The 54146-nt window shown below is 37.2% G+C and carries 49 protein-coding genes and 1 pseudogene; 31 read left to right on the top strand and 19 right to left on the bottom strand.

Annotated elements, in window-relative coordinates; genetic code table 11:
* A partial coding sequence (locus RM529_RS04100) for an aldo/keto reductase (RefSeq protein ID WP_311483475.1) occupies positions 1 to 882 on the top strand: 882 nt, incomplete at its 5' end.
* Positions 883 to 1192: 310 nt separating this feature from the next.
* On the opposite strand, the gene RM529_RS04105 is transcribed toward RM529_RS04100, so the two are convergent.
* On the bottom strand, positions 1193 to 3187 hold the full coding sequence (locus RM529_RS04105) for an alpha/beta hydrolase (RefSeq protein WP_311483476.1): 1995 nt from the start codon (positions 3185 to 3187) through the stop codon (positions 1193 to 1195).
* A gap of 411 nt (positions 3188 to 3598) precedes the next feature.
* Here RM529_RS04105 and RM529_RS04110 point away from each other — a divergent pair, with 411 nt between their 5' ends.
* From RM529_RS04110 to RM529_RS04150, 9 genes are all read left to right on the top strand, one after another.
* Positions 3599 to 7195 carry a PAS domain-containing hybrid sensor histidine kinase/response regulator gene (locus RM529_RS04110; protein ID WP_311483477.1) on the top strand — a complete coding sequence of 1199 codons (3597 nt, stop codon included), beginning with the start codon at positions 3599 to 3601 and terminating at the stop codon, positions 7193 to 7195.
* 161 nt (positions 7196 to 7356) lie between these two features.
* Positions 7357 to 8070 (top strand): Hpt domain-containing protein, encoded by a 714-nt coding sequence (locus tag RM529_RS04115; protein ID WP_311483478.1) that lies wholly within the window; start codon positions 7357 to 7359, stop codon positions 8068 to 8070.
* Positions 8071 to 8073: 3 nt separating this feature from the next.
* Positions 8074 to 8451: a response regulator transcription factor gene (locus RM529_RS04120; RefSeq protein ID WP_311483479.1), complete on the top strand. Its 378-nt coding sequence runs from the start codon at positions 8074 to 8076 to the stop codon at positions 8449 to 8451.
* Between the two features lie 16 nt (positions 8452 to 8467).
* Positions 8468 to 9493, top strand: coding sequence for a hypothetical protein (locus tag RM529_RS04125; RefSeq protein ID WP_311483480.1), 1026 nt, complete (start codon positions 8468 to 8470; stop codon positions 9491 to 9493).
* 45 nt (positions 9494 to 9538) lie between these two features.
* Positions 9539 to 10963, top strand: a complete 1425-nt coding sequence (locus RM529_RS04130; RefSeq protein ID WP_311483481.1) for a glycosyltransferase family 2 protein — start codon at positions 9539 to 9541, stop codon at positions 10961 to 10963.
* A 134-nt stretch (positions 10964 to 11097) separates the two neighbouring features.
* Positions 11098 to 11817, top strand: a complete 720-nt coding sequence (locus tag RM529_RS04135; RefSeq protein ID WP_311483482.1) for a LytR/AlgR family response regulator transcription factor — start codon at positions 11098 to 11100, stop codon at positions 11815 to 11817.
* 199 nt (positions 11818 to 12016) lie between these two features.
* Entirely contained in the window at positions 12017 to 12343 is a 327-nt protein-coding gene (locus RM529_RS04140) for a YegP family protein (RefSeq protein ID WP_311483483.1), read from the top strand.
* Between the two features lie 141 nt (positions 12344 to 12484).
* Positions 12485 to 15172 (top strand): PAS domain-containing protein, encoded by a 2688-nt coding sequence (locus RM529_RS04145; RefSeq protein ID WP_311483484.1) that lies wholly within the window; start codon positions 12485 to 12487, stop codon positions 15170 to 15172.
* A gap of 38 nt (positions 15173 to 15210) precedes the next feature.
* Positions 15211 to 15585, top strand: coding sequence for a response regulator (locus tag RM529_RS04150; protein ID WP_311483485.1), 375 nt, complete (start codon positions 15211 to 15213; stop codon positions 15583 to 15585).
* Between the two features lie 16 nt (positions 15586 to 15601).
* On the opposite strand, the gene RM529_RS04155 is transcribed toward RM529_RS04150, so the two are convergent.
* Both RM529_RS04155 and RM529_RS04160 read right to left on the bottom strand, forming a co-directional pair.
* On the bottom strand, positions 15602 to 16351 hold the full coding sequence (locus RM529_RS04155) for a C40 family peptidase (protein WP_311483486.1): 750 nt from the start codon (positions 16349 to 16351) through the stop codon (positions 15602 to 15604).
* Positions 16352 to 16371: 20 nt separating this feature from the next.
* Positions 16372 to 17553 (bottom strand): acetyl-CoA C-acyltransferase, encoded by a 1182-nt coding sequence (locus tag RM529_RS04160; protein WP_311483487.1) that lies wholly within the window; start codon positions 17551 to 17553, stop codon positions 16372 to 16374.
* Between the two features lie 113 nt (positions 17554 to 17666).
* On the opposite strand from RM529_RS04160, the gene RM529_RS04165 reads away from it, so the two are divergent.
* Entirely contained in the window at positions 17667 to 19715 is a 2049-nt protein-coding gene (locus RM529_RS04165) for an HD family phosphohydrolase (RefSeq protein ID WP_311483488.1), read from the top strand.
* On the opposite strand, the gene RM529_RS04170 is transcribed toward RM529_RS04165, so the two are convergent.
* Positions 19716 to 20159: a transcription elongation factor gene (locus tag RM529_RS04170; protein WP_311483489.1), complete on the bottom strand. Its 444-nt coding sequence runs from the start codon at positions 20157 to 20159 to the stop codon at positions 19716 to 19718.
* A 184-nt stretch (positions 20160 to 20343) separates the two neighbouring features.
* Here RM529_RS04170 and RM529_RS04175 point away from each other — a divergent pair, with 184 nt between their 5' ends.
* Both RM529_RS04175 and RM529_RS04180 read left to right on the top strand, forming a co-directional pair.
* Positions 20344 to 21003, top strand: coding sequence for a SatD family protein (locus RM529_RS04175; RefSeq protein WP_311483490.1), 660 nt, complete (start codon positions 20344 to 20346; stop codon positions 21001 to 21003).
* 6 nt (positions 21004 to 21009) lie between these two features.
* Complete coding sequence (locus tag RM529_RS04180) at positions 21010 to 21738, top strand: DUF3307 domain-containing protein (protein ID WP_311483491.1); 729 nt, start codon at positions 21010 to 21012, stop codon at positions 21736 to 21738.
* On the opposite strand, the gene RM529_RS04185 is transcribed toward RM529_RS04180, so the two are convergent.
* Positions 21715 to 22122 (bottom strand): glyoxalase, encoded by a 408-nt coding sequence (locus RM529_RS04185; protein ID WP_311483492.1) that lies wholly within the window; start codon positions 22120 to 22122, stop codon positions 21715 to 21717. The two genes, RM529_RS04180 and RM529_RS04185, sit on opposite strands and share 24 nt — an antisense overlap.
* 169 nt (positions 22123 to 22291) lie before the next feature.
* On the opposite strand from RM529_RS04185, the gene RM529_RS04190 reads away from it, so the two are divergent.
* The 4 genes from RM529_RS04190 (at position 22292) to RM529_RS04205 (ending at position 25469) form a co-directional block, all read left to right on the top strand.
* Positions 22292 to 23650, top strand: a complete 1359-nt coding sequence (locus tag RM529_RS04190) for an NAD-dependent succinate-semialdehyde dehydrogenase (RefSeq protein ID WP_311483493.1) — start codon at positions 22292 to 22294, stop codon at positions 23648 to 23650.
* A gap of 12 nt (positions 23651 to 23662) precedes the next feature.
* Positions 23663 to 24535 (top strand): DUF72 domain-containing protein, encoded by an 873-nt coding sequence (locus RM529_RS04195; protein WP_311483494.1) that lies wholly within the window; start codon positions 23663 to 23665, stop codon positions 24533 to 24535.
* 1 nt (position 24536) lies between these two features.
* Positions 24537 to 24950, top strand: coding sequence for an NUDIX domain-containing protein (locus tag RM529_RS04200; RefSeq protein WP_311483495.1), 414 nt, complete (start codon positions 24537 to 24539; stop codon positions 24948 to 24950).
* Positions 24951 to 25079: 129 nt separating this feature from the next.
* Positions 25080 to 25469 (top strand): acyl-CoA thioesterase, encoded by a 390-nt coding sequence (locus RM529_RS04205; protein WP_311483496.1) that lies wholly within the window; start codon positions 25080 to 25082, stop codon positions 25467 to 25469.
* A gap of 1 nt (position 25470) precedes the next feature.
* On the opposite strand, the gene RM529_RS04210 is transcribed toward RM529_RS04205, so the two are convergent.
* The 4 genes from RM529_RS04210 to RM529_RS04225 all read right to left on the bottom strand — a co-directional run bounded on the left by RM529_RS04210 (position 25471) and on the right by RM529_RS04225 (position 29181).
* The gene (locus tag RM529_RS04210) at positions 25471 to 26397 is read right to left on the bottom strand and encodes a mechanosensitive ion channel family protein (RefSeq protein ID WP_311483497.1); all 927 of its coding nucleotides are present in this window, start codon (positions 26395 to 26397) and stop codon (positions 25471 to 25473) included.
* A gap of 76 nt (positions 26398 to 26473) precedes the next feature.
* The gene (locus RM529_RS04215) at positions 26474 to 27565 is read right to left on the bottom strand and encodes an endonuclease/exonuclease/phosphatase family protein (protein WP_311483498.1); all 1092 of its coding nucleotides are present in this window, start codon (positions 27563 to 27565) and stop codon (positions 26474 to 26476) included.
* Positions 27566 to 27594: 29 nt separating this feature from the next.
* The gene (locus tag RM529_RS04220) at positions 27595 to 28893 is read right to left on the bottom strand and encodes a mechanosensitive ion channel family protein (protein WP_311483499.1); all 1299 of its coding nucleotides are present in this window, start codon (positions 28891 to 28893) and stop codon (positions 27595 to 27597) included.
* 3 nt (positions 28894 to 28896) lie between these two features.
* Complete coding sequence (locus tag RM529_RS04225; protein WP_311483500.1) at positions 28897 to 29181, bottom strand: DUF3817 domain-containing protein; 285 nt, start codon at positions 29179 to 29181, stop codon at positions 28897 to 28899.
* 160 nt (positions 29182 to 29341) lie between these two features.
* Between RM529_RS04225 and galE the strand changes: the two genes are divergently transcribed.
* The gene (galE, locus tag RM529_RS04230) at positions 29342 to 30373 is read left to right on the top strand and encodes a UDP-glucose 4-epimerase GalE (protein WP_311483501.1); all 1032 of its coding nucleotides are present in this window, start codon (positions 29342 to 29344) and stop codon (positions 30371 to 30373) included.
* Positions 30374 to 30484: 111 nt separating this feature from the next.
* On the opposite strand, the gene RM529_RS04235 is transcribed toward galE, so the two are convergent.
* From RM529_RS04235 to RM529_RS04250, 4 genes are all read right to left on the bottom strand, one after another.
* Positions 30485 to 30637: a YqaE/Pmp3 family membrane protein gene (locus tag RM529_RS04235; protein WP_311483502.1), complete on the bottom strand. Its 153-nt coding sequence runs from the start codon at positions 30635 to 30637 to the stop codon at positions 30485 to 30487.
* A 32-nt stretch (positions 30638 to 30669) separates the two neighbouring features.
* Positions 30670 to 31449: a DUF1206 domain-containing protein gene (locus tag RM529_RS04240; RefSeq protein WP_311483503.1), complete on the bottom strand. Its 780-nt coding sequence runs from the start codon at positions 31447 to 31449 to the stop codon at positions 30670 to 30672.
* A gap of 137 nt (positions 31450 to 31586) precedes the next feature.
* A complete protein-coding gene (locus RM529_RS04245; RefSeq protein WP_311483504.1) occupies positions 31587 to 32204 on the bottom strand; it encodes a YqaA family protein in 618 nt (205 codons plus the stop codon).
* 98 nt (positions 32205 to 32302) lie between these two features.
* Positions 32303 to 32677 (bottom strand): hypothetical protein, encoded by a 375-nt coding sequence (locus RM529_RS04250; RefSeq protein ID WP_311483505.1) that lies wholly within the window; start codon positions 32675 to 32677, stop codon positions 32303 to 32305.
* Between the two features lie 225 nt (positions 32678 to 32902).
* Here RM529_RS04250 and RM529_RS04255 point away from each other — a divergent pair, with 225 nt between their 5' ends.
* Both RM529_RS04255 and RM529_RS04260 read left to right on the top strand, forming a co-directional pair.
* Complete coding sequence (locus tag RM529_RS04255) at positions 32903 to 33616, top strand: SDR family oxidoreductase (RefSeq protein ID WP_311483506.1); 714 nt, start codon at positions 32903 to 32905, stop codon at positions 33614 to 33616.
* Positions 33617 to 34093: 477 nt separating this feature from the next.
* Positions 34094 to 34840, top strand: a complete 747-nt coding sequence (locus RM529_RS04260) for an SDR family oxidoreductase (RefSeq protein ID WP_311483507.1) — start codon at positions 34094 to 34096, stop codon at positions 34838 to 34840.
* A gap of 90 nt (positions 34841 to 34930) precedes the next feature.
* Here the strand turns inward: RM529_RS04260 and RM529_RS04265 are convergent, their stop codons facing one another.
* Positions 34931 to 35926: an NADP-dependent oxidoreductase gene (locus RM529_RS04265; RefSeq protein ID WP_311483508.1), complete on the bottom strand. Its 996-nt coding sequence runs from the start codon at positions 35924 to 35926 to the stop codon at positions 34931 to 34933.
* 202 nt (positions 35927 to 36128) lie between these two features.
* On the opposite strand from RM529_RS04265, the gene RM529_RS04270 reads away from it, so the two are divergent.
* The 3 genes from RM529_RS04270 to RM529_RS04280 are packed head-to-tail and all read left to right on the top strand — an operon-like array spanning position 36129 to position 40828.
* On the top strand, positions 36129 to 38396 hold the full coding sequence (locus RM529_RS04270) for an FUSC family protein (RefSeq protein ID WP_311483509.1): 2268 nt from the start codon (positions 36129 to 36131) through the stop codon (positions 38394 to 38396).
* Entirely contained in the window at positions 38397 to 38906 is a 510-nt protein-coding gene (locus RM529_RS04275) for a DUF6155 family protein (protein WP_311483510.1), read from the top strand.
* A 44-nt stretch (positions 38907 to 38950) separates the two neighbouring features.
* Complete coding sequence (locus RM529_RS04280) at positions 38951 to 40828, top strand: T9SS type B sorting domain-containing protein (RefSeq protein WP_311483511.1); 1878 nt, start codon at positions 38951 to 38953, stop codon at positions 40826 to 40828.
* Positions 40829 to 40831: 3 nt separating this feature from the next.
* Here the strand turns inward: RM529_RS04280 and RM529_RS04285 are convergent, their stop codons facing one another.
* A complete protein-coding gene (locus RM529_RS04285; protein WP_311483512.1) occupies positions 40832 to 42052 on the bottom strand; it encodes an MFS transporter in 1221 nt (406 codons plus the stop codon).
* 505 nt (positions 42053 to 42557) lie between these two features.
* Here RM529_RS04285 and RM529_RS04290 point away from each other — a divergent pair.
* Positions 42558 to 43349 carry a serine O-acetyltransferase gene (locus tag RM529_RS04290; RefSeq protein ID WP_311483523.1) on the top strand — a complete coding sequence of 264 codons (792 nt, stop codon included), beginning with the start codon at positions 42558 to 42560 and terminating at the stop codon, positions 43347 to 43349.
* On the top strand, positions 43346 to 44230 hold the full coding sequence (gene cysM, locus RM529_RS04295) for a cysteine synthase CysM (protein WP_311483513.1): 885 nt from the start codon (positions 43346 to 43348) through the stop codon (positions 44228 to 44230). Before RM529_RS04290 ends, cysM begins: the two co-directional genes overlap by 4 nt.
* 62 nt (positions 44231 to 44292) lie before the next feature.
* Here cysM and RM529_RS04300 read toward each other — a convergent pair whose 3' ends face one another.
* Both RM529_RS04300 and RM529_RS04305 read right to left on the bottom strand, forming a co-directional pair.
* Entirely contained in the window at positions 44293 to 44853 is a 561-nt protein-coding gene (locus RM529_RS04300) for a hypothetical protein (protein WP_311483514.1), read from the bottom strand.
* 88 nt (positions 44854 to 44941) lie between these two features.
* Complete coding sequence (locus RM529_RS04305; RefSeq protein ID WP_311483515.1) at positions 44942 to 45655, bottom strand: Crp/Fnr family transcriptional regulator; 714 nt, start codon at positions 45653 to 45655, stop codon at positions 44942 to 44944.
* Between the two features lie 233 nt (positions 45656 to 45888).
* Here RM529_RS04305 and RM529_RS04310 point away from each other — a divergent pair, with 233 nt between their 5' ends.
* A complete protein-coding gene (locus RM529_RS04310; protein WP_311483516.1) occupies positions 45889 to 47403 on the top strand; it encodes a DEAD/DEAH box helicase in 1515 nt (504 codons plus the stop codon).
* A 134-nt stretch (positions 47404 to 47537) separates the two neighbouring features.
* Here the strand turns inward: RM529_RS04310 and RM529_RS04315 are convergent, their stop codons facing one another.
* The gene (locus RM529_RS04315; protein WP_311483517.1) at positions 47538 to 49823 is read right to left on the bottom strand and encodes a transglycosylase domain-containing protein; all 2286 of its coding nucleotides are present in this window, start codon (positions 49821 to 49823) and stop codon (positions 47538 to 47540) included.
* A 335-nt stretch (positions 49824 to 50158) separates the two neighbouring features.
* Positions 50159 to 50281: a hypothetical protein gene (locus tag RM529_RS04320; protein ID WP_311483518.1), complete on the bottom strand. Its 123-nt coding sequence runs from the start codon at positions 50279 to 50281 to the stop codon at positions 50159 to 50161.
* 220 nt (positions 50282 to 50501) lie between these two features.
* On the opposite strand from RM529_RS04320, the gene RM529_RS04325 reads away from it, so the two are divergent.
* The 5 genes and pseudogenes from RM529_RS04325 to RM529_RS04345 all read left to right on the top strand — a co-directional run.
* Positions 50502 to 51353 carry an SdiA-regulated domain-containing protein gene (locus RM529_RS04325; RefSeq protein WP_311483519.1) on the top strand — a complete coding sequence of 284 codons (852 nt, stop codon included), beginning with the start codon at positions 50502 to 50504 and terminating at the stop codon, positions 51351 to 51353.
* Positions 51354 to 51419: 66 nt separating this feature from the next.
* Entirely contained in the window at positions 51420 to 52097 is a 678-nt protein-coding gene (locus RM529_RS04330; RefSeq protein WP_311483520.1) for a response regulator transcription factor, read from the top strand.
* Positions 52094 to 53371 carry a PorY family sensor histidine kinase gene (gene porY, locus RM529_RS04335; RefSeq protein WP_311483521.1) on the top strand — a complete coding sequence of 426 codons (1278 nt, stop codon included), beginning with the start codon at positions 52094 to 52096 and terminating at the stop codon, positions 53369 to 53371. The genes RM529_RS04330 and porY overlap by 4 nt, the downstream gene beginning before the upstream one ends.
* 91 nt (positions 53372 to 53462) lie before the next feature.
* On the top strand, positions 53463 to 53906 hold the full coding sequence (locus RM529_RS04340) for a PepSY-like domain-containing protein (protein WP_311483522.1): 444 nt from the start codon (positions 53463 to 53465) through the stop codon (positions 53904 to 53906).
* Positions 53907 to 53912: 6 nt separating this feature from the next.
* Positions 53913 to 54146 (top strand): annotated as a pseudogene (locus RM529_RS04345) (SdiA-regulated domain-containing protein); the annotation flags it as partial.

Raw genomic sequence — 54146 nt, forward strand, 5'->3', positions numbered from 1 at the left:
AATGGGGTAAGACATTTTGATACTTCACCCTGGTACGGACTGGGAATTAGTGAAAGGCGAATGGGAAGCTTTCTCTTCCATAAAAACAGGGAAGATTATATTTTGTCCAGCAAGGTAGGGCGTATATTAAAACCTGCTCCGGAATTTGATAAGAACCCGGGGATATGGAAAGGGAAGCTGAATTTTGATTATGAATATGACTATTCGGCGGAGGGTGTACGTAAATCTGTTGAGGATACTTTACACCGAATGGGTCTCTCATCACTGGACATAGTTTATATTCATGATCTTTCTCCGGATAATGGCGACATGAAAGAAGATTGGGTTAAATATTTTGAAGTAGCGCAAAAAGGAGCCATGCCAGAACTTATAAAGATGAGGGAAGAAGGTATTATTAAAGGCTGGGGTTTTGGTGTAAACACTATAGAACCAATTCTAAAAACCATTGAAGTAAGTGATCCCGACATTTTTCTCTCCGCAACACAGTATTCCCTAATGCACCATAAAGATGCTTTAAATAAGTTATTTCCTGTTTGTGAAAAAGAAGATATATCGCTAGTGATAGGTGCACCTTTAAATGCAGGTTTCCTTGCCGGCAAAGACCGTTATAACTACAGTGAAGGAATACCGGATGGATTTCTAAAGAAGAGGGAGAAAATGAACAATATCGCACAAAATCATGGTGTGGATTTACGAAGTGCAGCTTTACAATTTTCTGCAGCACCTAAGGTGGTTGCTTCTGTAATTCCCGGAGCAAGTAAACCTTATCAATCCTCTGCCAACGCAAAATCTATGAGTGAAACTATTCCGGCAGACTTTTGGGAGGAATTAAAATCAGAGAATTTAATCGCCCAAAATGCACCGGAGCCGCAAGCAACTTAATGAAAGGTTTTTAAATTAATGAGATGATAATTGCCAAATTTGGATGCTCCCTTCCAGCCGAACTATATTTACTACCTTGAGCTTTTGAAGGTGTTGGGACAGTTCCTAAGCATCCCTGCTTTTTGCTGATTCCAGGTTATAACGAGCCGGATTGTAATTGAAAAGAAGGAATTCCTCGTATTTTTTTTAAAGATGATCTTGAATTAATTTATATAAAAAGAAAAAGCCGTCTCACTTTAATATGAGGCGGCTTTTTATAATCTAATTTTCCAGAATTTACTGCATAAAATTAGCAGTAGTATTTCTATTACTAATTGTTAAAAGCTTCCCTAAGTTCTGCAGCAACAAGATCCTGTGCCTCATCTGCTTGTGGAACCACAGCTCCCATTCCGAAGAATTCGTGAGTTACACCAATATAAAGCTCATAAGTAGTTTCCACACCGGCATCCTGCAGTTCCTGAGCTAGTTGTTGTCCCTCACTTTGCAGCGGATCTATTTGAGCACTGATCACTGTGCTTGAAGGGAGACCAGTTAAATCTGCATCAACAAGAGAGATTAAAGGATTATCTCCTTCTGCAGGACTATTAAGATATTTGTCGAAGAACCACATCATCAGAGGTCTGTTAAGTGGTACAGCATTCTGGTATTCGATGTAGGAAGGTGTATCAAAATCATAATTGGCGATTGGATAGATTAACGCCTGGTGGACCGGAAGCTGTTGGTTATTATTTCTGGCCATAATACTAACACCTGCGGCCAAATTACCACCTGCACTTTCACCTACCACAGCGACTTCTTCATTATTTCCGTTGAAAGAATCTGCATTGTCCAGCGTCCATAAATAAGCAGCATAAGCATCATTATGAGCAGTGGGGAATTTATATTCCGGTGCCTGGCGATATCCCACAGCTACCACAATTGCATCTGCTTTATTAGCCAGTGCTCTAATAGAAGCATCGTAAGTATCTATACCGGCAATGACCCAGCCACCGCCGTGATAATAAACAATTACGGGATAATCTTCCCTTCCTGAATCGGGAGTGTAAATACGCCCGTTTATTGCTCCTCCCTCTACAGGAATAGAAATATTAGTAGTGCTCACGTTGGTATTTGGTACCGGAATGTTGTACTCCTCGATAACATCCATATAGGCATCTGCAAAAGTTGGCTGCATGCGCGCCTCTTCTGCAGATAAAGTATAAAGTGGGGGGAAATCATAACTCAGTAATTGCTCAATGACAACCAGCATAGGGTCGGTTATAGAAGGTCCCCATTCCGGAGCTGGTCCTTCAGGTTCCAATTCCTGCCCATTACCCATATCGAAAAGAGCGGGAGCATCCTCACTTCCGCAGTTACCTTCCATAAAATGATAATATTCTGTATTATCATCACCGTCATATAAATCTCTTATATCTTCATCGCTAATTACTCCGCTGCGTATCAGTCTTTCTTCAGCATCGTATTCATCTGATTCCAATAAAGTGATTTCAAAATAATATTCATTGTTTCCTTCTGAAGGTAACGTTATACAAAGGGGATCGGCATAGAAATCTCCCTCGCCGTTTACTCCTGTATTGTTCATAGAATCAGACACTATTACCTCTCCTCTGGGATTTTGGGAATCTCCACTATAGTGCCAGACATTTACACTGAAGTGTGCCGGGAAATGTCGACCATTTTCCTCACAGAAATTACCAAAAACGCAGAATTCTATGAGTTCACTGCCATTGATGTCAAAGAATAGATAGCCATATTCGTTGACAATACGATTATCGAAACAAACCACATCTACACTTACGTACTTTTTAACACCGGCCCCAAGAGAAATGGCCAAAGGCAGTGCATTATCTACAAAGTTATCGAAGTTTCCGCTACGGGGTGCAATCCAAAGCTCATTGCCGCTATCATCAAAAACTTTAAAATATTCCAGGACATAGTCGCCGGGATCAAGTTCCAGTTCGTACGAGAACTCAGTGAAATAGTTATCTATTCCATCCCCGTCGTAATCATCTGGATTAGGGTTAAGATCTACCTGGAGCGGATCTGTCTCGTTTCCTACGGCCCAGGCTCCATCCTGGGAAAGGGCGACCTCCACATAAGCGGGAATACCATCTGAACAATCAGGAAACTCATCAAATTGTTGTTTAATTGCCGCTCTGTTGTTCACCATGTCGTTCAACAGTGAACCAAAGGATAACGTGGCTTTTTCGGGGTTTAAATCATTCGGTCTAGTTTCCTCTTTAGTACAGGAAAACAAGGTTCCCAAAAATACCATCAGGACCAAATACATAGTCATCTTCTTCATAATCGATTGTTTTTATGATTAATAATTATTCTAGAATGGTTTATTCTTAATACTTATTTTTAAAAAGGGGATTGGAATGATGGGAATAGTTAGAATTTTTTTGTGAAAATTCTGTCGAATAAAACTAAAAAGAAAAGGACAAATTATCAATGGGGGATTTCCCTTGATTTTTTTAAAATAAGTGACGAGTATGTATTAATTTGAAATTTCTTCAAATACACATTTTATCCCTTACTTTTCGGAAATAAAGGGAAGTAAGATCGTGAAAAGTTGTTCTTTTTTCTCTAGGGCGACTAAACAGATTTCTTATAAAAGCTAATTGGATATTAATTATAAAATACAGCCCGGCGCATTCTTTCTATAAACCAAAAAAAATTTAATTAGATTTATCGCGCCTAAATCTAGTTAATTATGCCTCTCAAATTCAATTTTTCAGAATTGTTCTCCATTTTAGTTGTTAAAGAACCTTCTTTAGCTGGTTGGATTACTGAAGATGTTCTTCATGGAATCTGGATAATCAAATATGGCAAAACCAGAGACATCTGGATAAATAATACTTTCTGGAAAAGTATAGGCTATGAAACTATTTCAGAAAAAGAGCAGGAAGAAAAATGGAAGTCTTCCATTCCGTTTCAAATAAAGGAAAATATATACAATATACTTAGCGAAGGATTTGAAGGTAAACTACCTGACACCGAAACATTTCAGTTTCAAAAACCAAACAACAAGAAGGCATCTTTTAAAACGAAAGCGAAAAAGATAAAAATTTCATCTTCAGAAGCCTATCTGCTCATAAAATTTTCCCGGCTTAAGGAAAAACAGCCTACCCTGCAAAATTTGAAGGAATTCAGGGATTTGAATTCAGTATATCACGAAACAAATGAATTGGCAAAAGTAGGAGGTTGGGAAGTAGATCTTATTAATGATAAACTCTTCTGGACCAAAGTAACCAAAGACATCCACGAGGTTGACCAGGATTATGAACCTATCTTAAGTGAGGGAATTAATTTCTACAAGGAGGGATGGAGCAGAGATAAGGTTACTAAAATGGTTAATGAAGCAATAGAACACGGTACTCCATTTGATTCTGAATTTAAAGTGGTCACGGCCAGAAATAATGAAATCTGGGTTCGGTCGTTTGGTAAACCGGAATTCAGGGATGGCAAATGTGTGAGGATTTATGGAGCTTTTCAGGATATTAATTCAAAAAAACTGAGTGAGATTAATTATGAACGGGCTAAGGAACAATTTGAAACAGTCTTTAATCATTCTTCCATTGGCAATCTGTTAGTGCATGTCTCAGGTAAAATTTTACTATTAAATCCTGCCAGCCTCAAAATCTTCGGCTTTGAGGAGAAGGATAAAAAGAAAGCAATGAAGCTTACCTTCAGAGACCTTGTTCATCCAGATTATTTACGGTATGCCGTAGAACAACGTAACCGGTTAACCAATAACGAGATTGATAACTATCAATTAGAAGCTCAGTTTTACACAAAGCAGAGGAAACTTATCTGGTGCCGCATGCATAGCGGTATTGTGAGATCTGAAAATAAAGGGGATGAGCTTATTATAAGCCAGGTAGAGGATATCACTGCCAGTAAAGAACTGGAGTTTGAAGCCAAAGAGAATGCAAAGAGGTTTAAGAGTGCTTTTGAATATTCCCCTAACGGAATGGGTGTGGTAAGCATTGAAGGCAAATGGTTGATGGTGAATCAAAACCTCGCCAGTATATTTGGTTACCCGAAAAGCGAGTTTAAACATAAAACAAATCGTGATTTAACGCACCCAGAAGATCTTAAAAAAGACACACCCCAACTTAGGGCTTTACTTAACCGCGAAATTGACACTTATAGTATAGAAAAGCGATTCATTCATAAAAGTGGTAAAACTATATTCGGACTTTTGAATGTATCGCTAATAGTTGATGATAATGGCAAACCTTTATATCTAATAGGCCAGATAAGTGACATTACCAGACGAATTCTTTCCCAGAGAGCGCTGCAAAAAAGTTTAAATGAATTGCAAAGTTTAATGGATGCCACTACGCAGGTGTCATTGATTGAAACAGATTTGCATGGTGTGGTACAAAAATTCAACAAAGGAGCAGAGAATCTTCTTGGCTATACTACAGAAGAAGTGATAAAAAAACTTAATGTCGAGAAATTACATGATGCTGAAGAAATCAGGCTTAGAGGTGAAGAACTGGGTGAGCAATTTAATCGGAAGATTAAAGGATTTGATGTTTTTACAGCAAAAGCCAAAGATGGTAATTTTGATGCAAGAGAATGGACTTATATTCGAAAAGATGGTTCAGAATTTACTGTTCAGCTTGTAGTTACAGCAATTAGGAATCATAAAGACAAGATTACCGGATACCTTGGTGTGGCTACCGATATTTCCGAATTAAAGGAAATGGAAATCTCTCTTATTAAGGCTAAGAAGAGAGCGGAAGCGGCGAATCAGGCCAAATCAGAATTTCTGGCCAATATAAGTCATGAAATCAGGACTCCTTTGAATGGAATTATTGGGTTTACAGATCTCTTAATGAGGACAGAACTTGATGAATCCCAGAGCCAGTACATGAAAACAGTATATAATTCAGCAAATTCATTGATGGACCTGATCAACGATGTACTGGATTTCTCTAAAATAGAAGCTGGAAAATTAGAACTTAATGAAGAGCGGACCGATCTCGTACTGGTATGTGCACAAACGGTTGATATCGTAAAACACCAGGCACATAAAAAAGGCGTGGAAGTTCTTTTGAATATTTCTCCATACCTTAGAAGATATGTCTATGCTGATACTGTGAGATTAAGGCAGATACTTACCAATTTACTTGGCAATGCGGTTAAGTTCACAAGAGAAGGAGAGATCGAGTTAAGTGTTGATTCCAAGGTTATTGGTGATCATGAGGAAGAGTTATTATTCACATTTGCTATACGCGATACCGGGATTGGAATTGCGAAAAAGAACCTGAAGAAAATATTCAATGCATTCGATCAGGAAGATGCTTCCACAACCAGGAAATATGGAGGAAGCGGTCTTGGATTATCCATAAGTAATAAACTTCTAAACCTTATGGATAGTAAGCTTGAGGTAAAAAGTAAATTAAATGAGGGAAGTGTATTTTCCTTTAAGGTGAAACTACAAACCGAAAAAGAAGCGCCTAAACAAAACAAACCCCAGTCCTCTATCAAAAATGTACTAATTGTTGATGACAATACCAATAATCGCATCATCCTGAGAGAAATGCTTGCCGTGAACAAGATTAAATCTAAAGAATGCAGTAATGGAATTGAGACCTTGAGTACGTTAAAAGCAAAGGAGGAAACTTTTGATCTGGCCATTATAGATTATAATATGCCATATATGGATGGGATTAAGCTAATTGAACAAATTAGGACAGATATGGGTTATGGAGCCGAGGTGCTGCCTATTATTTTGCTCCACAGCTCTATAAATGATGAAAAAATTATGAAGAAATGCCGTGAACTTGAAGTGCAGTTCAATATCACGAAGCCTATTCATTTGCATCAGTTATACGACATAGTTGAGGAAATAGAACAGCCTTATACAAATGAAGTAGCAATTGATAAGAAACTCCCTGATACTAAAAACTTCTTAAAACCATTTAATATTCTCATTGCTGAAGATAATCCGGTTAATAAATTCCTTGCAAATACCATTATTAAGAAAGCGCTGCCCAATGCTACGCTCTTCCAGGCCGAAAATGGTGAAGAAGCTGTAGAACAATTTGAAAAACATGAACTGGACCTTATTTTTATGGATATTCAAATGCCGGTACTGAGCGGATTTCAGGCGACAGAGAAAATCCGTAAATTAGAGAAAGAAAATTCTCACATTCCAATTATTGCTTTAACGGCGCGAACCGTTAAAGATGAAATGGAAAAGTGTCTTGAAATGGGTATGGATGATTATCTAACGAAACCGGTTATTTTAGATGATATTAAAGATAAACTTTCTAAGTTCCTTATTGAAAATTAGGTTTGAAAAAGTTTGAACTGCGCATAAGATTTAGATTTAACGCAGGAAAACGGAAAAAATTAGTTTACTTTGACTAAAATTTACCAATACCCATTTACATTTTTCTGAAGGAATCTCAATTTTAAAGATTTATAAAGATTTGCTGCCCCAATTAAAATCCAATGAATGATAAATTGAAAAATAGTGAGTTAAAGTCCATCCTTATAATTGAAAGTAATGAGGATGAAGTAAAGCGATTTGTCGATGTAGTGCAAAATAATTGTGATGCTAAGGTTACATCTTTTAAGAGTAGCGTAGAAGCTATTCTCTGGTTGCAGAATAATTTTGCCGATATCATTATCCTGGAAGAAGGCCTACAGCCTATGAGTGTAACCCAAACTATAGAGTACATCCAGAATGAATTAGGAAAGAACGCTCCCATTTTTATTTCTTCTACAAAGAAATCGGCAAAGAACGATGAGAAATTACTTCAAAAGCCATTTACTCTGGAGGGTTTGCAAAAGCTATGCAATAAAAAGATAGAAGTGAAACAGGATGCTTTGCATTTTTCACTGGATTACCTTACAGAGATTTCAGATGGAAATACTGAATTTATATGTGGTAGTATAGAAATTTTTAAAACTTCAGTAAGCGAGCAAATACTACTGCTGGAAAAAGCTCTGGAAAACCAGGATCACAAAAAAGTAGGTGAAATTGCTCATCACATCAAACCTTCATTTGAAATGTTGCTGAATGACGAAGCCGCTGGTTTATGCAATCAGCTTATCTATAAATTTAATGCTTCAGAAGCGCCTGTCCAGATAAAGGAACTGAGGAAAATTTTCGAAAAGATAAAAAAAGAACTGGAGACAGATTTTACCCTAAAAAAATCGTGAGTGATGGAAAAGATTTTAGTTATAGAGGATAACCCGATGGTAAGCAAATCTCTTGAGTTCAAATTATCGAGAGATGGTTACGAGGTTTTTATTGCAGAAGACGGTAGAGTTGCAAAAGAGATTCTGGAGAAACATAATTTCGATCTTATTCTTACAGATCTAATGCTTCCTTTTATAACAGGAATACAGTTGATAGAACACGTGAAAGCCGTCTACCCAGAAACACCAATTATCGTACTATCTACTTCAAAACAGGAAGACATTATTATGGATGCATTTAATCTTGGAGTAGAAGATTTTATAACAAAGCCATTTAGCCCCAATGAACTATCGGTACGCGTTAAAAGGTCCTTAAAAATTGTATCACAGCCGGTGCGGTGACTAAATAGGAATTAAGTTGCAGGAGTTTATAGAACATATCATCCAGAACGGAGAATTGATCTTAAAAATCAATCTTATTTTTACACTCCTATTCTTTCTAACCACGCTATTTTTTATTTCTTCTATACTTTATCTGCGATATCATAAAATTCTAAAAGAAAAAAAGGTTAAGAAGTTAAACGAGAAGTTAAGCAACTTTATAAACATTTATTTATTTGATGAAAGCTTGTCTCCCAAGGATATTAAGAATTTTCAAAGCCAGAATTTAAAGAATACTTTCGAACAGAAAATAGCGATTAAAGCTTTACTTGTTTTTGAAGAAAATTTAAAAGGCAGTACCAATACCATGATTCGCGACCTTTTTTTTACATGGGAATTGGATAAACTCACAGAAAGAGATTTAAAAAGCGGGGTTTGGTATAAAGTAGCGAGGGCAATTTATGTGTCTTCAGAACTTCGGCTTATCGATTTTAAAGAACTTGTAAAAAGTCATCTTAATACGGAAAGGGAAGAAGTACGACAGCAGGCGATTCTTTACTTTATAACTATTTCAGAAGAACAACCACTGGAATTTCTTGATTTGATAAAAACCCCAATCACGCTTTGGGAGCAGATCTATATCGAAGAATGTTTAAAAACAAAATATTCCGGTCCAATACCCGATTTTTCTAACTTGTTACACCATAATTTAACCAGTGTTCAGCTTTTTTCAATGAAGATGATTAGCGAGTACAATCAATTTGAAAATATAGAGAAAATGGTTCCTTTTCTTTTGAGTGAAAAGGAAGAATTAAAGAATGCAGCCATAGAATATCTTGCGCATTTAGAATATTCAGAACTACTGGATTATTGTAAAGAAACGTTTAATTCGCAAACCCCAAATACAAAAAAAGTGATTATAAAGATTCTTCAAAGAATTGGAAATACAGATGATTTTTTGAAATTTGAAAGTCGTATTCCTGCTCATGACTGGATGAATCTGCAGGTTTTTAATAATCTAAAATCAAATTATATCGAAGAATCGAACAGCGTTACTTTGTAAAAAGTAATTGAAGCTTCTTCTCCTGAATTCCAAAATACCGAAAGTTTGAATATTTATCAAATTGCAGAGATAGCCAGCTGGTTATTTTTATTTTACGGAATAATTATCTCCCTGGGCTACAGTTTTGCTGCAATTTTCTCCTTTCTTGAAATTCGGGATTACAAGCGAAAACATAATTTCCAGGCTGAATTCACACTTTTACAATCTTCAAGTTTACCATCTATCTCGGTGCTTGCCCCTGCCTATAACGAAGAGGCAAATGTGGTAGAAAACGTTCGATCCCTGCTTACCCTTAACTACCCCTCCTATGAAATAGTTATTATAAACGATGGTAGTAAAGACGGCACTTTGCAGCAACTAATTGAAACTTTTGATCTGGAAGAAAAGGATTTTAAATATTACCAGTTCATTTCTACACAAAAAGTGCGGGCAGTCTATAAATCCCGGAACAAGGCGTATAAAAATTTAAAGATAATAGATAAGGAAAACGGCGGAAAGGCGGATGCTTTAAATACAGGCATCAATCTTTGCGATCATGAAATTACATGCTGTATAGACGTTGATTGTATTCTGGAAAGCGATGCCCTGATGAAACTCGTAAAACCTTTTCTGAATAATACAAAAAAAGTGATCGCTTCCGGAGGAATTATACGAGTGGCAAATTCATGTATTATTGAAGACGGAAGAATAATTGATGTAAAACTTCCTGATACATTTTTAGCCCGTGCCCAGATCATAGAATATTTCAGGGCATTTCTAATGGGTAGAATGGCCTGGTCTCGCTTAGATGGACTTCTTCTCATTTCCGGAGCTTTTGGCATGTTCGATAAAGAAACTGTGATAAAAGTAGGAGGATATAATCCAGATACAGTAGGGGAAGATATGGAGCTACTGGTTAGGATGCGGAGAAAAATGAGGGAAGAAAAGATTTCTTATAATGTGGGCTTTGTTCCAGATCCTTTGTGCTGGACAGAAGTTCCCCAAAAATGGCATATCCTGCACAGGCAGCGAAACCGCTGGACTAGAGGAACGGCTGAAACCCTTTGGATACATCGTAAAATGCTTTTTAACCCAAAATATAAAGTTCTGGGAATGCTAAGTACCCCGTACTGGTTGTTTTTTGAATGGCTTGCGCCTCTAATTGAATTTCTGGGTATTCTTTACGTGATATACCTCTTGATTTTTAGTAATTTAAATCCATTGGTGTATCTTATCTTCTTTGCGGTGGTCTATTCTTTCGCGATTCTTTTTTCGATAACGGCGCTTTTCTTTGAAGAGTTTTCTTTTCAGCAGTACAAAAAACCCAAATATATTATAAAGCTGATTGGTACCATCCTTATCGAGCCTTTGGTCTATCATCCTTTTATTATGTGGGCTTCTGTTAAAGGAAATTGGGATCTTTATAAAGGAAAGAAGAATTGGGGCACCATGCAGCGAACGGGTTTAGGAAATCCTCAGAAAAAGAAATAATTTAGTTTTTACATGCAACAGTTATTCCTATTAATTCAGAATTATTTTTGTACTTTAATTTCATTAAATAAGTATTGGAAATAGGAAGGTGCGTAAGGATACTGCGAGCGTTATTATATTTTATTTAAATGGAAATGAACTGCGTAATTGTTGATGACGAAGAATTACCAAGAAAAATATTGATAGAATTAATCAGGCAGAGAGATGATTTAGTTCTATTGAAAGAGTTTAATTCATCGGTAGAAGCATTGAAATATCTTAATACACAGAAAAAAACAGACCTGATTTTTCTAGATATTGTTATGCCTGGGTTTGATGGATTTGATTTTATAAGAGCCTTAAATTATAATCCGCAAATCATTTTAATTTCCTCCAGTAAAAGCTTTGCTCTTAACGTTTTCGAGTTTGATAATATCACAGATTACTTACTAAAGCCAATAAAAAAAGACAAATTTGCGAGGGCCATCACCAAAGCTTCCAATAAGGAAAAGGGTACAAAGGCAGAGGTGGAAGAATCTAAGGAAGATGTTTTGTCCAGAGAAGATAGTGTTCTTTATATAAATATCGAGAAACGTCTTATTAAGATCGATATACCAAGTATAAAAATGATCGAAGCAAAGGGGAATTTTATATTTATTAAAACCCTTAATGAAAATTATATTACTTATTCTACGCTCAAGAAAATAGAGGAAAAATTACCTGCTTCCAAGTTTTTACGAGTACACCGTTCTTTTATTATCAATCTTGAAATGATAGTAGACATACAGGACAATAGTGTGCTTATCGGTAAAGAAGTAATTCCAATAAGCAGAAGGAATAAACCCCAGCTTATGAAACGCCTGAATCTTCTCTAACCGCTAAATGCATCACTTTTACCGTTTATTTTGTCATTTAGGCCGCTAGAATAAAAAAACTTTTCCCACCTACATTAGTTAATATTTTTACCGCAGTATTAGCAATTTAAATACATTTTATTATCAACGATAATCAAAAGGTATGTTAGTAGATTTAAATTTCTAATGTAAGAGAAATACTAATTAAGAAACCAGAAAAATGGGAAAGTTTGAAATTAAAACCGATAAGTCAGGACAATATCGGTTCAATTTAAAAGCGAGAAACGGACAAATTATTCTTAGCAGCGAAGCCTACAAAACCATGCAGGCCTGTAAAAATGGAATTGAATCTACCAGGAAAAATTCACAAACAGACGATCGTTTCGAGAAAAAACAGGTTCCAACAGGACATAAATTTAATTTAAAAGCTACTAACGGCCAGATAATTGGAACGAGTGAGGTTTATACTACGGTTAGCGGGATGAACAATGGAATTTTTTCTGTCATGAGAAATGCCCCTGAAGCAGAAATACTGGTTTTAAATTAAGTATTTTTTTGCTGAAACCTTTGCCTCAAATTTACCATTCTTAACTGCTTTATACAGAATTTTTTTAAAAGTCCGCTTTGCTTTGAAAACTTAAAAATTAATATGCTTATCCCTACATAGCATTAATCAATCAAGATTATTATGGAAAAGTATTTTGCGTTCAAAGAACTATTTCTGAACGCCGATTTTATTGCTTGTATAATAAACATGGAAGGGAAAGTGTTATGGTCTAATGAAAAAGCTGAAATTTATTTAGAGTTACATCCAGATGATTATTTCAGCAAATGTGGAGATCAAATTTGTAAAGAAGAGCAACTAACTTCCTGCCAGGATTTTGCAAATGAATGGGATAATTTCAGTGGGAATAAAGTAGCAGAACCCTATACTTATAACAAAGATTTCCTAAAGTGGTCGGTTTCCTGGGATGAAGAAGAGAAGGTTTACTATGCGGTTGCCAGCTTTAATTCAAACTATGAATCTTCAGAGGGGATCCGGAAGAATAAGGAAAATATCAACTATCAATTAGGAATAATTGAAAGAAAACTTTTAGAAGCAGCTTTACATCAGGAATCTGATTTAAAGGAAATGTTCGAGGAATATATTAACGGACTGGAGGCTATTTTCCCTAATATGAAAGCTTCTATTTTAAGAATAGAAGATGGAAAAGTATGGCATATGGCTTCAGGAACACTTCCTAAACTCATTACAGAGGCAATAGATGACCAGCCCATTGGACCTAAGGCAGGTTCTTGTGGAACTTCCGCCTATACAGGAAAAAGAGTTATTGTTGCAGACATACAATCTAATGAACTTTGGGACAATTACAGGCATTTTATTCTTCCCTACGGAATAAGAGCCTGTTGGTCCCAACCCATATTTAATGAGAAAAAAGAGGTCATTGCCACTTTTGCCAACTATTATAATCAAACCTGCTTTCCTACAGAAGAGACATTACAGATCTTTGAACGTTCTTCTTCTCTTATTGGTCTCATCCTCGAAAATATTAGAAAAAGTAAGGATTTGAAAATTAGTATGCAACATGCAGAATATGTGAATAAAGCTACTAATGAAGCCATTTACACCAGAGATTTGGACAGGGAGACTATTGAATGGAGCCAGGGTTATCAGGCTCTTTTTGGTTACCAGGCCGAAAATGCCATACTATCCATAAACGATTGGAGGTTGTTGGTCTACCCTCCGGATTTGGAGAAAATAATGATCTCATTTCAGGAATTCATTAGTGATCCTAATCAGCATAGATGGCAGGCAAAATACAGATTCAAGAATGCAGATAGTAACTACACGGTAGTTAAGGACCAGGGTTACGTAATACGTGATAAAAAAGGAAAAGCTTTACGTATGATTGGTGTTTTAAGCGACATCACCCTGCAACGATCAGTAGAACTAAAAAAGGAACTTTTAAGTGAGTTTAGTGCTATTTTCAGCAATAATAATAGTCTAAAGTCAACACTCTTTGAGGTCACTCAATTGTTTAACGAGTATGCCGATTTCCAGATTTCAGAAATATGGCTGGTTAATTCAGATAAAAGCAAGATTGAACTTTTTGCAGGACACAACAATCAATCGGTCAATATTAATAGTAATTCTATAGAAAGTTACAGGAAAGGAGACGGGGTTCCAGGGGCCGTTTGGGAGGCAGCCAAACTTATAATTTCTGATGTAGCGAATATAAATGATCATTGCAAGCTTAATTATTTAAACAATATTAATCAAATCGAAAAATTAATAGGCGTTCCTTTAAGTAATAACAATGAACTTATTGGGGTATGGATATGCGGTATAAAAGAAGATATTACGTCTCTTAATCTATTCCGTGAAGTATGGCCGGAAATATCGGGCCAGCTGGCAGCCGAAATCAGCCGAAAAAGCCTGGAACAGGATCTGCAACACATCTTTCAGCTGGTACCAGATTTAATAGGGACCTTGGATTATGAGGGTAATTTTAAAAGAATAAATAAGGCCGGTTGTGATCTTTTAGAATATTCCGAAGAAGACCTTCTTAAGAGTTCTTTATTAAATTTACTCTATACAGATAATACTGAGGAATGCAAAAAAACAATTAAGGACAAGATAGATTACGGAAGAAATTTTCATTACGAATGCCAATGTGTTACGGGCTCAGGAGATATAATATGGCTTAATTGGGATTGTACTATCTCGAAAGAAGAAGGGCTTATATATGCAGTAGCTAAGGACATTTCCAAGACAAAAGAACTGCAGCAATTATTTGATAATGCAGGCAAACTGGCACGCATAGGTAGCTGGGAATTAGATATTGAAAAAAACAGGGTTTTCTGGTCCCAGATAACTCGCGAGATTTATGAAGCTCCCCAATGTTACAAACCAACAATGGTATCGGTACTTAAGTTGCTCCGGAAGGATTACTATTCCACCATGGAAAAAGCGATTAAGAACGCCAAAGAGAAAAATATTTCCTGGGATATGGAACTGCCCATCATTACATTGAACGGAAAAGAAATATGGATTCGTTCCATCGGAAAACCGGAAACAAAAAACAATAAATGTATTAGAATATATGGAAGCTTTCAGGATGTAGACCAGAGAAAACGCGCTGAAGACAGGATTCTGGAGCACAATGAAATTTTAAAGGATATTGCGAGGCAGCAATCTCACGATGTAAGAGCTCCCGTAGCAAGGCTTATGGGGATTATAGATCTTATGCAACACGGTGGGTTAAAAACTGGAGAAAAAGAGGAATTACTGGAAAATATCCTGGAATCGGCAGAAGAAATTGATTCCATTATTCGACAAATTGCCGATAAAACTAATTTCTTAGAACACAAGTAATTAATCTTCTTGACTTTGATCTTGAATGTTCTTACAATATGAAATTAGAAGTAATTATTATTGATGATGATAAGATCCTACGGAAAGTTCTAAAAAGAATAATCCAAATCTGCAATCTGACCAAAGAAGTTTTAGAATTTGAAAATGGTGAGGACGCATTGGCATATTTTAGTAGTGAAAATTACAATTCTAAAAAAGCAATTATTTTCCTGGATATCAATATGCCCAGAATAAATGGGTGGGAATTCCTGCAGGAAATGAAAAAACAAAATCTTCTGCAGAATAAAGAAATCTACCTCCTTACTTCTTCAATAGATAAAACAGAGCACTGCAGGGCAGAACAGGATCCTTTTATTAAAGATATTCTTATAAAACCGCTTACAATTGAAAAATTTAAGGGTTTAATCTCTTAAACTAAAATATTCTTAATTATATGATCTTTTTGATTACCCGAAGCTGGTGCGTATGCCGTTTTAAATCTACGTTAAAGATGCCGGAATGGTCAATACGATCAATTCGGACCATTCCATCTACATGGATAATATAATTATCCTGCATCATGATACCCACATGATCAATAACTCCTTCATGATTGTCGAAAAATGCCAAATCTCCGGGTTCACTTTCTTCAATGAAACTTAGAGCTATTCCCTGTGTTGCCTGTTCTGCAGAAGTTCTTTTAATCCTCTGGCCGTTTAATTTGTATACCATTTGCGTCAAGCCACTCGCGTCTATCCCCAAAGGAGATTTACCGCCCCAGCAATAAGGGCAGTTCAAGTATAAAAGAGCAGAATGGACTAAATTCTTTTTCTGTTTAATACCTGAAGAAACCTCGCCTTCAAAAACATGCCGGAAGTTTTGTATAAAATTTAAAGAAGATCCTAGTGGGACAGACATCAAATAACCCTGATCATTTACCACATAGCTTAATAAATCTGAGGATAATTTAAGGCTTTCGTTTTGCAAACGATTATATTCATCTTCTCCGATTTTCAAATATTGCTTATTATTTATAAATGCTTCATATCCATCAAAAGCGAGGCGGATCTTACTCCATTTACCTCTTTCTTCTAAAATTTTAAAATGTTCTCCATATAATATCTGGGAAATCATTTCACTTTGATGGGACGCCAAAAATCGGATAGGGGCGATGCTTAAATGGCAAATACCGTATTGCATTCAGTAATTAATTTGGAAAATTAGGAATTGCGTTCTATTACCATAGCTGAAGCTCCGCCACCACCATTACAAATAGCTGCGGCACCTATTTTAGCGTTGTTTTGTTGCAATACATTTAGCAAGGTCACCACAATTCGGGCACCACTGCAACCAAGAGGATGTCCAAGGGAAACGGATCCTCCATTCACGTTAGTAACGTCATCGCCAAGTCCTAATATCTTCATATTAGCAAGACCCACTACCGAAAAAGCTTCGTTAAATTCGAAGAAATCAACATCCTCCTGCTTTAATTCGGCTTTGGCTAAAGCTTTTGGCAAGGCTTTAGCAGGAGATGTGGTAAACCATTTCGGTTCCTGGGCAGCATCTGCAAAGCTACGTATGGTAGCAAGTACTTTTAATCCCATTTCTTCTGCTCTTTCACGACTCATAAGTATAACTGCTGCGGCACCATCATTAATTGTAGAGGCATTCGCTGCTGTTACCGTACCGTCTTTACTAAAAGCAGGTCTAAGTGAAGAAATCTTGTCGATCTTTACATTTTTGTATTCTTCATCTTCTTTAACAATAATGGGTTCGCCTTTTCGCTGTGGAACTTCCACAGGAACCACTTCATTGTCAAACTTTCCTTCTTCCCAGGCTTTTCTGGAGCGCTTATAAGATTGTATTGCGTAGGCGTCCTGGTCTTCCCTGGAAAATTCATACTCTTTCGCACATAAATCAGCACAAACTCCCATGGCATTGTTATCATAAGCATCTACCAGTCCATCTTTCTGCATGCCATCCTCCATACTTGCCGGACCAAACTTTTTGCCATTTCTAAGGTAAATATAATGCGGTATTAAACTCATATTTTCCATACCGCCCGCCACAACTATAGATGTATCACCTAACATAATAGATTGTGCACCCTGCATCATGGCCTTCATGCCGCTTGCACAAACTTTATTAATGGTTGTGCAGGGGACGCTTGGGGGAATACCTGCGCCTAAAGCAGCTTGTCTTGCCGGTGCCTGCCCCACGCCAGCCTGAACCACATTTCCCATTAAAACTTCCTCTACAAGTTCTGGTTTCAGGTTTATTTTTTCCAAGGCTCCTTTTATCGCAATGGATCCTAATTTTGTGGCCGGTACGGTAGAAAGGCTGCCCAAAAAACTCCCAATTGGAGTACGGACTGCGCTTACTATAACTACTTCTTTATTCATGGTTTTTTATTGTATATATGATATTGCGAAGTTAATGATTTTATAACGAACTTAATAAGAGCTCACGATTCAAGGCGATTTTTAGTACATTTGGTCATTAGCTGAATTTATATATGAGCAATTTCGTAAATAACCTTTATAAAAACCAGGCACTTTTTTATAAGGTTTTTTTATTTATACTCACTGCAGTTTTAATAGTTTATCTGCTTCCAAAGGGAGGGAAGTTTAAGTATGATATACCTAAAAACAAACCCTGGCAGTACGAAAACCTGTATGCCCCTTTCGATTTTGCAATTTTAAAGACAGAGGAGGAAATCCAGGAGGAAAGGCAGGAAATAAGGAATAGTCTTATTCCTTATTATGAGTACGATACAGCTGTAGTAGAAAGGGTAAAGTTTGACGCACGTCAGGAAATTCAACAAGCCTTTAGTGACAGCGTTCTAGACCTGGCTGAAAGGCCGCTGAATGATTTTGTTAACAATACAATAGATAAAATATACAAAAACGGATTGTTGCAGGAGAGTAACAGGATGAAACCGGAGCAACTGGTTTACCTGAGGAAAGGAAATGAAGCTTATGAAGTTACGTATAAAAAAATTCTGAAGCAGGGGGATATAAGTAGTTTTCTTAACAATGAAATTGATCAGGCAAACCTTGGATTTTTCAGGACTGAACTTTTGGAAGTCTTTTTTAATTCCGTAGAGCCTAACGTGGTTTACAATAATGATCTCACGCAAAAGGAACTGGAAAGCAAGCTGGACAACATTTCTTATACCCGCGGTATTATCGAGCAGGGAAGCAGGGTTATCGCAAAAGGGGAAGTTGTAGATAACGGCAAGTATAATATCCTCAGATCCCTGAAGCAAGAGTACGAATCGCAGGTATGGAGCCAGGATAACCATAACTGGATCCTGGTTGGTTATAGTACCTTAGTAGCTTTGGCTTTGCTTATGCTGTTACTTTTTATTAGAAAATACAGAAGGGATATCTTCGAAAATAATGTAAAGGTCACCTTTATTTTTTTCAATATAATTTTTATGGTGATGCTTACCACTTTGGTGGTCAAATTCAATATAGACTACGTCTATGTGGTTCCTCTTTGTATTTTGCCTTTAACACTAAAAGCTTTTTTTGATGCAAGGCTGGGGCTTTTTACCCATGTTATTACAGTGCTGCTACTCGGTTTTATTGTACCTAACAGTTACGAATATATGTTCCTGCAAATCATAGCGGGTATTGTGACGATCCTAACCGTTTCAGAATTATATAAGCGTGCCAATCTCTTTATATCGGTAGGGCAGATTACCCTGGTTTATATAATTTCCTATTTTGCTTTTACAATTATTCAGGAAGGTAGCATAGCTGATGTTGAAGGGGAGGTTTTTCTCACATTCCTGCTTGGCGGACTTGCAACTCTTTTTGTACAACCGCTTATCTATATTTACGAGAAAATCTTCGGAATGGTTTCAGATATGTCTCTACTAGAACTTTCGGACACTAATTCGAGATTACTGAAGGAACTAGCAGAAAAGGCTCCGGGAACTTTTCATCATTCTTTAAATGTTGCAAATCTCGCTGAAGCTGCAGCTAACGAGATACAAGCAAATGCAATGATGGTAAGAGTGGGCGCACTATATCATGATATTGGTAAAATGCAAGACCCCACTTATTTTACAGAAAATCAAACAACCGCTGTTAATTCTCATGATGAACTTTCACCGCGTGAGAGTGCAGAGATTATTATTGGACATGTAATTAAAGGTATTGAAATTGCAAAACGGAATAATCTTCCAGATAGAGTTATAGATTTTATAAGAACACATCATGGGACCAGTACCGTCTATTATTTTCTAATGAAGGAAAAGGAGAGTAGTAATGAAGAAGTTGATCCTGATGATTTCCGGTACCCTGGGCCAATCCCTTTTAGCAAGGAAACTGCTATCCTAATGATGTGCGATAGTGTAGAAGCTGCAAGTAAGAGCTTAAAAGAGCCAACTTCTATCCTTATTGATGATTTTGTAGAAAAAATCATTAATAAACAGATGAAAGATGGCCAGTTTTTAAACTCTAATATCACCTTTAAGGAAATTCAGCTCGTAAAAAAAATCCTTAAGCGTAAGCTTAAGAATATTTATCATTTGAGAGTTGAATATCCCGAGTAATTAATGTAATGCTACAATTTTAAATTCCTGATCATTAAAAGTATAACTTTCCCCTGCCTTTTTTCCTTTTAACCCCTGGTAAACAGGAGCATCGGTGGATATGGCATATACTGTACTTCCATCGTCCATGTTCAATTCTCCTATTGGTACCGCCACATAATATAGGTTTTTATCAGTTTCAACAACACTTCCAAAATTAACGGTTTCGCTATAATGATCCAGGTCTATTTCACTAAGCGTTTCTTTCATTTGTCTGGAATCATCAAGGTAGCTGGCGTTTTTCTCAAAATCACCAAGTAATTTGCCTCTATTGTCTTCGTCGTAATCGGTCTTAATATCGTTTGCATCCATGGACTCCTTTATCATATCCATTTCCTTCTGATATTTTTCTATTCGATTGTTAACGGCATCCAATGCTTTATAGTAAATTTCTTTCTTGTTCATTTTAATTAGTTTGTCGTTTTTTTAAAATTAGGTATCAGTTAGTTTTTAGAAGAACAATTAGCAAAAGTTTAATAACTGTAATTTTAAACACATAAGCCTTAAACCTTATAAAGAGATAATATAAGTTATATACCTTATAATTATAAAATATTAGGTTTTAACCTTATGTTTTGTATATTTGAATATGATAGCCGTACTAACAGCCGATCTTGTAAACTCTTCTAACTATAACGAAGAATTACTTTCCAGAGTATTGACTACTCTTAAGGAGCAGTTTAATAAAATAACCAGTCTTTATGGTCCTGAACTAAAATTCAAGATTTACCGAGGGGACAGCTTTCAGGGTATTATTAATATACCAGAAAAATCTCTGGAAATTTCGTTAATTTTAAAAACAGCTATAAATGCTGTGCATAGTAAAGAAAACTCCAGAGGAAAGGCATACGTAAAAGAAGCTGATTTAAAAATGGCTATAGGAATCGGAAGTTATGAATTTGAAAGGCCATCTATAGCAGAGTCTAACGGGCAGGCTTTCCAATTCTCAGGGCGTAGCCTTGATGATTTAAAAAAGGAGTCACGAACTATTATTCTCAAAACCCCTCGGGAAAATATAAATGCCGAGTTTAATGCAAGTTTTCTTCTTCTAGATACGCTTATGGATAAGTGGAGTATCGCCTCGGCTGAAGTTATTTATTATCTTCTAAGAGGATTAAAAGAGCAGGAAATAGCAGAGAAACTCCAAATCACCCAGTCTGCTGTTAACCAAAGAAAAAAAGCTGCGGGATGGGAGGCAGTTTCTGTGCTGTTACAAAGATATCAGCAAGTTATCGCTAAAAACTTCTAAGTAATAATGGCTATCATACAAATTTTACTGCAGCTTTTACTGGCCCATATTTTAACAGATTTTGTATTGCAACCTACCGCGTGGGTGGTACATAAAAGGAAGAAAAAAGCAAAATCACTTTATCTTTATATCCACTCGATAGTTGCTGGTGTTTTAACTTATATAATCCTTCAGGATTGGGAATTATGGTATATCGCAGTATTTATAACTTTAACTCATTTCGCTATTGATTTGTGGAAATTGAATCACAAAAGAGATACCCTGCGGATTTTTCTGCTTGATCAGTTATTTCATTTTGTTGTTATACTTATTTCCTGGATTTACATCACAGAAAATATCAACAAGATCTTACCATTTATAGAATTCTTTTTTTCATCTTCGGCTCTTTTGGCAATTTCAATAGGATATTTGCTCGTGATATTTCCAGTTGGTTTTCTAGTGGGAAAAGCTACTAAGCGCTGGCATAATGAACTTCTAACAGATGGTAAAGCAGTAAGCCTTGAAGCAGCAGGTCGTTATATTGGTATTTTTGAAAGAATCCTGGTCCTTACCTTTATTCTTACCAACAATTTTTCTGCAATAGGATTTTTAATTGCTGCAAAATCTATTTTACGGTTTAGTGACAAATCTGAAGCAGGAGCGAGAAAGCAAACTGAATATGTCCTTATAGGAACTCTTATGAGTTTCGCTATCACTATAATAATTGGCTTTCTAGTACGCGAGGTCGCGTTCTAAAAGCTGAATATTAGACTGCAGTCGCTCTTTTACAATATTCATCATTCTCTTGTTAAGTGCAGAAGAATTTTGAATGTATTGCCCATATTCCTCCAGGGTAAACTGTCCAATGATAATGCCTTTAAGGTTGTTTCTGAATTTGATATCCTTTTGTATCGCATTTTCAATGTACTTTAATCGTTCATCCAGCCTTAGGTTGTAGAAAGTATTCTTGTGCTTTACAATATAATTTCTAAAAACCACCACCAGGAGCTCATCCTGAAGTTTGGCTACAGGACGCAATGTTCTGTTTTGAAATTTTTCGTCCGGACTCATCTTTTCTGTAACTTTTGCAGAGGGAATGTCCGGCCTGGAGTCTAATAAATAAAGATCTCGTGAGTTCATGACAAGGAAGTTTCTTAAATTTAGAAAATTCCAAAGTAAATACCCAAGTACAGGGATTTACTTTTAAACTATTTATGAACATTCTTCTAGTTAAAATCCTCTTAATCGCTCTCATAAACCTGGGACTTCTTGTTATATTGAAAGGGAATAACCACAATAAATTTATATAATGATTACATCTAAAAACCCGTATACAGGAGAGGAAATTGCAAGCTTTGAGGAGCTGAGTGAGGATCAGATAGATAAAGTCCTGGCGGCGGCCGATATGAGATTTTCCTCCTGGAAAAAAACGTCTTTTGCAGAACGTTCAAAATTAATGAAAGCGGTAGCAGAAGAATTAAAAAAAAATAAGAAAGAGTATGCGCAAGACATTACTTTGGAAATGGGCAAACCTATAAACCAATCGGTTTCTGAAATTGAAAAATGTGCCTGGGTTTGTGAATATTATGCAGAAAATGCTGAAAAACATCTTGCCGACGAAATGATCTCAACAGATGCCGAAAAAAGCTATTTAAGTTATGAGCCCATAGGTGTTGTGCTGGCGGTAATGCCGTGGAACTTTCCTTTCTGGCAGGTTTTTCGTTTTGCGGCTCCTGCATTAATGGCGGGTAATATTGGTGTTTTAAAACATGCGAGCAATGTCATGAAAACTGCACAAAATATTCAAAAGGTTTTTGAAAGAGCCGGATTTCCTGAGCATTGCTTCCAAAGTCTTACTATCGGAAGTAAAAAAATTGAAGCTATTATTAGGGACAAAAGGATTAAAGCTGCAACCTTAACGGGAAGTAAACCGGCGGGTAGTTCTGTAGCTTCTATAGCTGGTGAAGAAATAAAGAAATCTGTGCTCGAATTGGGAGGTAGTAACGCTCTGGTAGTTTTTGAGGATGCTAATATTCCTGAGACGGTTAAATCCTGTGTTATGGCTCGTTTCCAGAACACTGGTCAAAGTTGTATTGCAGGAAAACGTTTGCTCCTTCAAGAGAATATAGAGCAGGAGTTTATGGAAGAATTTGTTAAACAGGTCAAGGAGCTTAAAAGTGGTGATCCAATGGATACAGAGACTTTTATAGGTGTTCTAGCAAGAGAGGATCTGGCTGAAGATCTGGAAAAACAGGTCAATGAAACTTTGGAGCAGGGGGCTTCTCTTGTCATTGGAGGAAAACGGGACAAAGCCTATTTTGAACCTACAATTGTTTCGGGTGTTAAAAAAGGCATGCCCATGTTTGAGGAAGAAACGTTTGGACCGGCTATTTCTGTTACCACTTTTAAAGATTCGAGTGAAGCGGTGGATCTGGTAAATAGTTCTGTATTTGGTCTTGGAGTTTCTATCTTTACTGAGAATAGCGAATTTGCGGCAAAGCTCGTTCCGCAATTTGATGATGGGGCTGTTTTTGTAAATGATCTCGTAAAAAGTGATCCGCGACTGCCTTTTGGGGGAACTAAAGAATCGGGGTATGGCAGAGAGCTTTCTAAAGACGGAATTAGAGAGTTTGTAAATAGAAAAACTGTTTATTTCAATAAATTTTAAAATTATTGCTGAATGAAGTTTGGAAAAGTTGATGATCCCGGAAAAATTGATTTTGCATTACCCGGCACTCATCAGCAAACAAAGGAAGTTCTTGTACAAAAAGAAGCTCGAAAATTTAGAGATGTGAGGGTTGGTTGTGCAAAATGGAGCCGTACAGATCTTAAGAAATTCTACCCAAGAGGAACAAAAGATGAGTTGGCCTATTACAGTACGCAGTTCAATTCTATAGAACTCAATGCTTCTTTTTACAGGATGTTTCCTCAAGCACAATTTGAAAAATGGGGAGAAAAAGCTCATGATGACTTTAAATTCTTTCCTAAGGTACCAAGGATTATTAGTCACATAAAACGCTTAAATGATTGTGAACGATTAGTGGACGATGTCGTCACCAATATGTTACCATTAAAAGACAAGCTTGGAATGGTCTTTCTTCAAATGCCAGATAATTTTCAGCCGAAGTTTATGGAAAGACTGGAGCCATTTTTTAAACACTGGCCAAAAGAAATTCCTCTTGCAGCAGAATTTCGACATAACGATTGGCATAATGACAAAACGGTGGCTAACGCTTTAAATGAATTATTAATTAAATACAATATTTCGAGTGTTATTACAGATAGTGCAGGAAGAAGGGATTTGTTACATATGCGCCTTACCACAGATACTGCATTTATAAGGTACAACGGTGCAAATCACGAAACCGACTACACAAGGCTGGATGATTGGCTCGATCGACTGGAAGAATGGTACGATCTGGGGTTGAAGAATGTCTATTTTTTCGTTCATCAAAACATGGAAATGGCTTCTCCTTTACTTTCGGCATATTTCATTAAAAGATTTAACAAGAAGTTCGGAACAGAATTAGAAATACCAAAAACATTAAATTAACATGGGAAAGCAGGAAATTGCAATAACTGTAGATAGCGTTATTCTATGCAGCACTAATAATCAATTTAAAGTGCTATTAATTAAAAGAAAAAAAGATCCTTTTAAAGATCAATGGGCCTTGCCAGGAGGTTTTATAGAAGAAGGAGAAGATCTGGAGCAGGCAGCCAAACGGGAGCTACTGGAGGAAACCGGAGTGAAAATACACTCAATGGAACAAATCCGGGCCTTTGGGAAACCTGGACGAGATCCACGTGGACGAATGATTTCAATAGCTTTTTTAAGCCGTATTTTTTCTGAGGAAGCTTTATCTCCGGGAGATGATGCTAAGGATGCTGCATGGTTTGAAATAAACGATCTTCCGGAATTAGCTTTTGATCACAACGAAATAATCACTGCTGCACGCGGGTTGCTGTAATGAGGAGTTGACAGTTTTATTTATTAAAAACTAATAAAATAGAATCTCATTTCTGGATTTTTGTAAATATTATAATTCTTACAGCAGGTTTTTATCAGCTCACATTTTTGACCTACTTTTAAAATAAAAATGAGATTTCACACTCGAAAATGGGTTAAACCAGGGGATATGAATCCTAACCGAACATTGTTTGGAGGGAGGTTACTTGAATGGATTGACGAAGAATGTGCATTATATAGTATTATCCAGTTAGAGAACCCGAAGACAGTAACTAAATTTATGAGTGAAATAGATTTCCGTAGCTCTGCCAGAGAGGGTGATATTGTGGAAATTGGAATCGAGGTTGTAAAATTTGGAACTGCTTCGCTCACCCTTCAGTGTGAAGTGCGAAATAAAATGACCAGGGAAATAATTATTACAATAGATAAAATTGTAATGGTTTCTTTAGATGAAAACGGAAAACCAAAACCTCATGGCAAAACTAAAATTGAATTTGTAAAGGACAGATTGGAGAAATAATTTACTTTTTTGCTGTATCGTCTATTCTGTTGATCATGCGAACAGGGAAATCATTTTCAACGCCAGCACCATATAATTTTATTTCCTGTATATCTGCCGGCATATAGAAACCATTCTCTTCAAGCGCCTCTTTTACTGCCCTTACTACGTTTCCTTTGGTAATTAACGCCAGCCGTCTAAAATCTTTAGTGTCCACCCAGAAGAATATCTTAAGATTTACAGTACTCGTGGCCAGTTCATCTTCAATTACGAAGTTCTGATGATCCTTATCTTCTATTACAGTTGGTTCTCTTCGTAGCGCTTCCATTACTATTTTCTTTGCCGCGTCTATGTTATTTTCATAAGCAATGCCTATGGTAAAATTCCACCTGAAAAATCCATCTTCAGTGAAGTTTGTAACAGGTTTGGTTAGAACATCGCTGTTGGGAATGTAGACATCTTTTCCGTCAAAAGTTTTCAATTTGGTGTAACGGAATTCAAGACCTTTTACCTTTCCGAAGTTTTCTCCTATTTCCACAGTATCTTCAATGTCAAAAGGTCTGTTAAAGGCCAATATAATTCCGGAAATAAAATTTTCTCCAATATCTTTAAATGCAAAACCAAGGACTACAGCGCTGGCTCCGGCAGCAGTTAGCACGCCGGTTGCAATTCCGCCAAGGCCTGCAGCTTTTAAGCCCAGCATGACTGCAATTACAAGAAGAAAGAAACGAATTGCCTTTCCCAAAAACCGGCTCATCAATGGATCATCAGTACGGGCAGATATCCTCTTGGTGGCGAACCTGCCAATCCAGCTTCCCATTAGCATTCCAAGGATAATAATCAAGATTCCAAGTGCTATTCCGGGCAATTGTTCAATAAAACTATCATAAAACCGCCCAAAAGATTCTTTTAACGAGGTTACACTGTAAGACCGGTCATTTTCTTGCATTGAGTACTGTTTTTTCTAAAATAGCATTTAAACAATTTGAAGTCGAATAGATTTGTAATGTTTAGATGCGAATAATTTAATCCTTTTTACTTCTTTCTTCTTCATGTTTATTTCGGGCTTCGGTAATTTGGATGTTCGCTCTAATAATTTGTTCCTTTGTTGGTGATGCCGGCCTCTGCATGTTGGCATATTCAGGTTCCAGGCTTAGCGTAATAAAAAAAGGAAAATGATCTGAATCTATAGTATTAATAGCTTTACATTCTACCACCCGAAACTCTTCTGTAACAAAGAAGTGGTCTAAAGGCCAACGCAGTACAAAACTATTAGCATCAAAGGTATTATAAAAACCGCGACCAACCCTCACGTCAAGCAATCCACCTACAGTTTTAAAAAGACCTGTAGTGCCAGACCATGCTACGTCGTTAAAATCTCCCGCTACTACTACAGGTAATTTAGATGCCCTTGCTTTTTTGGCAATTATCATCATTTCCGCATCCCTATCGGTAGAGGAGGGGTTATGTTGTGGCATCGGGGGTGTAGGGTGTATAGCAAAAAGCTGAAATTCGCTGCCGGAGTTTAAGCGCACCCTGGTTTCTATGGAAGGTATGCTGTCATCTACCAAAAAATTGATTTTCGGGTTTTTTAGAGGAAGTTTTGAATACAAAAGCATACCATAAGTATTTTGCATTGGAACTTCTACTTTATACGGAAATTCTGAAATTGCTTCAGTAAGGTTTTCTTTCCATATCTGGTTTGTTTCAGTTAAAAGAATAATGTCTGGGTTTTGAATTTTCAACTCCCTTACCAGTAAGTCTGAATTTTCGTTTTCCTGAAGAACGTTTGCAGCAAAAAACCTGACTACTTTCGTTGGATCTGCATCTTCTGAAGCCTCTCCAACTTCAAATTCGTTATGTGGGAGATAAGGGTAAATCTTTGACAGCTGGAAGATAAAACAAGCAGTGAGAATCGCTACAAAAGCATAGTCTTTCCACGATTTTATATCAAATCTGGCAAAATAAACTACAAGTGCCACCATTGTAAGAATAGTAAGTTGGGTGTGAGGAAAATCCAACATGCGAATCCACCAGTAATCTGTGGCAATTATGGGTGCCAATGTGAAAAGCACGGCCACAATGCCAAAACCCAGTAAAAAAGGCTTCAATTTCATTAGGGAGAATTAAGAAAGATCTAATATAGTTAATCCCGCTTTGCGTTTCCAGTAGATTCCAGCTTTATATTTTTAATATCGTCTCCTGAAGGAGCTTCAAAAAGCTTTAAATCAAAAAAAGGAACAGCTGCTATTAAGTGATCAAATATATCTGCGGTTATGTACTCAAAGTTTTCCCATCTTTTGTCTTTACTAAAACATAAGATTTCCAGAGGTAGTCCCTGCGCTGTTGGTGCCAGTTGCCTTACTATAATGTACAAGTCTTTATTTATAGCAGAATGCTCGTGCAGGTAGGCATCTGCATATTTTCTGAAGACGCCTAAATTTGTTTGATTGCGACCGTTTAAATAGAGGCTTTTATCAATATTATTCTTGTTATTGTACACATCTATCTCGGCCTGGCGGTGCTCTATATATCCAGAAACCAATTTAATTTTTCTAAATTCCTGAAGGTCTTCTTGATTTAAAAACTTTACGGAACTTTGTTTAATGTAAATAGCTCTTTTAATTCGTCTGCCCGGACTCTCCTGCATGCCTCTCCAATTTTGAAAAGAGTCGGAAATAAGGCTGTAGGTAGGAATTGTGGTAAAAGTATTATCCCAGTTCTGCACCCGCACCGTGGCCAGATTTATTTCGGTAACATTACCGTCGGCACCATATTTACTAAAGGTAATCCAATCCCCAATCCTTACAATATCATTTACTGAAACCTGGATAGAAGCTACAAAGCCTAAAATTGTATCTTTAAAAACCAGGAGTAGCACTGCGGAGGCCGCACCCAAAGAAATCGCAAAACTAATTACAGATCTTCCTGTAACTTCAGCAAAAATGAACATAAAACCTATTACCCATAGAATGATAAGAACAACCTGACTGTAACTTTCAATAGGTTTATCACCGTACTCTTCACGGGTCATCAGGTAATTACGGGAGGTGCGAATAAGACTTCGTACAATCCACACCGCAAGTATAATGACGTAGATATTGAACAGAAAAAGTAAACCCTTAAGCAGGAAGTGAAAATCTGCAAATATATAGGGGATTGAATAATAAATTAGAAGTAGTGGAACAATCTGTCCTACATCCTTGGGAAAATTACTTTCTAATAAAAAGTCATCGAAAGTTGTTTTAGTCTTATCTGTAAAGGTCTTAAAAGTTTCAACAACAAAGCGGCGGATTACATATTTTGTAAGCAGAATCAGGAGGAAAAGGATGCTTAAATTTACCAGTAAGTTAATATATATTGCCACTAGTGTATTTACTCCCTGAGAAACCAGTACATTTTCTACCAAACAGAAAAGGTTTTTATAGTTCTGGTTGAAATTCATAAACTAGAGGTATTTTTTATCTACGTAGAACGGACCGAAAGGTAAAAGGGAGCAGAGTAGTATGATCGCAAGATCTTTCAGGTTCCAGTTCATGGTTTTGTAGAGCAACATCGCCACTATAACATAAGCAATAAATAATATACCGTGTGCCATTCCTACAAATCGTACCATCTCTGGTTGATCAAAAAAATACTTGAGCGGCATTGCGACTAATAGTAGAATCAAATAAGAGGTTCCTTCTAAAATACTTATCCATTTAAACGTTTTTCTTTTGCTTTCTTTTTGCATACAAACCTTTTTCATTTGCAAATATAATGGATATAAGCAATTTCAACTTTATTTTGTAAGCTATTAGCTCTTACCGGGAACAAAAATTCATTTTTTTCTTTTAATAAATACGGAAGGAATCTATTTTTCCTATTTTGCACAGTAAAGAATATAAAAACAAATGAACGGAAAAATATTAGTAACAGGAGGACTGGGGTTTATCGGTTCTCATACAGTCGTAGCTCTGCAAGAAAAAGGTTTTGAAGTAGTAATTATAGATAACTTATCAAATTCTTCTATAGATGTGTTGGAAGGGATTGTGAGTATAACTCAGAAAAGACCTGCTTTTGAACAGATTGATCTGCGGGAAAAAGCCGCAGTAAAGAGTTTTTTTGAGAAATACACAGATATAGAAGGAGTTATTCACTTTGCTGCTTCCAAAGCAGTGGGAGAAAGTGTGGAAAATCCTTTGCTCTATTACGAAAATAATCTTTCCACACTTATTTACCTGTTACAGGAACTACAGGAGAAATCCAGTGCAAATTTCATTTTTAGTTCTTCCTGTACGGTTTACGGCCAGGCAGATGAATTGCCAATAAATGAGAATGCTCCGGTGAAAAAAGCAGAATCTCCTTATGGAAATACAAAGCAGATTGGAGAAGAAATTATTGCCGATACCTGCAAAGTAGCATCAGGTTTAAACGCTATTTCTCTTAGGTATTTTAATCCTATAGGAGCCCATCCTTCCGCAGAAATTGGCGAATTACCTATTGGTACACCTCAAAACCTTGTACCTTTTATTACACAAACAGCAATAGGTAAAAGAAAGGAATTGTCTGTTTTTGGTGATGATTATCCTACCAGGGATGGTACGTGCATAAGAGATTATATTCATGTTATGGATCTCGCCCAGGCGCATGTTGTAGCTTTAGAACGCCTAATAAAAGGTCAGGAAAATTCAAATTTTGAGGTCTTTAACCTGGGCACAGGACAAGGTAATACTGTTTTGGAAGTGATAAGTACTTTCCAGGAATCCACAGGTGCAAATTTGCCGTACAAAATTGCCAATCGTAGAGAAGGGGATGTTATTGCCGCGTTTGCAGATACAGAAAAAGCCAATGAGGATTTGGGTTGGAAGGCTAAACGTAGTTTGGCAGATGCATTACAAAGTGCCTGGAAATGGGAGCAGAAGGTATCTAAAGCTGAGGAATAAAAAAAGGAGAGGTACGTAAAATGTCAATTTTCGGCCTTATAAAAAGACCGGCATCTTCTTTTTTTGAAAAGATGCCGGTTTTTTCATTTAACCTGCTGAATTTCGCGCTAACTATCTGGTGCCATTTACCAGGAAAGCGTGAATAACGCCGGGTATCCATCCTATTATAGTCAAGACTATACTTATTAAAAGAGTAGAACCCACACCATGCTTCATATAGACCGCTACGGGTGGTAAGAGAATATTTAAAATTATCGTTAACATATTATTTAAATTTTAGTGATTAATTATTTATATTATTCATTTTCACCGTCCTGGAATTGACGGTATCGGGCCATCATAAACATATAGATAGCATAGCACACTAACCCCGCTGCAACTGCTCCCAGCAACCAGGAACCATATGCAGAATCCTGGATAAAAGAAAAGGCATCTGTCGTGCTCTTAATATCCGATGTATTTGATTCTATTGCAGCCCTGATGAAGAAGAAAGCAAGAATTCCCAAAATTATGCCGCGTGAGATAAGTCCAAGGTATCCAGTATTCTTAATTGTTTTCCTTCGTTTTTCTTCAGAAATAGATTTGTAATTAAATTTTTTCAAGAACTCGTTGGTATAAGCCTTTTTAATCTGAAAAAATCCTGCTACAGCTAATGCAGTGCCGATAATTGCAAAAATGTAGACTCCGGTTTGTCCTGCAAGGAAAGAAGAACTTTGGCCACCACCGCCACTTCCTGAGGAAGGGCCCATATTTATAAGCTGCATAAAAGAGTAAATTGCAAGTCCAAGGTAAATTAAACCACTTACAAAAAATCCTGTCCGTTTAGCCTTGGCTTTCTTGTCTGAACCTATATCTTCAGGATCACTTATGGACTGGATAAAACGCCAGCCCGCGTAACAGAGCAAGCCTAAGCCAATAAGAATTAAAAGTGCATTTCCGAAAGGTTGTTTTTCAAGGAATTCTATTACTTGTAATTTACCTGTTTTTTGTCCTCCCAGGCTAAAAGCGGCCATAAAGGTAAGGACACCCGTGATTGCATATACGCTGCCTTTAGCAACATATCCTGTACGAGCCATCTTCTTAAATTTTGAGTCCATTCAGTTCAGTCGTTTAGTTTGGTTAAACTGAATTTACTTTAAATCAAAGAGATATCTATTACTATTAGGAAAACTTTAATTAACCTTTGTAAGGCTTTAAGGGGAAATGTTAATCTTTAGACCATTTCATAAATAACCAGTGCGTAGAGATAAAATCGTACAAAACGAAGCAATCCAAACATGAGGTAACTAACAAAAGGAAATCTAATGATTCCGGCTGCAACACTTGTAATTGCAAATGGAATAGGGAGTAAAGCTCCAACAATAATTAAAAAGCCGCCCCACTTCCTTGTATTTGCAATGTGCTGTGCCATATTTATTTCGAGTTGTTGATGAACAGAAGGAATCTTGGTAATCCCTTTACCAATAAAATAAGATACTATTCCTCCAGTATAGGAAGCAGCCGCCAGTAATGAAAGATTTAAAATAGGACTGGCAGATTTTCCGGACCAGGCGATAAATAATTCGGGTGGGACAAGTCCAAGTAGCGATTCAGAAATAAAAAATACGCTAATAATTCCTAGCGGGGAATAGGTTTCTGTAACCGTTACCAGCATTCCTTCAATATCTAGCACAAAGTAATCCAGAGCAAGTAAGGCTCCAATAAAAAGAACAATGGGCACAACTGCTTTTTTAACACTCTTCCATACAAACCTATAGAATCCCGTATAACTGTAATACTGGTGTAATAAGCGTATACGCGACTTCTTTTTAGATTTCGCTTTCCTTTTCATCGACAAATTTTTAGCAATTACTTATCCTGAGCCCGGATTAAGAAACTCGTATTTTCTGAATGATTTCGTTGCAGATTTTATTCAGAAAAAGGAAAATGCTAATTCTCCTCTTCATAGGCTTGAAAAGCACTTACATACTCCCGAAGTTCGATTTCATTAACTTTATTTGAAGGATCTGCCATTAAAGAGAATAAATAATCCAAACTTTCCTGTCCGCTGGTTTCTTCAAAATTCTCAGTTGTTTCACCTTCCTCAACAGGTTCGTCATCCGGAATAGAGATTTCAAAACCTTCAGAAGCCTCTATATGTTCGTAGGTTAACCTGATTACTTTTGCCAATAAGGGATTACCTTCTTCAACTACAAGGTTCCTTAATTCTTGAAGATCCTTTACTAAAGTATTAATGATAATTCCGTTGCGATTTAAATCGCGGTGAATTTTATTTAATAAATTTTGAGCTTTTATATTTTCCAAGGGATGATATATTAAATCAGGTTAAACGATTCCAGTTTGTAAAGACTTTTTAAATGAAGCTTTTTCTTATTTTCTGCAAAGTTACTTTTTTTGTGCTTGTGTGAAAGATTTTAACTCAGATTTTGTGCAGTCTTTTCAGTTGAAAATTAACAATAAATTAGTTTTTTATCTTTCAGTGAGATGCCAATCTTCATTAGTTTTAAAACAATTCAAAATTTAAAAAAGATGAATTCATTAGAAGGAAAAGTAGCATTTATAACAGGGGGAACTAAAGGTATAGGATACGGTGTGGCAGAGTCTCTTTTAGCATTAGGAATGAGGGTAGCCATCACAAGCCGTTCGGCTGAACGTGCAGAAGAAGCTTCAAAACAATTGCAGTCTAAAGGAGAGGTTTTAGGAGTGGAAGCCGATGTGCGTGATTTTGAGAGCCAGCAGAAAGCAATCCAAAAAGTCACAGATAAATGGGGTCAGGTAGATGTTGTGATAGCTAATGCCGGAGTGGGGCATTTTGCACCTATAGATGAGTTAACTCCTGAACAGTGGCAGGACACAATAGAAACTAACCTGACCGGAGTTTTTTACAGTGTAAAAGTATCTTTAGATGCCCTCACTAAATCTAAAGGTTACCTTATTACAATTTCGAGCCTTGCAGGAACAAACTTTTTCCCCGGTGGTTCAGCTTATAACGCCAGTAAATTTGGGCTTACCGGTTTTACCCAGTCGGTAATGCTGGACCTGAGACAAAAAGGGATTAATGTTAGTACTATCATGCCGGGATCTGTGGCGACTCATTTTAACGACAATACGCCGAAACCGGAGGATGCCTGGAAAATTCAGCCGGAAGATATTGGGGAACTTGTAGTGGATCTTCTAAAAATGAATCCGCGTACTTTACCCAGTAAAATAGAAGTACGGCCTTCACAACCTCCAAAGAAATAATCTTTGGATCCTAAAAAAGAGATTTTATTTTAGAGGGCCAAATACCCGCGGATGTTTTTCGCGTAGTTGCTGTCGGGTTTTAAAACGTATTTCAGGACGATACTCTGTAGGTTAATCCTTTTAACTTTACTACTCTCTGTATAAAATTTCTTTTTTAGTTATTTTTCTTTGGGATACTCGGTATGTTCTGAGAAATTATTTCTGAAATAATTTAACGAGGTTCACCTATCTCTTTCTGTCGTAATATGAACTATCTCACGTTGCAGATTCCATACATCATTTTAATACAAAGGGGACGACCAATTTTTCCCACTCTTAGCTACTGTCAAAATCGATATCATTAATATTTTAAGAAGTTAATATCTTATTTATTGATCTACGTTAAGTCGTGCCGTTAAAGGCGTACTAAAAATAGAAAACGAAGGTTTTTACTATTAGTAATCCTTTAAATTTCGAGTAAATCAAAAAAAAATAGATATGAGTATTAAAGGAAAAACAATAATTATAACTGGAGCCTCTAGTGGAATAGGAGAAGCTACAGCTAAAAAATTATCTCAGGAAGGTGCGAATGTCGTATTAAGTGCACGCCGCGAAGACAGATTAAATTCCCTTAAAAAGGAAATAGAGCAAAATGGTGGGAAGGCTTTAGTGATTCCAGGAGATGTTACCAACAAAGAAGATTTTAAAAAAATTGTTTCGTTGACCTTAGAAGAGTTTGGCGGGATCTTCGGAATTATTAATAATGCCGGATTAATGCCACTTTCTTACGTTAAAAATTTACATGTAGAGGAGTGGGATAAAATGATCGATGTCAATATCAAAGGTGTTACCAATGGAGTAGCTGCGGTTTTACCCACAATGATGGAACAAAAAAGCGGTCATATCATCAACATTTCTTCTAGCGCCGGAAGAAAGTATTATCCAGGTGGTGCCGTATACTGCGCTACAAAAGCTGCGGTAAAAATGTTTACTGAAGGCCTTAGGGCAGAATTAGCTCCTAAATTTGGAATTAACGTGACTTCTATTGATCCAGGCTTTGTGTCTACTGAATTAACTGATACAATTACAGATGAGGAAATTCAGAAAGATATGGAGCCAATGTTCAAGGATTTAACTCCACTGGAAGCGCAGGACATTGCAGACGCTATCTTTTATTCTTTAAGTCAGCCAAAGAGGACTAATATTAACGATGTGTACATCATGCCAACAGAGCAGCAACAATAGTTTTAATTTTAGTTATTAAGAAAAGAGAGGTTGTTTTGTATTTCCCAAAATAACCTCTCTTTTTATTACAACAATCTGCTCATAATCGAATTATACTTTTACAACCATTTTGCCTTGATTTTTTCCTTCAAAAAGGTTCAGGAAAGCCTGCGGAATTTCTTCAAATCCTTCTACGATAGTTTCCTCGTATGTCAACTTATCTTCCCTTAACCATTGTGAAAGCTGTTTTACAACAGACTGAAAGTCTTCTGCATAATCCCTTACCGTAAAGCCCTGCATTAAAAGACTTTTTTTAATCAGGAAGGTTTCCAGTCGTGGTCCCGTAGGTCTTTCTTCAGCATTATATAGCGCTATGGCACCACAGTTTACCACCCGGCCAAATTTATTCATATTAGTAATTGCTGCATCAAGAATTTCTCCACCCACGTTGTCAAAATATACATCTACACCATCCGGACAGGCTTTTTTTATTTCTTCCTGCATATTGTCTGTGGTTTTATAATTTATGCCTTCATCAAAATTAAATTTTTCAGTGATATTTCGTATTTTTTCATCACTGCCGGCAATTCCTACTACTTTACATCCTTTTATCTTTCCTATTTGCCCCACAACACTCCCAACAGCACCTGCCGCACCAGAGACTAAAAGCGTTTCTCCTTCTTTAAGTTTTCCTATTTTTTCAAGGCCCAGATAAGCCGTAATGCCTGTAAGCCCGAGGATTCCCAGATGGGCGGTTAAAGGAGCATCATCCTTTTTCACCTTGTTTAAATTTTTACCATCTGAAAGCTGATACTCTTTCCAGTCAAGCATTCCGCTTACATAATCTCCCTGGCTAAAATTTTCATTTTGGGATTCTTCGACTTGAGCTATGACCATAGATTCGATCGGTTCATTCAGTTTAAAAGGAGGAATATAAGATTTCTCATCACGCATTCTTCCTCTTAAATAGGGATCTACAGAGACATATAAAGCCTTAAGAAGAATTTCTCCCTCGCCGGGTTGTGGTTTCTCCATTTTTTTGATTTCAAAGTCATCCTTGGAAGGTTTTCCTTCTGGTCTGTTTTTTAAAACAATATATTTATACATAGGATTAAATACGTTTTGATAGTTCTTTCTAAGCTACAATCATAAAATATTCTTACCAAAATTACCCCTATAATAATATCATAAAAGGAATGCACAGGGTTAGAAGAAATTTATAATTGGATTTTGTTTTATATGCAAAGCTCCTTTCCTGTGTAAGAAGTTATCTTTGTAAATTCCGTTAATAAAGAAAAGCAACAACTATTTGATTTTATCCGTTTCAAAATATTTCAAGGATCTGCTGGATTTTCTAAGGAGCACCGATTTTTCCAAGGCCATTGTTCTTACTATCGCCATAGTTATACCCATAGCCGTTTTTTCATACTTTTCGAATGTAATTACAGGAGTTGCAATTGCTTCCGGATGTCTTTTAAGTTCCCCCAGCGATGTTGCCGGTAGTTTTAAACATAAGGTAACGGGGGTAGGTTGCGCCGCACTTCTTGCCGGTGTTTCGTCAGTCATTTCTGGTTATGCGCAGGTAAGTCTGTACCTTATTATTCCGGTGCTGGGTTTACTTATGTTCGCTATCAGTTATTTGGCAGTTTTCGGCTTTAGGGCTTCGTTGGTTACCTTCTCCGGGCTTTTAGCGGTCGTAATAAGCTTTGCCAACCTTTCTACAGATATGGAAATTTGGCAAAGAGGGATTTTAATTGTCCTGGGAGGCCTTTGGTATCTAAGCTTAAGCCTTCTTTGGAATTTTCTGAATCCCCGGAAGCAAACCGAGCATTTGATAGCAGAAACGATGGAACTTACTGCGGAATATCTTCGGATAAGGGCTAAGCTTTATACTGAAGATCAGAAGCGGGATCATCTTCAGAAGGAATTATTTTTACTTCAGACAGAGCTTAACGAAAAACATGAAAGTCTGCGTGAAGTTCTGATAAGTTCCAGAAAGACTTCAGGTAATTCCAATTATGCCAGAAAGCGGTTACTGATTTTTATGGAACTTGTAGATATGCTGGAGCTGGCAATGGCAAACCCTGTAGATTACCTTAAAATGGATGAACTTCTAAGAGGAGAGCAGGAACAGTTTCAAAATATTCAAAGCTTGCTTAATGCCATGGCAGAGCATCTTGAGGAAATCGCTTCATCTTTAAAATATAATAAAGAATTACCGGCCAATACCCTGAAAGTTTCTTTAGGCAAATTAGATGCGGGACTACTGAATTTCCGCAAAGAAATAGATATAAATGAAAGGAGGGAAACTATGCTGTTGCTACGAAATCTTTTTGATTATCAGGAGCAGCAGGTGCAACGGGTGAACAGCATTTTCAGGATACTGAACAACCTGGAGAGCGAGAAGAAACTTTTTATGAAGAGTAAAGAGGTATCACAGTTTATTACTCCGCAGGATTACGATCCAAAGATACTTATTGAAAACTTTAGTTTTAACTCCATCATCTTCAGGCATTCTATCAGGCTCGCAGTTGTGGTGATCATCGGGTTTTCCATTGGGATATATTTCTCTATTCAAAATGCATACTGGATTATCCTCACCATCGCGGTAATTATGCGGCCAAACTACGGTCTTACCAGAGATCGATCAAAACAAAGGATCATAGGGACTCTAATTGGCGGCGCAATAGCTGTGGGAATTGTTTATATTACTCAAAATGAAATAGTCTACATGATTTTGGGAATAGGCTCTTTAACCCTGGCTTTTTCTTTGATCCAGAGGAATTACAGAACAGCAGCAATTTTTATAACCTTAAGTATCATTTTTATTTATGCTTTACTGCAGCCAAACGTCCTGAATGTGATCCAGTATAGAATTGTAGATACGCTAATTGGTGCCGGCCTTGCGGCTTTGGGAAATTATTTTTTATGGCCCTCATGGGAATTGCAGGGCATCAAAAATTATATTCATAATAGTATTGCCGCAAACAGGAAATACTTAGAACAAGTAGATACTTTTTATCACACAAAAGGAAAAATGCCTGTAAGTTACAAGCTGGCCAGGAAAAAAGCTTTTCTGGAAATGGGAAATTTGAGTGCAGCTTTTCAGCGAATGACGCAGGAGCCAAAATCCAGGCAGAAAGCCATTAGCCGGATTTATGAAATTGTGGGTTTAAATCAGACTTTTTTGTCGGCTTTGGCCTCTCTTGGCACGTATATTCAAAATCATAAAACGACCGCAGCTTCAGTTAACTTTGAAATTTTTACCAATTTTATTTCTGAAAATTTAAAAACTTCAGAACAGTTGCTCCTGAACAAAAGCCTGGAGGAAGCTTCTCAAAAAACTTTTGAAATTGAAGGAGCAGCAATGGCACTTAGAAAAACCTATGAAGATTTGGTGGAAAAACGGGTTACCGAAATTAGGGAGGGAAAAGTAGAAATTGATCCCGATATGAGGCTGCAGTTGCAGGAAGCCCAGCTGGTGAATAACCAGGTAAGATGGCTTTCAGATATTTCTACAACTATTAGAAAAACAGTATCAGAGTCTAAAGAGATCCTGAAAAACACCTGGAATTAAATGAGTAAAAGAGCCTTAAAAAAATATCTTAATTCCCTTGATAAGGAACAATTGGAAGAACAAATTCTGGATCTGTACGAGAGGTTTGGCGAGGTAAAAACCTTCTACAATTTTGTGTTTAATCCAAAAGAAGATAAGCTTGTACAGGATGCAAAATATAAAATTTCTAAGGAATACTTCCCTACGACTTCCAGGAGGCCCAAGGCGAGAAGGTCTGTTGCTCAAAAACATATAAAACATTTTCTGAAGCTTGGATTAGATTCTCTTTTACTTGCAGATGTTATGCTTTATAATATCGAGATAGCCCAGGCTTTTTCCGCAGACCGCGAAATCAAAGAAGCTTTTTTCCGCAGCATGTATAAATCTTTTGAGGAAGCTTGCGGTTTTATACTTGCGAATAATCTGGCTTCAGAATTTATTCCCAGGATGCATAAAATTGAAGTAAACACTCAGGAGCAGGAATGGCCAAATAAATTCCGATTCGAAAAATTAATGGATCAATTTCATTAACTGTTCATATTCTTAATCCTGGTAATTTCCTGTACATTTGAAAAATGACCAGGTTTGTCTTTTTGTTTTTCTTCATACTTAGCTGTACATCCTCATTTGCCCAACTTGCAATTTGTGAGGGAAGTAAAGGAGATCCTATTTTTCATGAGGATTTTGGCTCGGGTAACGGCAGCGGCTCTCCATTTCCTTTCGGTACAACAAGTTACTCTTATGTGACCGGAGATCCACAGGACGGGCAGTACACGATTGCGGGAGGTGTGGGACAGCAAATAAATTCCTGGCACAGTTTTTTGCCGAATACTACACTTTCCAATGAACGGGCACTAATTGTTAATGCAGATTTTACTTCAGGCCAATTTTATAAAACGGAAATTACCAACCTCTGTGAAAATACTTCTTACGAGTTTTCAGCATACCTGATAAATATCTATAACAGGCAAAATCCTAACTGCCCCAATGGCGGGATTCCAATTAATGTTCGTTTTGAGATTTGGGACGAAACCGATACACAGCTTCTAAAAGAAGGTAGTACCGGTGCTATCGCTTCTCGTTCAAGTCCGGCTTGGGAGCAGTATGCGCTTACTTTCCAGAGTGAGGCAGGGCAGGACTCGGTAATCCTAAAAATGTTCAATAATGGCGAAGGTGGCTGCGGTAATGATCTTGCAATAGATGATATTATTTTTAGGTCCTGTGGAGATTTGACCACTGTTACTTCCGAAGAAACCGCCGGAGCAGAAATGGTGGTTTGTGGATCTGATGCTCCGGTAAATGTGGAATTAAGTGCGACACCAGATAATTCTATTTATCAAAGTCACGTTTTCCAGTGGCAGGAAAGTGAGGATGGCGAAAATTGGCAAAATATAGCAGGCGCTACGGGAGATAGTTATGTATCCGATCTAATAAGCACTTCTACATATTTTAGGGTAAAAGTAGCTGAAGATGAGGTGAATCTTGCCAATAATCTCTGCAGCTCTGCTTCTGAAGCCTTTTTTGTGAATGTAGTGCCAACGCCGCAGGCTCCCGTAAGCAATGGAGATATACTAATATGTAGCGGAGAGCCCTTTCCGGAGCTTTCTGTGCAAATTGAAGGTGATGAAACCGTAAATTGGTATGATGCTGCTACAGGTGGTACCTTAATTGCTGAAAATACCGCTTCTTTCAGTCCGGAAAGTGCCGGTATTTATTATGCTGAAGCAAAAAAAACAAATTACGATTGTGAGGTGAGTCCAAGAACTGCGGTAGAATTTACTATTTACGAAGCGCCGCAGGTAGAGGACGAAAATTGGCAAATTTGTGCAGGCGCTTCCCTTACACTCAATGCCGGGGTTTCGGGAATGTCTTACAACTGGTCAACCGGGGAATCTTCCCAGACAATTATAATTGATAGCCCCGGAGAATATAACGTCGGTATTTCTACTGCGGAAGGTTGTGAGGTAGTTAAGAACTTTTCGGTTTCACCTACAGATGTAGCCGCAATAGCAGATATTATTTCTGAAGAAAATACAATCACCATAGTGCCGGCAAATAGCGGTACATTCGAGTACTCGCTGGATGGTACAAATTTTCAGGATTCGAATGTTTTTACAGGAATTTCCGGCGGAATTTACACTGCATACATAAGGGATCTCAGCGGCTGTGCCACAGTTTCAAGACAATTTCCGCATATAGTTATACCAGAGTTCATTACACCAAATGATGATGGATATAACGACACCTTCAGTTTAAACGGAGTAGAATATTTTCCTTCTTCAGAAATAAGGATTTTTGACCGTTATGGCAAATTGCTGAAAATAGGCAATGGGGAAAACTTTTCCTGGAACGGAATTTTTGAAGGAAATGCATTGCCCGCTTCAGATTACTGGTACCACATTTATATTGAGGGGTATAAAACTATTAAAGGCCACTTCAGCTTAATGCGATGAAATTCAGACTTTAACTTCCTGCCCTATAGGTTTTATTTTTGCAATTCTCTGGCAATTTAGAACTACAAGTGCCATTGCAGCAAAAAGTAGGAGCATAATTGTGCTGAAACTAATTCCTGCATCAATCATAAATCCAACAATTAAAGGCCCCAGGGCAGTGCTTAAAACCATAAACATGCTAAATACACTTCGTATGGCGCCCATTTTTCTAATTCCGTAGATTTCCGCAATAACCGATGTTTTCACAGTTCCAGACATGCCGCTGGTTACCCCGGCCAGGATAAGGAAGATGAGCGCTCCCATTATACTTTCCATAAATGCGAACGGAAGCAAACCTATATTCATTGGGATAATATAAAACCTGAACATCTTTTTTGCAGATATTTTATCTACCCAGCTTCCCCCGAGTAAGGAAAAAATTAGCCTCGTTATGGCGTAAACGGTGAAAAAGGTGGCATAGAGCTGCGGAGACCATCCTTTGTCCTCAACAAACACGTACTGGTAAAAAAAGATCGCCGTATTGGTAAATCCTAAGATAAAACTTGCAGGCATCATTATCCCGAATCGCTTATCGAAAACTACATTTTTGTAATCCTTTAGAAGTGAAAATGCAGAAGGTCGTCCTTCTGAAGATAAATCCTGATCAAATTCTTCGAGGTTTGTAAACTTTAATTTGATAAGATAGAGAAGGAGGGCCACGCCACTTACAATTGCTGCAATACGCCAGTCGAAATAGGCTATAATAGAAGCGATTATTACAGGAAAAATAGCTTCACCAACAGAGTATCCCAGGGAGGAAACGCTTAGGGCCTTACCTCGGTTCTCTGTAAAGCGTTTGGACATGATCGTCATGCTAATGTGGCTTAGCAAACCCTGTCCACACAATCTCATCCCTATAAGTGCTATAAATAAAAATGCGATATGGTAGGAAAAACCAAGTATTATATTTGCAATTGCCAGGCTTAACACCGTAAAAGCGGTTACTGTTTTGGTCGGTTTATGATCTACGGTATGCCCCACACTTAGCATAATTACAGAAGCAGTTACAGTACAGGCGGCATAAATAGCACCAAATCCTCCCTCAGAAATTGCAAAAGCTTCAATGATTTCCGGAACATATAAAGAGATCAGGAAGGTTTGTCCAAAGCTGGAAAGGAAGGTTAGCAGCCATCCAAAACTGACTTTTCTGAAGTTGGTTTGTAAAAATCTGTAGTATTCTTTCAATCTTAACTTTTTCGGAAATGCAAAGATACTATTACCCGATTTGCTGAAAAAGAAAGAGGAAAGTATTTAGAATTTATTTTTAATCCCTTGAGATGCTTCAGGAGATTGTAAAATTATAAATCTTATGAAATAATAAAGGCCACCCTTGTGAGGTGGCCTGAGAATAATGGCAATGATGTTACTTTTTAGATTTGTCCATCTTTTCCCCTTGCCTTTGAGGAGCCTGCTTTTTTTCAGAATCTTTTTTCTTTGGATCCTGTTTTTTTGATTTCTCTGCCATGATTAAAATATTTATGGTTAATAATAATATCTTATACTAAATTTACGTGGAAAACAGCTTTGAATGTGTACAGATTGGCAAATAATTAACTCATAAATTTCCAGACCAATACTGCAATTTTCTTTATTCAGTAATCAACAGCATTTATTAGAATATAGCCTAAAATTCGATTGCTATTGTTTATTTTTGAGTTTCAAATAAAAATTCCGGTAAACAGTGGCTGTAATAAATAAACAATCGGTAATTGACCAGATTCAGGAAAATAAAAGAAATCCGAATCTCAGGTTTTCTATTAAGGAGAAAACCGAAGAATTCACACGTAAGCTTTTTTATACTCTTTTTGATAATGACACTCCTGTTCCGGAAAACATTGATGAGTTGGAAAAGCTTTTTGAAGAACTGGCAGATCTTGTTTGCTGGTTGCCAGATAAACCCTGCAGGGATATATGGTCAGAATATCTGGAAAAACTTCCGGAAGTGCTCAGGAAGCTAAACGAAGATGCCCGTACAATTGCAGTTAACGATCCCGCAGCAAACTCTATAGAAGAAGTTTATCTTTCTTACCCCGGTTTTTTTGCTATCGCCATTTACAGGTTAAGTCATGAATTTTACAATTTTGGACTTCCACTAGTACCGCGGTTAATGACGGAGTTTGCCCATCGCTTAACGGGTACAGACATTAACCCGGGAGCTAAAATAGGAACGCCTTTTTTTATAGACCACGCAACCGGGGTTGTAATCGGGGAAACTGCAATTATTAAGAACAACGTAAAGATTTACCAGGGAGTAACCCTTGGCGCCCTTTATGTAGACCGCAAGATGAGAAGTGTAAAAAGGCATCCCACAATAGAAGAAAATGTTACTATATATGCCAATGCCACTATACTTGGAGGAGAAACAATAATTGGCGCCAACAGCATTGTAGGAGGAAATGTGTGGCTTACCGCTTCTGTTCCTGCTGATTCCATGGTCTCACACAATCCACGGATAAATATTAAAAAAGCTGCTCAAAAATGAATGAATCTATTATAAAGTTAATTGGTAATACTCCGCTGGTAAAAGCCAATACGCTGATTAACAATTCAAATGTAGAACTTTACCTGAAATTGGAGGGACAAAATCCGGGAGGTAGTGTTAAGGATCGTGCAGCTTATTTTATGATTAAAAATGCCATGGATAGGGGGGAGATTACAAAAGAAACAAAACTTATTGAAGCCACCAGTGGAAATACAGGGATTGCGCTTGCCATGATTGCCGGTATTTTTAAATTGGATATAGAACTTGTAATGCCTGAGAATTCTACTATAGAGAGAGTACAAACCATGAGGGCATATGGTGCAAAAGTAACCCTTACAGATGCAGACGGCGGTATAGAAGGAGCAAGGGATTATGCCGAAGATAAAGTTAAGACAGGAAATTTTTTTATGTTCAATCAGTTTAGTAATAACGATAATTGGAAAGCACATTATAATACCACCGGACCCGAAATTTGGAGAGATTCTAACCATAAAATAACCCACTTCGTATCGTCTATGGGTACTACAGGGACGATTATGGGTACTTCCACTTTTTTAAAGGAACAAAACAAAGAGATTCAGATAGTAGGGGTGCAGCCTGAAGACGAATCGAGCATACCAGGAATTAGGAAATGGCCTGAAGCTTATTTACCTAAAATTTTTGATGCCAAAAAAGTAGATAGAATTTTGGAAGTAAATGAAGATGAAGCGCGAAAAATGACCCGCAAGCTTGCTACAGAAGAAGGTATTTTTGCCGGAATGAGTAGTGGTGGAGCAACAGCAGCCGCTGTTAGGTTATGCGAAGAAATTGATAAAGGTCTGGTAGTGAGTATTATTTGCGACAGGGGCGACCGATATTTATCGTCAGATCTTTTTAAATAAAAAAGAGGATTTACATTATACACAAATCCTCTCTCCAGTACTAATTCAAAATAGAAAATGATCTAATTTACAACCAGGGCATTCCGGGTGTTATTCATAGAATTATTGGTAACGTGAACTTTAATCCGCTCTTTTCTATTTCCTTTTTCTACAATAATTCTATAACAGCCTTTATCCATTTTCTCACCTGTTCCTATGGCAAAAAACGTGCTTTTGGTTATATCCCATCCGTGGTATTCGTTAAATATTTTATTTCTTACTTCGTACGGTAATGCCGCATTCTTAAATCTTTGTACGGTTTTTACCAAGTCACCATTAATGTCGTAGTTGGCCCGTAGAAAGCCTTTGCGGCTCTTAAAGGTCACTTCATAGGAGTCTGAACCTTTCATCTGATTCTCTTGAAGATATTCCTTCATTTTAAAATTGTTGCAAATAAATCCAATGGCGTTAATTTCAAACTTATCATTAAGTTCTTCTGGAATAAGGAATTCGTCATTTGCTGTCTCCAGGTTTTTTGTAAAAGATTCTGTTGGCTTTACTTTAACTTCCTCCAAGTCTATATTTTTTGTCTCGAAAGAGAGGAAGAAACCTGCTAAAATTAAAAGAGTGATTGCATTTTTCATGATTAGAAGTTTTTAAGTGAGTACTAAAAGTAGCATCATTAACACCCATTAAAAACTACCTAAGTAGCACAAAATCAGTTTTTAACAATTAGGAATTTGTGCTTTTCTTTTCCAACAGACTTATAAGCAGGGGGAGATTCATTACCTGGAGATTTTCTCTCGATGTGAGAACACAGCCATTTTTCTTTAGCTTCTGAATATGGCGGTTTACTACGGCCCTCGTAGAACCTATCAGAAAGGCAATTTCTTTATTGGAAAGATCATTAATTAACTCCAGATTGTTGGAATCTTTATTAACGTTGGTAATTAGGAGCTTTAATAATCGTGTAGAAATATCGGTAAAAGTAATATCTGAAACATAATCTTCCAGCATGCGCAGCTGTTTACCAGCGTAGGACAAAAGATTTTTATAATATTCCGGATTTTTTTGAAGCCATTTATGTAAATTTTCCATGGGTGCAGCTAGAACCCTTACATCATCAAGACTTTGATAGTAAACTTTATGCCTGCTACCGTCTAAAAGACAAAATAGATCCATAAAATCTCCTTTTGTGAGCAGGAATAAGGTTACTTCCTTAGTACTTATTTCATCGATCTGATACATCTTTACTCTTCCCTGCAGAATTATAAAGAACTTACACAAAAACTTGTTTTCATCTATAAAACAGGTGTTTTTAGGCCATTTCTCCTCATAAAAAAGAGAGATTAGACTTTTAAAAGTAGGATCATCCATCTCTGAGAGTAAACTACAATTCTCTAAAGACCTTCTGTAACGTTGGTAAACCAAATTTTTTCCCTTCATTTTATAGTAATTAAAGATTGGAAGTGGGGAGAAATCACGGTGACCATTCCGTTTATAAAAAGACGAAGTGCAGAATAGAATGTTACAAAATATCGTAATTATATGATAATCATAAAATTACATAAAAAATTGTGATATGCATACACAAAAATTAAAATCTTATTTTATCCAAAAGATTTTATATTACTTTAAAAATCTACTATTTTTGCAAAATTGCAGACTTAATAAAGCCTATGGAAATCGAGACATTTGGAATTGAGAATAAGAAAGTAGAGAAAGAGCTATATGACTACCAGCAAAAGGACATAGAGAAAATTTTTGGTGTTATTGATGAACATCCAGAGCATTACAATTTACTTTACCAGCTTCCTACAGGAGGTGGGAAAACAGTTATTTTCTCACAAATTGTAAGGGAGTACATTCAGCGTACACAAAAGAAAGTCTTGATCCTCACGCACCGGATAGAACTTTGTAAGCAAACTTCTAAAATGCTTACCGACTTTGGTGTTCGCAATAAAATTATAAACAGTAAAGTAAAAGAACTTCCAGACCAGGAAGACTATATGTGCTTTGTTGCTATGGTGGAAACCTTAAACAATCGTCTTCATGACGAAAAATTGGATTTGCAGAACATAGGAATGGTAATTATTGATGAAGCGCATTACAATTCCTTCAGGAAGTTATTCAAGTTTTTTGAAAAGTGCTTTATCCTGGGCGTAACCGCGACTCCGTTAAGTTCCAATATTAAACTTCCTATGAAGGACAATTACCGGGAGCTTATTGTTGGGGATTCTATATCTTCACTTATAGAAAAAGGCTTTTTAGCCAAAGCAAAAACTTTTAGCTACAATGTGGGCCTCTCCGGGCTTAAAATAGGGATGAACGGGGATTATACGGTAAAATCTTCAGAAGAACTGTATTCGAATTTCTCGATGCAGGAAAAGCTGCTGAATGCCTATATGGAACGTTCTAAAGGACAGAAAACCCTTATTTTCAACAATGGTATTAATACTTCAATAGAAGTTTATGAAACCTTTAGAAATGCCGGTCTAAAAGTCAGGCACCTGGACAATACCACCAGCAAACAGGATAGAAAAGATATTTTAAAGTGGTTTAAGCACACACCAGATGCTATTGTAACTTCGGTAAGTATTCTTACAACTGGTTTTGATGAACCTACTGTAGACACCATTATCCTGAATCGTGCTACCAAATCCCTTACACTTTACTTCCAGATGATTGGCCGGGGATCGCGTGTATTACCTGGAAAAAAGGAGTTTAATGTAATTGATCTGGGGAACAACCTTGCGCGTTTTGGCAACTGGAGCGCTCCTGTGGACTGGAAACAAATTTTTAGATCTCCTGATTTCTATTTTGAAAATCTTCTTAGTGATGAAGAGATAGAAAGAGAATTTAAGTACCAGATGCCACCTGAAGTACGAGAGAAATTTGCCAATTCTGAAGAGGTGGATTATGATGTGGAGAGTGCCTATGACGAAGTGATCAAGAAAGGACTGAAATCCAAAACCGTATTGGAATGGTCTATGGATCAACACGTTAAAATGTGTGTGGAGAACAGTGAAGATGTTTTTGATGCCCGTATCCTCGCAAAAGAGCTTAAAGACGATATTTCTTCAAGAATTAAGCAATATTCTTATTGCATTAGTAAGAGTACCAAGAATTACAGGGACTGGTTAGAAGAAGATTATTCGAGGAAACTAAGAATGCAGATCAATAAGGAGTTTTAATTTTTCTGCGGAAGCAGTTTTTTAAGAGGCCATTCAAAAATGGCAAATATCGGCTTTTTTATATTTTGAAGACGGTCCGGAAATGACCGGATAGATTTATACAGGATGAAAATTGTCAATTTTGGAGGACCTCTTTAGTCTTTTTTACCAAAAAGCCTTCCGAAGAATCCCTTTTTCTCCTTTTTTTCTTCCTGTTGTTCTTCTTCATTATCGTCAGAGCCTGAAAAGAGGCGTTTAAAGAATCCGTCGCGCTTTTTTTCCTCACAATCCAGCATTTCGGCAACTTCAGAAGAAACAGGGGCAAAGCGTGCATTGGTAATATTGTTAAAATATGGATACTGATTCATTTCTTGCATAAGCCTGGCAAAAATTGGCAATGCAGAATTTGCCCCCTGGCCAATTCCCGTATTTCTGAAACCTATCCTATGATCATCTGCCCCAACCCAGGTTACCGTAACCAGATTCGGAGTAATTCCTACAAACCAGCCATCTTTATTATTCTGTGTGGTGCCGGTTTTACCTGCAATGTCATTGTTCAGTCCGTAAGTGGATCGCAGCCTGGTCGCTGTTCCTTCATTTACTGTTGCCTGCATAAAATTCAGCATTACCTGCCGCGTGGTTTCGCTAAAAGCGGGAGTTTGGGCAACTTCAGGTTTAAAGGAGGCAAGAAGATTACCATTTCCATCTTCTATCCTGGTGATATAATATGGTTTACTGGGCTTTCCATTATTTACGTAGCTGGTATAAGCTCCTGTAAGTTCTTCAATACTTAATGAAGCTGTTCCCAGGGCAATAGAAGGTACCTGCGGAAGATCAGATTCTAGCCCCATTTGTCGCGCTTCCTGAATTACGTTACCTATTCCCGTTTCCATTAGCACTTTTACAGCTATAGTATTCATGGAAGTGCTGAGGGCTGTTTTTAGGTTATAATTCATGTGAGGATCGTCGCCGGAAGATGAATTCGCCGGTGTCCATCCATTTTCATAAGTAACCTCTTCAGCAGAAAAGTACGTACAGGGTTCCATTCCACTTTCTAAAGCGGCAGTGTAGACGATTGGTTTAAACGTAGAACCCACCTGCCTTTTACTCATCGAGACATGATCGTATTTAAAATACCTAAAATCCACTCCGCCAACCCAAGCCTGGACTGCTCCGTCCTCGGGCTGTACGGCCAGCATTCCTGCATTAAGAAATTTTAGGTAATGCGCCACACTATCAATAACACTCACATTTTTAGTGCTGGAACCGTTATAGCTAAAGAGTTCTGTAGGTTTGGTTTTTCGTAATTCCTGCATGATTTCTTCATGCTTCAGGCCATTATTGCTAAGTTTTTGGTAAGATTCAGTTCTTTTTACTGCATCTTCGAGAATTCTATTTTGCAACCATGGAGCATTATCTCCATAAGAAGTTTCATGTTGCTGCTGCAGGTCCATCATATGCTCGCGCATAGCTTCTTCAGCCAGCTGCTGCATTTTATGATCGAGGGTGGTGTGTACTATGAGTCCGTCGCGATAGATATTATAAGACTGGCCTTCTATATTTTTAAGTGTATCCAGGATTTTGCTTACATCTTTTCTTATCTGTTCCCGAAAATAGGGGGCAAGGCCTTTATTATTGCTGTAATTCCTGTAATCGAGGACAAGATCTTTCCGTTTAGTTTCCAGGGCTTTTTCTTCGGAAAGGTAGCCGTAGCGGGCCATTTGCATTAATACCACATCCCGTCGCAACCTGCTTCTTTCAGGAAAAATCCGCGGATTATAAGAATGGGAGGCCTTGAGCATTCCTACTAAAACTGCTGCTTCCTCTAAATTTAGTTCTGAAGTATGTTTGTTGAAGAACTTCATGGAAGCACTTTCAATACCATAAGTATTGTCACTAAACGGCACCGTATTAAAATAAAGGGTAAGAATTTCTTCTTTTGTATAATGATCCTCCAGTCTGTCGGCAATAATTGCCTCCTGGACTTTGTTTATAACAATCCCGAAGGCGCCATAATCTTTTCTTCCGTAGATATTCTTTGCGAGTTGTAGCGTGATTGTGCTTCCACCTCCAGAAGATTCGTCCTGTAAAAGTATAGACTTAAAAAATACACGTAAAAGGCTGCGGTTGTCAATGCCGTCATGTTCAAAGAAACGAACATCTTCAGTCGCTATAAGGGCTTCAACAAGATGTTGCGGTAGTTCTTTAAAGGTAATGGGCTGCCTGTCGAAAATGTAAAATTTCCCGATTAATTCTCCTTCTGAAGATAAAACCTGGGTGGCTTTACTTTGTTCTAATTTTTGAAGTTCTTCCGAAGAAGGTATTTTTCCCCACATCCCAAAGTAAATACTGAAGAAAAATAGTAGGGCCAGTGTTAGGCAACCTAATAAAATTACCAGGAACCACTTTAATTTTGGGGACGTTTTTAATTTTGATAGCATAGTAAACTGAGACTGCTACAAATAAACGAATACTTCCAAAATATAAATTCATTTTAAGCTAAATTTTAGAATATGGCAAGAGGGGTAGAAGGAAGTAAAAAATAGCCGGTGACGTTTTGCGTCCCGGCTATGTTGGAAGTAAGTGCATAATTTTTGCTTTAAATTTTAATTGCAGTAGTTCCTTCTGTTAAACCACATGTCGCGGTTATTCTTTTGCCTGATGCTCATAAAGGGTCTTCTATGGGTTAAATACCCAGCCTGCGAACCGTCCGGATTCTGAATGATAGTTTCTAAAATTTTCATGATGACTATTAATTCTGAGTGATGTTATTCTTTTAGTTGTAGCGTCTTCGGCTATACCAGCTTCCCCTGTTGGAAGGTTGCTGAATGTTCAGGAATGATTTTCTGTGTGTTAAATCTCCGTCTCTAAATCCTGCAATGTTTTCTGAAGTTTTCATATCTAAAATTTTAAAGGTTATATTCAAGAGAATTTTTAACTTTAGATTTGTGACAGTACTATGCATTAAATAGTAGATAATTAACTTATATTTAATAAATCTTAACCTCAACAACGGCTCTGGAAATATGGCAAAAAACTGTTAATGATTTTGGAGTGGCGTGGCAAATAGATACTTTAGGGAAAACGAGTTATAGAAGTTCGTTAAACAGGAAATTCTAATGATTAAGTCTGTACTTTGGATAATTGCCGCAATTCTGGCAGTGGGAGCGCTCCTTTATTTTGTATTTAAGGATAACGCTTTTATTTCCTTTGATGATTCTAAAAAAACTTATCAAGTTAAACAGCAGTGGGATTTACCCGAAGAACTGGCAGAAGTTTCCGGCTTAAGCTGGGTTGGAAATAATCGCATCGCCTGTATTCAGGATGAAGACGGAATTATCTTTATCTATGATCTTTCCTCTTCAGAAATTGTTTCTGAATTAAAATTTGCTGGTTCGGGAGATTATGAAGCTGTTGCTGTTAACAATACCGATGCTTATGTAATGCGCAGTGACGGCCTGATTTTTCAGGTAATAAATTTTAAACAAGAAGATCCTGTGGTTAATGAATACCAAACACCTTTAAACAAAGAAGACGTAGAGGGCATGGCGCTGGATTTCAAAAACAACCGATTACTGCTCACAGTAAAAGATACAGAACAGGAAAATCCTGCTTCTAAAGGAGTCTTTTCTTTTGATCTAAGCAGTATGACGATGAATGAAAACCCAATCTTCAGTATTAATCCCGAAGATAGTATCTTTAGCAGCCTTAAAGGAAATGGCTTCCAAAGGATTATCCGTCCTTCGGAAATAGAGATTCATCCTGTTAGCGGAGATATCTACGTTTTGGAAGGACACCAGCCAAAATTGTTAATTTTCGACCCACAGGGAAATCTTTTAGAAATACATCTTCTGGACCCTGAACAATTTCAGCAGCCAGAGGGTTTAACTTTTGATCCCGGCGGAACACTTTATATTTCTAATGAAAGCCGTCGCGCCCCGGCCAATATTCTGGAAGTTGAACTGAACTAAATTCATATTTTTCAAAATTCCCGTTTTCTTCCAGTTTTCAGTGCTATTTTAACCCAAATATTTTAAATGAAAATTCTTATTGTTGAAGATGAACAAGAGATGCTCGAAAATATGAAGCAGGGGCTGCAGCAGGAGAAATTTCTTGTAGAAACCGCTGCCGATTATCATTCTGCCCTTAATAAAATTGGAGTTTATAACTACGACTGTATTCTTCTGGATATCACGCTTCCTGATGAGAATGGTCTGGAATTGCTCAAATATCTGAAGGAAAAGCAGCTTTCAGATAATGTGATAATTGTTTCGGCCAAAGATTCTTTGGATGATAAACTTACCGGCCTTAACCTTGGTGCCGACGATTATCTGCCAAAACCTTTTCACATGGCAGAGCTTACCGCCCGGGTAAAGGCTGTGCTGCGGCGTAACAATTTTGATGGAAACAATTTTGTCCAGATTGCAAATGTAAAGCTGGATCTCGAGAACCGTGATGTTTTTATTCAGGATAAACCGGTGGAATTCAACCGAAAGGAATTTGACATCCTTTCCTATTTCTTTTCCAATAAAAACCGGCTGGTAACCAAAACAGCACTGGCAGAGCGGGTTTGGGGAGATCACATAGATCAGGTAGATAATTTTGAATTCGTTTATTCCCAGATAAAAAACCTTCGTAAAAAACTGAAACAATACAAATCTGAGGTTGAAATAAAATCTGTTTACGGGATAGGATACAGGCTTTCAGAAAAATGAAATTACTCAACTACACCACAAAATATTTTGCAGGGATCCTTTTTTTACTGCTCACGCTTTGGGCCGTACTATTTTATTTTGCAATGCTGGACGAGATCTATGACAGCATGGACGATGGTCTGGAAAACCAGAAAATCCTGGTGATCCAAAGGGCTGCTGAAAATCCTGTAGTTCTTGCCAAAAATGAATTTGGCGATGGCTATTATACTATTAAAAAAGTTCGTGCCCGGGCTGCAAAGAACTTTAAGGAAAGTTACCGGGACACCTTGATGTATATGCAAAATGAAGAAGATTTTGAACCGGTAAGACTTCTGGAAACGGTTTTTTATCAAAACGGAGAATATTTTAAGCTTAAGGTTATTACCTCGATGGTCGAGGAAGATGACCTTGTGGAAGATCTTTTATTTTCCCTGCTGTGGCTTTATTTCGGCTTGATTGTTACCATTCTTATCCTGAACAACATCGTGCTGAAAAAGATCTGGAACCCTTTTTACAAGCTTATAGACCAGCTGAAGAATTTTAATATAGAACGAAGTGATAAAATTGCTTTTGAAAAAACTCCCATTGAAGAATTTCATCTTCTGAATAAGAGCATTGAGCGCTTGCTTCAAAAATCGGTGGACAGCTATGTAGGGCAGAAGCAGTTTATTGAGAATGCTTCTCATGAACTCCAGACGCCATTGGCTATAAGTATAAACAAACTGGAGTTGCTCTTTGAAAAAACTGAATTAGAAGAAGAGGAAATAACCATTTTGGCTTCGGTCCTGAATAATTTGGAAAGACTTACCAGGTTTAATAAATCTCTTTTGTTGCTTTCCAGGATAGAAAATCAACAATTTGCAGTAGAGGAAAAAATACTTATTAATGAAGTGATTTTTCATCTTAAAGATGAATTTAAAGATTTGCTTCAGCACAAGGGTATGGAGATTCAAGTAAATGTATCGCAGGCAATATATATAAAAATGAACAGGGATTTGGCTGTTATCCTCTTTACCAATTTGCTTAAAAATGCCATTGTTCACAGCGATCCCAATACCAATATTGAGATTGAAATTGGGGGCAATCGGGTAAATATTTCAAATTTGTCCAGTAAGAAGAAATTAGATAAAAAACATTTGTTCAGCAGGTTTTATAAGCTTAGTGATAATAAAAATTCCAGCGGACTCGGGGTTGCCATAGCCAAAGCAATTGCAGATGAATACGATTTTAGTATATCTTATAATTTTGATGACCGGCACCAGTTTATTGTGGAATTTTACGATGATAAAAGTTAAAACAATGGTAAAAAAACCTGCTGTGACATTGTTTCCAGATTGTTTCCAGTTTTACATTTCATATTTACTGAATAATTAAAAAATGAAAAATATGAGACGTATACTTTTTACAAGCCTTTTGGCAATCACAATTTCTTCCTGCAACATGAAAGACCAGATTGCGGCAAACCAGGTACCTTCTGTTGTGCTGAACGCTTTTCAAAAGCAATACCCTGAAGCAGCAGATGTGGAATGGGAAAAACAAAATTCAGATTTTGAGGTAGAATTTGAGCGTGATAATGTGGAATATACGGCCCTCATTAATCAGCAGGGCGATATTTTTAAAATTAAGCATGATGCCTCTTTGGAAGAAATTCCTGAAACCGTGCTAGAAAAAATAAAAGCAGATTACGCAGATTATACTATCGATGATGTAGAGGTCCTGAAAGATGGTGAAAACACCTACTTCCAACTGGAACTCGATAAAAAACTGGCGGATAAGGAAATTGTGGTTTCAGAAGCCGGGGAAGTTCTGGATATCGATTATTGGGACTAATTCAAGATGAAATTACCTATGGTGAATAAAATAGCAATATTAATAATAATGGCGGTGCTTGGCCTTACCGCAATCTTCATGGTAACTGTTGATAACAGGAAACAGCCTCCAGCTAATTTTGTTGCTGAATATGAGATCCTGGAAAAATGGCAATTACCAGATATTCTGGAGGAAGTTTCGGGAATTGCATGGCTGGATGATTCTAAACTGGTTTGCGTTCAGGATGAAGATGGGATAATC

It is taken from the genome of Autumnicola edwardsiae, assembly GCF_031846505.1.
GTDB lineage: Bacteria > Bacteroidota > Bacteroidia > Flavobacteriales > Flavobacteriaceae > Autumnicola > Autumnicola edwardsiae.

Bases quoted from the DNA above. Each gene is read 5' to 3' on its own strand.
- RM529_RS04305 (WP_311483515.1), bottom strand. From the start codon at position 45,655: ATGAAGGGAAAAAATTTGGTTTACCAACGTTACAGAAGGTCTTTAGAG.
- RM529_RS04300 (WP_311483514.1), bottom strand. From the start codon at position 44,853: ATGAAAAATGCAATCACTCTTTTAATTTTAGCAGGTTTCTTCCTCTCT.
- RM529_RS04340 (WP_311483522.1), top strand. From the start codon at position 53,463: ATGAGACGTATACTTTTTACAAGCCTTTTGGCAATCACAATTTCTTCC.
- RM529_RS04180 (WP_311483491.1), top strand. From the start codon at position 21,010: ATGGCTATCATACAAATTTTACTGCAGCTTTTACTGGCCCATATTTTA.
- RM529_RS04145 (WP_311483484.1), top strand. From the start codon at position 12,485: ATGGAAAAGTATTTTGCGTTCAAAGAACTATTTCTGAACGCCGATTTT.
- RM529_RS04150 (WP_311483485.1), top strand. From the start codon at position 15,211: ATGAAATTAGAAGTAATTATTATTGATGATGATAAGATCCTACGGAAA.
- RM529_RS04165 (WP_311483488.1), top strand. From the start codon at position 17,667: ATGAGCAATTTCGTAAATAACCTTTATAAAAACCAGGCACTTTTTTAT.
- RM529_RS04320 (WP_311483518.1), bottom strand. From the start codon at position 50,281: ATGAAAACTTCAGAAAACATTGCAGGATTTAGAGACGGAGATTTAACA.
- RM529_RS04160 (WP_311483487.1), bottom strand. From the start codon at position 17,553: ATGAATAAAGAAGTAGTTATAGTAAGCGCAGTCCGTACTCCAATTGGG.
- RM529_RS04105 (WP_311483476.1), bottom strand. From the start codon at position 3,187: ATGAAGAAGATGACTATGTATTTGGTCCTGATGGTATTTTTGGGAACC.
- RM529_RS04280 (WP_311483511.1), top strand. From the start codon at position 38,951: ATGACCAGGTTTGTCTTTTTGTTTTTCTTCATACTTAGCTGTACATCC.
- RM529_RS04220 (WP_311483499.1), bottom strand. From the start codon at position 28,893: ATGAATTTCAACCAGAACTATAAAAACCTTTTCTGTTTGGTAGAAAAT.
- RM529_RS04155 (WP_311483486.1), bottom strand. From the start codon at position 16,351: ATGCAATACGGTATTTGCCATTTAAGCATCGCCCCTATCCGATTTTTG.
- RM529_RS04190 (WP_311483493.1), top strand. From the start codon at position 22,292: ATGATTACATCTAAAAACCCGTATACAGGAGAGGAAATTGCAAGCTTT.
- RM529_RS04185 (WP_311483492.1), bottom strand. From the start codon at position 22,122: ATGAACTCACGAGATCTTTATTTATTAGACTCCAGGCCGGACATTCCC.
- cysM (WP_311483513.1), top strand. From the start codon at position 43,346: ATGAATGAATCTATTATAAAGTTAATTGGTAATACTCCGCTGGTAAAA.
- RM529_RS04205 (WP_311483496.1), top strand. From the start codon at position 25,080: ATGAGATTTCACACTCGAAAATGGGTTAAACCAGGGGATATGAATCCT.
- RM529_RS04120 (WP_311483479.1), top strand. From the start codon at position 8,074: ATGGAAAAGATTTTAGTTATAGAGGATAACCCGATGGTAAGCAAATCT.
- RM529_RS04115 (WP_311483478.1), top strand. From the start codon at position 7,357: ATGAATGATAAATTGAAAAATAGTGAGTTAAAGTCCATCCTTATAATT.
- RM529_RS04195 (WP_311483494.1), top strand. From the start codon at position 23,663: ATGAAGTTTGGAAAAGTTGATGATCCCGGAAAAATTGATTTTGCATTA.
- RM529_RS04255 (WP_311483506.1), top strand. From the start codon at position 32,903: ATGAATTCATTAGAAGGAAAAGTAGCATTTATAACAGGGGGAACTAAA.
- RM529_RS04315 (WP_311483517.1), bottom strand. From the start codon at position 49,823: ATGCTATCAAAATTAAAAACGTCCCCAAAATTAAAGTGGTTCCTGGTA.
- RM529_RS04170 (WP_311483489.1), bottom strand. From the start codon at position 20,159: ATGAACAAGAAAGAAATTTACTATAAAGCATTGGATGCCGTTAACAAT.
- RM529_RS04325 (WP_311483519.1), top strand. From the start codon at position 50,502: ATGATTAAGTCTGTACTTTGGATAATTGCCGCAATTCTGGCAGTGGGA.
- RM529_RS04200 (WP_311483495.1), top strand. From the start codon at position 24,537: ATGGGAAAGCAGGAAATTGCAATAACTGTAGATAGCGTTATTCTATGC.
- RM529_RS04135 (WP_311483482.1), top strand. From the start codon at position 11,098: ATGAACTGCGTAATTGTTGATGACGAAGAATTACCAAGAAAAATATTG.
- RM529_RS04175 (WP_311483490.1), top strand. From the start codon at position 20,344: ATGATAGCCGTACTAACAGCCGATCTTGTAAACTCTTCTAACTATAAC.
- RM529_RS04265 (WP_311483508.1), bottom strand. From the start codon at position 35,926: ATGTATAAATATATTGTTTTAAAAAACAGACCAGAAGGAAAACCTTCC.
- porY (WP_311483521.1), top strand. From the start codon at position 52,094: ATGAAATTACTCAACTACACCACAAAATATTTTGCAGGGATCCTTTTT.
- RM529_RS04330 (WP_311483520.1), top strand. From the start codon at position 51,420: ATGAAAATTCTTATTGTTGAAGATGAACAAGAGATGCTCGAAAATATG.
- RM529_RS04210 (WP_311483497.1), bottom strand. From the start codon at position 26,397: ATGCAAGAAAATGACCGGTCTTACAGTGTAACCTCGTTAAAAGAATCT.
- RM529_RS04245 (WP_311483504.1), bottom strand. From the start codon at position 32,204: ATGAAAAGGAAAGCGAAATCTAAAAAGAAGTCGCGTATACGCTTATTA.
- galE (WP_311483501.1), top strand. From the start codon at position 29,342: ATGAACGGAAAAATATTAGTAACAGGAGGACTGGGGTTTATCGGTTCT.
- RM529_RS04260 (WP_311483507.1), top strand. From the start codon at position 34,094: ATGAGTATTAAAGGAAAAACAATAATTATAACTGGAGCCTCTAGTGGA.
- RM529_RS04140 (WP_311483483.1), top strand. From the start codon at position 12,017: ATGGGAAAGTTTGAAATTAAAACCGATAAGTCAGGACAATATCGGTTC.
- RM529_RS04235 (WP_311483502.1), bottom strand. From the start codon at position 30,637: ATGTTAACGATAATTTTAAATATTCTCTTACCACCCGTAGCGGTCTAT.
- RM529_RS04110 (WP_311483477.1), top strand. From the start codon at position 3,599: ATGCCTCTCAAATTCAATTTTTCAGAATTGTTCTCCATTTTAGTTGTT.
- RM529_RS04310 (WP_311483516.1), top strand. From the start codon at position 45,889: ATGGAAATCGAGACATTTGGAATTGAGAATAAGAAAGTAGAGAAAGAG.
- RM529_RS04240 (WP_311483503.1), bottom strand. From the start codon at position 31,449: ATGGCTCGTACAGGATATGTTGCTAAAGGCAGCGTATATGCAATCACG.
- RM529_RS04225 (WP_311483500.1), bottom strand. From the start codon at position 29,181: ATGCAAAAAGAAAGCAAAAGAAAAACGTTTAAATGGATAAGTATTTTA.
- RM529_RS04275 (WP_311483510.1), top strand. From the start codon at position 38,397: ATGAGTAAAAGAGCCTTAAAAAAATATCTTAATTCCCTTGATAAGGAA.
- RM529_RS04215 (WP_311483498.1), bottom strand. From the start codon at position 27,565: ATGAAATTGAAGCCTTTTTTACTGGGTTTTGGCATTGTGGCCGTGCTT.